Source organism: Nocardioides malaquae, assembly GCF_015070385.1.
Taxonomy (GTDB): Bacteria; Actinomycetota; Actinomycetes; order Propionibacteriales; family Nocardioidaceae; genus Nocardioides; species Nocardioides malaquae.
Window position 1 is genome coordinate 1 of sequence record NZ_JADCSA010000014.1, and the last position, 56513, is coordinate 56513.

The 56513-nt window shown below is 70.7% G+C and carries 51 protein-coding genes and 7 tRNA genes (1 of these 58 running past the window's edge); 22 read left to right on the forward strand and 36 right to left on the reverse strand.

All coding sequences use genetic code 11. From position 1 onward, the window contains the following. The 7 genes from IEQ44_RS13175 to IEQ44_RS13205 all read right to left on the reverse strand — a co-directional run. Positions 1-500, reverse strand: a 500-nt coding sequence (locus IEQ44_RS13175) for an NAD(P)/FAD-dependent oxidoreductase (protein WP_193638937.1), incomplete at its 3' end; no start/stop codon positions are given. A gap of 71 nt (positions 501-571) precedes the next feature. After that, the gene (locus tag IEQ44_RS18495) at positions 572-1258 is read right to left on the reverse strand and encodes an arsenate reductase ArsC (protein WP_193638938.1); all 687 of its coding nucleotides are present in this window, start codon (positions 1256-1258) and stop codon (positions 572-574) included. Further along, the gene (arsB, locus tag IEQ44_RS13185; RefSeq protein WP_193638939.1) at positions 1255-2346 is read right to left on the reverse strand and encodes an ACR3 family arsenite efflux transporter; all 1092 of its coding nucleotides are present in this window, start codon (positions 2344-2346) and stop codon (positions 1255-1257) included. The genes IEQ44_RS18495 and arsB overlap by 4 nt, the downstream gene beginning before the upstream one ends. Next, entirely contained in the window at positions 2343-2699 is a 357-nt protein-coding gene (locus IEQ44_RS13190; RefSeq protein ID WP_193638940.1) for an ArsR/SmtB family transcription factor, read from the reverse strand. The genes arsB and IEQ44_RS13190 overlap by 4 nt, the downstream gene beginning before the upstream one ends. Positions 2700-2723: 24 nt before the next feature. Beyond that, positions 2724-3425 carry an MFS transporter gene (locus IEQ44_RS13195; protein ID WP_193638941.1) on the reverse strand — a complete coding sequence of 234 codons (702 nt, stop codon included), beginning with the start codon at positions 3423-3425 and terminating at the stop codon, positions 2724-2726. Next, positions 3400-3714 carry an MFS transporter gene (locus IEQ44_RS13200; protein ID WP_193638942.1) on the reverse strand — a complete coding sequence of 105 codons (315 nt, stop codon included), beginning with the start codon at positions 3712-3714 and terminating at the stop codon, positions 3400-3402. Before IEQ44_RS13200 ends, IEQ44_RS13195 begins: the two co-directional genes overlap by 26 nt. A gap of 67 nt (positions 3715-3781) precedes the next feature. Continuing rightward, complete coding sequence (locus IEQ44_RS13205; protein ID WP_193638943.1) at positions 3782-5104, reverse strand: NAD(P)-binding domain-containing protein; 1323 nt, start codon at positions 5102-5104, stop codon at positions 3782-3784. A gap of 142 nt (positions 5105-5246) precedes the next feature. Between IEQ44_RS13205 and IEQ44_RS13210 the strand changes: the two genes are divergently transcribed. Beyond that, on the forward strand, positions 5247-5546 hold the full coding sequence (locus IEQ44_RS13210) for an ArsR/SmtB family transcription factor (RefSeq protein ID WP_438861854.1): 300 nt from the start codon (positions 5247-5249) through the stop codon (positions 5544-5546). Here the strand turns inward: IEQ44_RS13210 and IEQ44_RS13215 are convergent. Further along, on the reverse strand, positions 5543-6673 hold the full coding sequence (locus IEQ44_RS13215) for an ArsO family NAD(P)H-dependent flavin-containing monooxygenase (protein WP_193639012.1): 1131 nt from the start codon (positions 6671-6673) through the stop codon (positions 5543-5545). The two genes, IEQ44_RS13210 and IEQ44_RS13215, sit on opposite strands and share 4 nt — an antisense overlap. Positions 6674-6916: 243 nt before the next feature. Between IEQ44_RS13215 and IEQ44_RS18065 the strand changes: the two genes are divergently transcribed. Next, a complete protein-coding gene (locus IEQ44_RS18065) occupies positions 6917-7126 on the forward strand; it encodes a helix-turn-helix domain-containing protein (RefSeq protein ID WP_193638945.1) in 210 nt (69 codons plus the stop codon). 152 nt (positions 7127-7278) lie between these two features. On the opposite strand, the gene IEQ44_RS13225 is transcribed toward IEQ44_RS18065, so the two are convergent. Continuing rightward, positions 7279-7350, reverse strand: a tRNA-Val gene (locus IEQ44_RS13225). Positions 7351-7409: 59 nt separating this feature from the next. After that, positions 7410-7904: a PGPGW domain-containing protein gene (locus tag IEQ44_RS13230; protein WP_319804673.1), complete on the reverse strand. Its 495-nt coding sequence runs from the start codon at positions 7902-7904 to the stop codon at positions 7410-7412. A 121-nt stretch (positions 7905-8025) separates the two neighbouring features. Between IEQ44_RS13230 and IEQ44_RS13235 the strand changes: the two genes are divergently transcribed. Then, entirely contained in the window at positions 8026-8463 is a 438-nt protein-coding gene (locus tag IEQ44_RS13235; protein WP_193638946.1) for an SsgA family sporulation/cell division regulator, read from the forward strand. Between the two features lie 44 nt (positions 8464-8507). Here the strand turns inward: IEQ44_RS13235 and IEQ44_RS13240 are convergent, their stop codons facing one another. Continuing rightward, positions 8508-9257, reverse strand: coding sequence for an aminotransferase class IV (locus tag IEQ44_RS13240; RefSeq protein WP_193638947.1), 750 nt, complete (start codon positions 9255-9257; stop codon positions 8508-8510). A gap of 120 nt (positions 9258-9377) precedes the next feature. On the opposite strand from IEQ44_RS13240, the gene IEQ44_RS13245 reads away from it, so the two are divergent. The 7 genes from IEQ44_RS13245 (at position 9378) to IEQ44_RS13275 (ending at position 11529) form a co-directional block, all read left to right on the forward strand. Further along, positions 9378-9450: transfer RNA gene (locus IEQ44_RS13245), tRNA-Gly, on the forward strand. Between the two features lie 44 nt (positions 9451-9494). Next, positions 9495-9565: transfer RNA gene (locus IEQ44_RS13250), tRNA-Cys, on the forward strand. Between the two features lie 29 nt (positions 9566-9594). Continuing rightward, positions 9595-9669 (forward strand) — tRNA-Val (locus IEQ44_RS13255). A gap of 171 nt (positions 9670-9840) precedes the next feature. Then, positions 9841-9916 (forward strand) — tRNA-Gly (locus IEQ44_RS13260). Positions 9917-9951: 35 nt separating this feature from the next. After that, positions 9952-10022: transfer RNA gene (locus IEQ44_RS13265), tRNA-Cys, on the forward strand. A gap of 49 nt (positions 10023-10071) precedes the next feature. Beyond that, positions 10072-10143 (forward strand) — tRNA-Val (locus IEQ44_RS13270). A 51-nt stretch (positions 10144-10194) separates the two neighbouring features. Continuing rightward, the gene (locus IEQ44_RS13275) at positions 10195-11529 is read left to right on the forward strand and encodes an MFS transporter (protein ID WP_193638948.1); all 1335 of its coding nucleotides are present in this window, start codon (positions 10195-10197) and stop codon (positions 11527-11529) included. A 15-nt stretch (positions 11530-11544) separates the two neighbouring features. Here the strand turns inward: IEQ44_RS13275 and IEQ44_RS13280 are convergent, their stop codons facing one another. Then, complete coding sequence (locus IEQ44_RS13280) at positions 11545-12618, reverse strand: spore photoproduct lyase family protein (protein ID WP_227487464.1); 1074 nt, start codon at positions 12616-12618, stop codon at positions 11545-11547. A gap of 79 nt (positions 12619-12697) precedes the next feature. Between IEQ44_RS13280 and cobT the strand changes: the two genes are divergently transcribed. Further along, positions 12698-13729, forward strand: coding sequence for a nicotinate-nucleotide--dimethylbenzimidazole phosphoribosyltransferase (cobT, locus tag IEQ44_RS13285; RefSeq protein WP_193639015.1), 1032 nt, complete (start codon positions 12698-12700; stop codon positions 13727-13729). Beyond that, positions 13726-14508: an adenosylcobinamide-GDP ribazoletransferase gene (locus tag IEQ44_RS13290; protein WP_193638949.1), complete on the forward strand. Its 783-nt coding sequence runs from the start codon at positions 13726-13728 to the stop codon at positions 14506-14508. The genes cobT and IEQ44_RS13290 overlap by 4 nt, the downstream gene beginning before the upstream one ends. Before the next feature lie 63 nt (positions 14509-14571). On the opposite strand, the gene IEQ44_RS13295 is transcribed toward IEQ44_RS13290, so the two are convergent. Genes IEQ44_RS13295 through IEQ44_RS13305 form a run of 3 tightly spaced genes read right to left on the reverse strand, consistent with a single transcriptional unit; the run spans position 14572 to position 17209 of the window. After that, positions 14572-15120 (reverse strand): bifunctional adenosylcobinamide kinase/adenosylcobinamide-phosphate guanylyltransferase, encoded by a 549-nt coding sequence (locus tag IEQ44_RS13295; RefSeq protein WP_193638950.1) that lies wholly within the window; start codon positions 15118-15120, stop codon positions 14572-14574. Then, positions 15120-16223, reverse strand: coding sequence for a potassium channel family protein (locus IEQ44_RS13300; RefSeq protein ID WP_193638951.1), 1104 nt, complete (start codon positions 16221-16223; stop codon positions 15120-15122). Before IEQ44_RS13300 ends, IEQ44_RS13295 begins: the two co-directional genes overlap by 1 nt. Then, positions 16220-17209, reverse strand: a complete 990-nt coding sequence (locus IEQ44_RS13305) for a YihY/virulence factor BrkB family protein (protein WP_193638952.1) — start codon at positions 17207-17209, stop codon at positions 16220-16222. Before IEQ44_RS13305 ends, IEQ44_RS13300 begins: the two co-directional genes overlap by 4 nt. 17 nt (positions 17210-17226) lie before the next feature. On the opposite strand from IEQ44_RS13305, the gene IEQ44_RS13310 reads away from it, so the two are divergent. Then, positions 17227-18870, forward strand: coding sequence for an acyl-CoA dehydrogenase family protein (locus IEQ44_RS13310; protein WP_193638953.1), 1644 nt, complete (start codon positions 17227-17229; stop codon positions 18868-18870). A gap of 16 nt (positions 18871-18886) precedes the next feature. Here the strand turns inward: IEQ44_RS13310 and IEQ44_RS13315 are convergent, their stop codons facing one another. Further along, on the reverse strand, positions 18887-20332 hold the full coding sequence (locus tag IEQ44_RS13315) for a glycine hydroxymethyltransferase (RefSeq protein ID WP_193638954.1): 1446 nt from the start codon (positions 20330-20332) through the stop codon (positions 18887-18889). A gap of 339 nt (positions 20333-20671) precedes the next feature. Here IEQ44_RS13315 and IEQ44_RS13320 point away from each other — a divergent pair, with 339 nt between their 5' ends. The 4 genes from IEQ44_RS13320 to IEQ44_RS13335 all read left to right on the forward strand — a co-directional run bounded on the left by IEQ44_RS13320 (position 20672) and on the right by IEQ44_RS13335 (position 24116). Continuing rightward, positions 20672-22369: a nitrite/sulfite reductase gene (locus IEQ44_RS13320; protein WP_193638955.1), complete on the forward strand. Its 1698-nt coding sequence runs from the start codon at positions 20672-20674 to the stop codon at positions 22367-22369. A 1-nt stretch (position 22370) separates the two neighbouring features. After that, entirely contained in the window at positions 22371-22535 is a 165-nt protein-coding gene (locus IEQ44_RS13325) for a hypothetical protein (protein WP_193638956.1), read from the forward strand. Further along, positions 22532-23278, forward strand: a complete 747-nt coding sequence (locus tag IEQ44_RS13330) for a phosphoadenylyl-sulfate reductase (protein WP_193638957.1) — start codon at positions 22532-22534, stop codon at positions 23276-23278. Before IEQ44_RS13325 ends, IEQ44_RS13330 begins: the two co-directional genes overlap by 4 nt. Before the next feature lie 94 nt (positions 23279-23372). After that, a complete protein-coding gene (locus IEQ44_RS13335; protein WP_193638958.1) occupies positions 23373-24116 on the forward strand; it encodes a sirohydrochlorin chelatase in 744 nt (247 codons plus the stop codon). An 11-nt stretch (positions 24117-24127) separates the two neighbouring features. On the opposite strand, the gene IEQ44_RS13340 is transcribed toward IEQ44_RS13335, so the two are convergent. From IEQ44_RS13340 to IEQ44_RS13375, 8 genes are all read right to left on the reverse strand, one after another. Next, positions 24128-24508 carry a DUF3037 domain-containing protein gene (locus IEQ44_RS13340; protein WP_193638959.1) on the reverse strand — a complete coding sequence of 127 codons (381 nt, stop codon included), beginning with the start codon at positions 24506-24508 and terminating at the stop codon, positions 24128-24130. Next, the gene (locus tag IEQ44_RS13345; protein ID WP_193638960.1) at positions 24501-25265 is read right to left on the reverse strand and encodes a HipA family kinase; all 765 of its coding nucleotides are present in this window, start codon (positions 25263-25265) and stop codon (positions 24501-24503) included. The genes IEQ44_RS13340 and IEQ44_RS13345 overlap by 8 nt, the downstream gene beginning before the upstream one ends. Continuing rightward, complete coding sequence (locus tag IEQ44_RS13350; protein WP_193638961.1) at positions 25262-26119, reverse strand: PPK2 family polyphosphate kinase; 858 nt, start codon at positions 26117-26119, stop codon at positions 25262-25264. Before IEQ44_RS13350 ends, IEQ44_RS13345 begins: the two co-directional genes overlap by 4 nt. Positions 26120-26126: 7 nt before the next feature. Then, positions 26127-26759, reverse strand: a complete 633-nt coding sequence (locus tag IEQ44_RS13355) for a regulatory protein RecX (RefSeq protein WP_193638962.1) — start codon at positions 26757-26759, stop codon at positions 26127-26129. A gap of 17 nt (positions 26760-26776) precedes the next feature. Then, positions 26777-27832, reverse strand: a complete 1056-nt coding sequence (gene recA / locus IEQ44_RS13360; protein ID WP_319804674.1) for a recombinase RecA — start codon at positions 27830-27832, stop codon at positions 26777-26779. A 178-nt stretch (positions 27833-28010) separates the two neighbouring features. Continuing rightward, a complete protein-coding gene (locus tag IEQ44_RS13365) occupies positions 28011-29306 on the reverse strand; it encodes an MFS transporter (protein WP_319804675.1) in 1296 nt (431 codons plus the stop codon). Continuing rightward, complete coding sequence (locus IEQ44_RS13370) at positions 29303-29497, reverse strand: DUF3046 domain-containing protein (protein WP_193638964.1); 195 nt, start codon at positions 29495-29497, stop codon at positions 29303-29305. Before IEQ44_RS13370 ends, IEQ44_RS13365 begins: the two co-directional genes overlap by 4 nt. A gap of 67 nt (positions 29498-29564) precedes the next feature. Beyond that, positions 29565-30218, reverse strand: a complete 654-nt coding sequence (locus IEQ44_RS13375; protein ID WP_227487465.1) for a DinB family protein — start codon at positions 30216-30218, stop codon at positions 29565-29567. Positions 30219-30228: 10 nt separating this feature from the next. Here IEQ44_RS13375 and IEQ44_RS13380 point away from each other — a divergent pair, with 10 nt between their 5' ends. Both IEQ44_RS13380 and IEQ44_RS13385 read left to right on the forward strand, forming a co-directional pair. Beyond that, positions 30229-34761 carry an ATP-dependent helicase gene (locus IEQ44_RS13380; protein WP_193638965.1) on the forward strand — a complete coding sequence of 1511 codons (4533 nt, stop codon included), beginning with the start codon at positions 30229-30231 and terminating at the stop codon, positions 34759-34761. Further along, positions 34754-35542, forward strand: a complete 789-nt coding sequence (locus IEQ44_RS13385) for a DNA-formamidopyrimidine glycosylase family protein (protein ID WP_193638966.1) — start codon at positions 34754-34756, stop codon at positions 35540-35542. Before IEQ44_RS13380 ends, IEQ44_RS13385 begins: the two co-directional genes overlap by 8 nt. Positions 35543-35544: 2 nt before the next feature. On the opposite strand, the gene IEQ44_RS13390 is transcribed toward IEQ44_RS13385, so the two are convergent. The 9 genes from IEQ44_RS13390 to IEQ44_RS13430 all read right to left on the reverse strand — a co-directional run bounded on the left by IEQ44_RS13390 (position 35545) and on the right by IEQ44_RS13430 (position 46978). After that, complete coding sequence (locus IEQ44_RS13390) at positions 35545-35847, reverse strand: helix-turn-helix domain-containing protein (protein ID WP_193638967.1); 303 nt, start codon at positions 35845-35847, stop codon at positions 35545-35547. 40 nt (positions 35848-35887) lie between these two features. Next, the gene (locus tag IEQ44_RS13395; RefSeq protein ID WP_319804676.1) at positions 35888-36385 is read right to left on the reverse strand and encodes a CinA family protein; all 498 of its coding nucleotides are present in this window, start codon (positions 36383-36385) and stop codon (positions 35888-35890) included. Positions 36386-36410: 25 nt separating this feature from the next. Further along, a complete protein-coding gene (locus tag IEQ44_RS13400; protein ID WP_193638968.1) occupies positions 36411-38840 on the reverse strand; it encodes a S8 family peptidase in 2430 nt (809 codons plus the stop codon). Between the two features lie 96 nt (positions 38841-38936). Then, positions 38937-39560, reverse strand: a complete 624-nt coding sequence (gene pgsA, locus IEQ44_RS13405) for a CDP-diacylglycerol--glycerol-3-phosphate 3-phosphatidyltransferase (protein WP_193638969.1) — start codon at positions 39558-39560, stop codon at positions 38937-38939. Further along, positions 39557-41005: a 30S ribosomal protein S12 methylthiotransferase RimO gene (rimO, locus tag IEQ44_RS13410; RefSeq protein ID WP_319804678.1), complete on the reverse strand. Its 1449-nt coding sequence runs from the start codon at positions 41003-41005 to the stop codon at positions 39557-39559. Before rimO ends, pgsA begins: the two co-directional genes overlap by 4 nt. Before the next feature lie 144 nt (positions 41006-41149). Beyond that, positions 41150-43027 carry a helix-turn-helix domain-containing protein gene (locus IEQ44_RS13415; RefSeq protein ID WP_193638971.1) on the reverse strand — a complete coding sequence of 626 codons (1878 nt, stop codon included), beginning with the start codon at positions 43025-43027 and terminating at the stop codon, positions 41150-41152. Beyond that, positions 43024-45618: an FtsK/SpoIIIE family DNA translocase gene (locus IEQ44_RS13420; protein WP_193638972.1), complete on the reverse strand. Its 2595-nt coding sequence runs from the start codon at positions 45616-45618 to the stop codon at positions 43024-43026. The genes IEQ44_RS13415 and IEQ44_RS13420 overlap by 4 nt, the downstream gene beginning before the upstream one ends. A gap of 69 nt (positions 45619-45687) precedes the next feature. Then, positions 45688-46557: a M56 family metallopeptidase gene (locus IEQ44_RS13425; RefSeq protein ID WP_193638973.1), complete on the reverse strand. Its 870-nt coding sequence runs from the start codon at positions 46555-46557 to the stop codon at positions 45688-45690. Positions 46558-46564: 7 nt separating this feature from the next. After that, a complete protein-coding gene (locus IEQ44_RS13430; RefSeq protein WP_319804677.1) occupies positions 46565-46978 on the reverse strand; it encodes a BlaI/MecI/CopY family transcriptional regulator in 414 nt (137 codons plus the stop codon). Positions 46979-47111: 133 nt separating this feature from the next. On the opposite strand from IEQ44_RS13430, the gene IEQ44_RS13435 reads away from it, so the two are divergent. From IEQ44_RS13435 to cydD, 3 genes are read left to right on the forward strand one after another with little or no spacing between them, the layout of a single operon-like run. After that, a complete protein-coding gene (locus tag IEQ44_RS13435) occupies positions 47112-48563 on the forward strand; it encodes a cytochrome ubiquinol oxidase subunit I (protein WP_193638974.1) in 1452 nt (483 codons plus the stop codon). An 18-nt stretch (positions 48564-48581) separates the two neighbouring features. Continuing rightward, a complete protein-coding gene (cydB, locus tag IEQ44_RS13440; RefSeq protein WP_193638975.1) occupies positions 48582-49625 on the forward strand; it encodes a cytochrome d ubiquinol oxidase subunit II in 1044 nt (347 codons plus the stop codon). Positions 49626-49629: 4 nt separating this feature from the next. After that, the gene (cydD, locus tag IEQ44_RS13445) at positions 49630-53067 is read left to right on the forward strand and encodes a thiol reductant ABC exporter subunit CydD (RefSeq protein ID WP_193638976.1); all 3438 of its coding nucleotides are present in this window, start codon (positions 49630-49632) and stop codon (positions 53065-53067) included. 3 nt (positions 53068-53070) lie between these two features. Here the strand turns inward: cydD and IEQ44_RS13450 are convergent, their stop codons facing one another. The 3 genes from IEQ44_RS13450 to IEQ44_RS13460 form a co-directional block, all read right to left on the reverse strand. After that, a complete protein-coding gene (locus tag IEQ44_RS13450) occupies positions 53071-54765 on the reverse strand; it encodes a ribonuclease J (RefSeq protein WP_193638977.1) in 1695 nt (564 codons plus the stop codon). 8 nt (positions 54766-54773) lie between these two features. Further along, the gene (gene dapA, locus IEQ44_RS13455) at positions 54774-55670 is read right to left on the reverse strand and encodes a 4-hydroxy-tetrahydrodipicolinate synthase (RefSeq protein WP_193638978.1); all 897 of its coding nucleotides are present in this window, start codon (positions 55668-55670) and stop codon (positions 54774-54776) included. Between the two features lie 82 nt (positions 55671-55752). Continuing rightward, a protein-coding gene (locus IEQ44_RS13460; protein ID WP_193638979.1) for an LLM class F420-dependent oxidoreductase crosses the window boundary here: on the reverse strand, positions 55753-56513 show its 3' portion. The gene runs 166 nt beyond the window's last position; only the last 761 of its 927 coding nucleotides appear in the window; the start codon falls outside the window, past its right edge — the gene reads right to left on this strand; it ends in the stop codon at positions 55753-55755.

Here is a 56513-nt window from a genome sequence, read left to right on the forward strand (position 1 = left end):
CGGGTGAGGAAGGTGGCCTCCTCGACGGCGGAGTCACCACCGCCGACGACCGCGATCACCTTGTCGCGGAAGAAGAACCCGTCGCAGGTGGCGCACCAGGAGACGCCGCGGCCCGAGAGCTCGTCCTCACGGGGCAGCCCGAGCTTGCGGTAGGCCGAGCCGGTCGCCAGGATCACCGAGCGCGCCGTGTAGGTCTGGTCGTAGGTCTTGACGACCTTGACGTCGCCGGTGAGGTCGACCTCGACCACGTCGTCGGTCACGAGCTCGGCGCCGAAGCGCTCGGCCTGGGCCCGCATCTCGTCCATCAGGGCCGGGCCCATGATGCCGTCACGGAAGCCGGGGAAGTTCTCGACCTCGGTGGTGTTCATCAGCGCGCCGCCGGCGGTGACGGAGCCCTCGAAGACCAGCGGCGCCAGGTTGGCGCGGGCCGCGTAGACGGCGGCCGTGTAGCCGGAGGGGCCGGAGCCGATGATGATCACGTTGCGCGGCTGGTCGGACATGTTCCTCATTCCTTGACGGACATTCGGGGCCCAGCCCCGCGGCAGACGTGGTCCACCGCGGGGCGTGGAGCTCAGACGGGTGCGATCTCCGCCAGTAGCGTCTTGACGCGGGCTTCGATCTCGTCGCGGATCGGACGTACGGCGTCGATGCCCTTGCCCGCCGGATCAACGAGGGCCCAGTCCTCGTAGCGCTTTCCGGGGAAGATGGGGCAGGCATCGCCACACCCCATGGTGATCACGACGTCGGAGGCGGCCACGTCCTCGGTCAGCAACTTGGTGGGGACTTCGGCGGTGATGTCGATGCCGACCTCTGCCATCGCTTCGACCGCGGCGGGGTTGATCGTCTCCGCGGGCGCGGAACCAGCCGAGCGCACGACGACACGATCTGCGCCGTGGTGGCGCAGGAAACCGGCGGCCATTTGGGAGCGGCCAGCGTTGTGGACGCAGACGAAGAGAACTTCGGGCACGGTGGTCATGAGGATGTCTTTCTCCTGATTGGCGGCCTGCACGAGAGCCGCGTGGGCGATTTTTGCAGTGAGAACGGGGAGGTAATTGTTGATACGTGCCTCGTCCGCGATCCGCTCGTAGGCGTCGGTGACGTAGGCGTGGACGGTTTCAGGGCCGAATAGTCCGGAGAACTGCGGGTTCAGGTCCTCGGCGATCCGGCGGAGCAGTTGCGCAGGTTCGAGCAGATGCCATCCCCTTCGATCCGTGCCGCTGGACCGCGGTATCCCGGACGCTTGGCGCTCGGATGTCATCGGCTCTCCTTCGCCGGGGCCGAAGGAAAGTAGCGGCGGCGGGCCCACAGCGACACGTAAACAAGTCCGACGAGCACCGGGACCTCGATCAGCGGACCGACGACACCGGCCAGGGCCTGTCCGGACGTGACGCCGAAGACCCCGATCGCCACGGCGATGGCCAGCTCGAAGTTGTTTCCCGCAGCGGTGAAGGCGAGCGAGGTGGTGCGCTCGTAACCCAAGCCCACTGCCCTGCCCAGGGCGAACCCTCCGATCCACATCACGGTGAAGTACGCCAGAAGCGGCAGCGCGATCCGGGCCACGTCGAGGGGTTGATTGGTGATCGCGTCGCCCTGAAGGGCGAAGAGGACAACGATGGTGAACAGAAGCCCGTAGAGCGCTACCGGTCCCACCCGCGGCAGAAACTTGTCCTCGTACCACTCCCGCCCCTTGTCCCGCTCACCGAAGAAGCGGGTGAGGAAGCCGGCGACCAGCGGGATGCCGAGGAAGATCAGCACGGACTTGGTGATGTCCCACGCCGAGACGTCCAGCGTCTCTCCGTCACCCAGGCCCAGCCAGGTGGGCAACAGGTCGAGGTAGAACCAGCCTAGTGCGCCGAACGCGATGATCTGGAAGACGGAGTTGATCGCGACCAGCACGGTGGCCGCTTCGCGGTCACCGCAGGCCATGTCGTTCCAGATCATCACCATGGCGATGCAGCGGGCGAGTCCGACGATGATCAGGCCGGTGCGGTACTCCGGGAGATCGGGCAGCAGCAGCCAGGCCAGGGCGAACATCAGCGCCGGTCCGAGGACCCAGTTGAGCAGGATCGAGCTCCACAGCAGCCGCTTGTCAGCGGTGACGTGGCCCAGCTCGTCGTAGCGGACCTTGGCCAGCACCGGATACATCATCACCAGCAGGCCCAGGGCGATGACGATCGACACGTTGCCGATCTCTACGGCCGCCAAGGCCTCGTCCAGGCCGGGCACGAGACGCCCCAGAACCAGACCGAGGACCATCGCGATCCCGATCCAGACCGGGAGCAGACGGTTGAGGGTGGAGAGCCGCTCGAGGCCCGCAGTTTCAGCCGGAGGCGCCTGGACACTCATGCCGGCACCGCCGTCTGGAAGAGGCTTCCCAGAGCAGGCATTGCCTCGGCCCGTACGGAGTAATACACCCACGTGCCGCGACGTTCGCGGCTCACCAGACCCACATCGTGGAGCACCTTGAGATGATGACTGATCGTGGGCTGGGACAGGTCGAACGAGGGCAGGAGGTCGCACACGCAGGCCTCTCCCCCTTCATGGGAGAGGATCAGGGACATCAACCGCAGACGGGCCGGGTCGCCGAGAGCTTTGAGGAGCGGAGCGACCTGCTCGGCCTGCCCGGCATCCATCGGCTCGACAGCCAGGGACGTGCAGCACTCGAGCGCATCGCTGGGAGCACACACCGATTTCGACATGCGTCTATATTGACGAGTCTGGAATCATTTGTCACGCGGCTCCGATGAACGGCCGGTGAACAGTCGCCGCCCCTCACCTCCGGTCGCTCTCCCCAGGAGTTCGGTCCTCGAGTCTGGGAGACTGACGGTTTTAGGCTCTCTGGCGGCGACAATCGCCAATATGGTCGCGAGGCCGGCGGTTGCCGTGAGGACCGCGTACAGCCCCGCGTAGCTTCCGGTCGCTTCCACGATCAAGGCACCCAGCAGAGGCGCCAGGGCGCTGGCCGCGAGCACCGGCGCGTTGTACACGCCACTGACGGCTGCGTATCTTTGGGGACCCCAGTGGTCACTGACCAGGGTGGCGCCGACGAGGGTGAACAGACCTCGTGAGGCGCCCGCAAGGACGGCGAGCGTGACGAGGACGAGGACGAGGCCGGGTCCGGGGATGGTGACGAATCCGAGCAGGGCGGCCCCCATGGCCGCGATCACCACGACTGCCCGCGCCTGTGGGGTGAGTCGGGAGGTCAGCCAGGGATAGAACACGCGGCCAAGCACCTGTCCGGCGCCGCCCAGGCCCAGGGCCCAGGCGGCACTCGAGGGGGCCATGCCGCGATCAATCAGGAGGGGAACCAGGTAGACCATCGAGGCGTACGAGACGAACGCCATGAGCGTGCCGGCGGCAGTTGCGAGGACGAAAGTACGGCTCCTGAGGATGTGGCGGTCACTGACGCGGGTGGGTGCACGCACTTGCTGCCCCCGCGAGCACCCATGCGGCGAAGAAGAGCGCGTAGTTGGGGGTCCAGGCGAGCATCACGATCGCTACGGTCCCGGCTACGCTGCCGGTCGACATGACCGTCCAGGGTCCGCGGTTCTGCAGGATCCGACCGGTGAAGATGCCAACCACTCCCCCGGTCACGCTGCCCATCGAGAAGGCGGCCGTGATGGCGGTGCGACTCCATCCCGTATCGGTCGCGATCTGGGGAAGCAGGATCGTGAAGGCGTAGAAGATGACTCCGTAGCTGACGATCTCCGTCACGCACAGGCCCGCCAGGACCACGCGCAGGGAGCTGCGGCTCAGGGCCGGTCTCCCCGCAACGCGATCCTCAGGAGACGACAGGCCCTGCACCCAGCTGCACCAGCTCAGGGGCCGAACCACAGCAGCCGCCCTCGGAAGCGGCGTCGGGCTCGTCGTAGAGACCCGAACCGCCGCAGACACCTGTGTCGGGCAGCACGAGCTCCACGCGCGCAGCTGATTCGACGTCGCCGGCCAGCATCGCCACGACGCTGCGCACCTGCTCATAGCCCGTCATGGCCAGGAACGTCGGGGCTCGGCCGTAGGACTTCATCCCGACCATGTAGAAGTTCGGCTCGTCGGAATGTGCGAGGTCGGCGGCACCGGTCGCCTGGACGGAGCCGCAGGAGTGGATGTTCGGGTCCACCTCCGCCGCCACCCGCCGAGGTGCTTCCAGGGTTGGGTCGAGGTCGAGGCGCAGTTCGGAGAGGAACGTCAGGTCCGGACGGAAGCCGGTCAGGGCCACCACCGTGTCGGCAGCGGGCAGCGCCCGGCCGTCCTCGGCGACCACAGCGACCTGGTCGCCGACGCGGCGGATCTCGCTGGTCCGGAAGCCGGTGACGATGTCGACCCGTCCGGCCTCCACGGCTTCGCGGGCACGGACGCCGAGCGCTCCGCGGCGCTCCAGCTGGTCGTCGGCTCCACCGCCGAAGGTGTTTTCGGTGGTGGCGCGGCGCAGCGCCCACGTGATCGTGGTCCCAGCGTGATCCTGGGCGATGCGGTCAAGTTCGAGGATCGCGTTGAGCGCGGAGTCTCCCGCCCCGAGCACCACGGTGTGCTTACCTGCGAACGCCTCGGGGTCGTGCCGGTCCGGGACGCCGTAGCGAAGCTTGTCGGCGCATGCGATTTCCCCCAGAGCGGGGAGGCCGTCAGCACCGGCAGGGCTCGGGGTGCGCCACGTTCCAGAGGCATCGATGACCGCTCGGGCCTCGATCAGAGCCTCGTGACCCGCCCCGTTCACGACATGGACGGTGAACGTCTGATCGCCGCGTTCGGCATCCACGAGCCGGTCGCGTCCCTTCCGAGACACGCCTGTCACGCGGGTGTCGTAGCGGATCCACTGCGCCAGCGCCGCCCCCAGAGGCGCCAGGTAGGACTCCACCCACTCAGCTCCGGTCGGGTACCCCTCGGTGGGTGCCACCCACCCCGAGGGCTGCAGGATGTCCACCGCTGCACGGTCCATCAGTTCGGGCCACGGGGAGAAGAGTCGGACGTGCCCCCACTCGGCCACGGCAGCCCCGGGTCCATCGCCCAACTCCAGCACCAAGGGCACCAAGCCCCGCTCGCGCAGGTGGGCGGCAGCAGCCAGCCCCTGCGGTCCCGCACCGATCACAACAACAGGCAAGTCACTCATCAAACCATCCTCGCATTCACGTTCGTCGATATGTTCACCCTAGCCACGCATCGACAGATGTCAATATATGGGCGATGATGGCGACATGAACACCCATGCACCTCTGGATGAGATCGAGTCCTTGGCGGGCTGCTGTTCCCCGGTGACTGCTGGCGTCGTCACCGACGAAGTCGCTGTGACGCTCGCCAAAATGTTCAAGGCCCTCGGTGACCCGGCGCGGGTCAAGCTCATCTCGCTCATCGCAGCGTCGCCTGACGGTGAGGCATGTGTGTGTGACCTCACTGGACCGGTGGGTCTTGCTCAGCCGACCATCTCGCACCACATGAAGCAGCTGGTCGAGGCCGGGCTCGTGAGCCGCGAGCAGCGCGGACGCTGGGCCTACTACCGCATCCAGGAAACCGGATTGACCACGCTGGCATCCGCGCTGGCGCACACCAGCTAGGAGAGGTCGCCAACGACTGCGACAGCCGTGGCGCGAGCAGACGGCCCAACTCCAGCGAGGGTCGCGGAGGCAGGCCCGGTCCAGTCGCCGTATCCGACCAGATGAAGCCGCGGCTCCTCCAGCGCCTGGGTGCCCGACGCTCCGCCGACTGGCACGTAGCCACGCTCCGTCCGCAGCCTGAGTGGGCGCAGGTGTCGTAGAGCCGGGCGGAACCCGGTGCACCAGATGATCGCGTCGGCGTCCCTCGTGGTGCCGTCCGCCCATCCGATCCCATTCGGGACGAGGCGGGAGAACATCGGAAGGGAGTGGAGCACTCCACGCTCGCGGGCGTCCTTCACACTGTCCACCATCACGATGTCTCCGAGTCCCGCGACGCCACTGTGCTCTCGCCCCTCTTCCAGCGCCGTGATCCGGGCTCTGGCAGTGGTGAACAGGACCCGTCCATCCACGTCGTCGGGCAGGAACCGCGGGGGCCGGGTAGTGACCCACGTGGTGTCAGCCACCACGGAGACCTCGGCAAGGATCTGCGCAGCCGAGTTCCCGCCACCGACGACCACGACCCGTTGTCCCGCGAAGTCGTCGGGGCCTTGGTAGTCAACGGTGTGAACCTGCCGTCCGGCGAACTCCCTCATGCCCGGATAGGTCGGCCAGAAGGGACGATCCCATGTGCCGGTCGCGGAGACCACCCGCTGAGCAGCCCAGGCATGCCCTCCGGACGTCACGATCAGTCGACCGTTCGGAGACTCGTCGTCCCGCGCCACCCCCTCGACCCGGCGAGGGCGTTGCACACGCAGGTCATACCTCTCCTCGTACCGGGTGAGGTAGTCCACGACATGGTCTCGCGGAGGGAATCCGCGCGCGGCGTCATCCCATGGCGGCATCATCCAGCCCGGCAGCGACGAGAAGCCGGCGGGCGAGAACAGTCGAAGACTTGGCCAGGTCCGTGGCCATGCTCCGCCAGGGCCTTCGGCAGCGTCGAGGATGACGAAGTCGCTACCCGGAACCAACCCTGCACGCTGCAGGTAGAACCCGGTGGCCAATCCTGCCTGGCCAGCGCCGATGACGACGACGCCCGCCTCTACCTCAGCAACCCGCTCCAGGGAGGCGCTGTCATCATTGTCGACCATCAATGATGCTCCTTGGTTCCGGAAGTCGCAGGAACGATGGACCGGACCCACGCGCATGTACCTCTGGCTCCATCGACTCATGAGACACGGTAGACGAGCGGGCGACCGCATCGCAGAGGGCCTCACCGCCCGTCCAGCGCTCGCTTGGCGCACTCTGGGAACTCAGGGAGCAGAAGTGAACCCTGCGCACCTACAGAGACACGCGTGGTCAGCCTGACCACCCAGCCTCGCACTGGAGCAACCATGTCCACCACCTCACGACGCCTCGTGTCCCTGAGCGAAGCAGCAGAGATCCTCGCCGTGTGCCCCAAGACAGTTCGCCGCTACGTCTCCGAGGGACACCTCGAAGCGGTTCGCCTAGGCAGCAAGACCCTGCGGATCAGGGTCGAATCCACCGAGCGGTTCATCGACGCCTGCCCAGTCGGGGGCGGCTCGAAGCGGCTCTCGCGATGATGCCAACTGTGGCGATTCGAATCCAAAGACTGATATGTGAGCGACCTCACGAGAGGGTCAAACGGGGACATCTACGCCTGATCCTTGTTCCCCGTATGTTCCCCGAAACGGAAAGAGCCCCTCAAAAGGGGCTCTGACCTGCGGTCTTACGGTGGGCGATACTGGGTTCGAACCAGTGACCTCTTCGGTGTGAACGAAGCGCGCTACCACTGCGCCAATCGCCCGCGTGGTGCGTTGCGAAACACTAGCGCATGATTCCGGCCCGTTCACATCAGGGGGTGGCTCACTCCCCAGGGAGGTCCGGGAGCACGGTGACAATGCCCTGCATCCAATCCCACCCGTCGAGGGCGAGCTCGGGCCAGCCGAGCAGGTCAACCAGCAAACCGACGACCAGAGCAGTGAGCACGACGGCCAGGACGCCGAGGGCGATCTGCCTGCGGCGTACGGCGGGGTCGATCTGCCGGGCCTTCTCCGCTGCCCGGTGGGCGGCGGCGCGGGCCGCGTCGAGCCAGCGGTCGGCCCAACGCCACTCGGTGGAGAGGATCGCCAGACCGAACAGCAGGCCCAGGATGCCGGGGCCCGGGGCCACCATCATCACCAGCCCCGCGATGATCACCAGGACGCCGATGAGGGTCACGACCATCTTCGTGATCAGTCCGGTCACCGGGTTGCGGTGCAGACGGGCGTGGAGTCGCGCCAGAAACCTCGGCCCGAAGTACTCCTCCTCGGCCTTCTCCAGCTCACGCTGGGTGTCACTGGTCACCTCGTCCGCCACCACGCGCCAAGGGTAGTCAGAACGCCCAACGAAACTTTCCCCAAAATGGTTGATGAGTTTCCGCGTCATGGCACATTGACACCTGCGTCTCACTACCAACAGAGACACCAGTTGGAGGGTCCCCATGGCCAGTCGTCACGACCGTCGCGTCGCAGAGAACACCGTCACGCACGACATCACGATCCAGTGCATCGACAACTCGGGGCGCACGCACGACCTCGACACGGTCTTCTCGTACACGAAGGACGATCCCTTCGCCGTGACGATCACGTTCCTCACCCCCGAGGGCGACCTGCCGTGGACCTTCAGCCGTGACCTGCTCCTGCGCGGCATGACCGCCCCGATCGGCGACGGCGACGTGCACGTCTGTCCGAGCATCAACGACCGCGGCCGCGCCGTCGTGATCATCGAACTCAGCTCTCCCGACGGCCACCTCGTGACCGAGGCCCGCACCGACGCCCTCTTCACCTTCGTGCAGCGCTCGCTCGCCCTGGTGCCCGAGGGTGAGGAGTCGATGCACGTGAGCATGGACTCGATGATCGAGCAGCTGCTCGCGGTCTGATCCACCCACGCCCGTCACCTCCCTCCCTCCGTCAGGGACGGGGGTCAAGGGTCGGGGGTTTCTCGACTCCGTCGTGCCCACACCTCCAGCACGCCTCCGGCCACCGGCCCCGGCGCCGCGTAGGTCCAGCCGTCGCACGACGCAACCGGCTGCACCTCGCGGGTGCTCGACGTCAAGAAGACCTCGCTGGCGCGACCCAGCACGTCGAGGGGCTCCTCCACCTCCCGACCACCGCACCACTCCAACACGAGGCCTCGCGTCACGCCGGGCAGGCAGCCGGTGCTGAGCGCGGGCGTACGCAGTTCACCATCGACCACGTAGAAGATGTTGGTGCCGCTACCCTCGCAGAGCATCCCTGAGGTGTCCGCGAAGATCGCCTCTCCGGCCCCTTGGTCGACCGCTTCGGCCAGCGCGACCAGGTTGTCGACGTAGTCGGTCGACTTGTGCCCCCGCACCGCACCCTCGCGGTTGCGCCGCCATGACGTCGTACGCACGTGCGCCGCCCCCTGGGCAACCGGAAGGCCGCTGGTGGTCACGTCGAGCGCACCGTTGCCGTCGACGCGGGAGCTCCACAGCAGTCGCAGGCGCGCCACGTCGGGCAGCACCCCCGCTTCCGACAGGTCGGCGAGCCGGTCGAGCACCGTCGCACGCAGGTGGGCGACATCGACCTCGGGGAGAGCCAGCTCTGCGGCGGAGGCAGCCATCCGCGTCAGGTGACGGGTCAGCGCGAACGGCACGCCGTCGACCACCTTCAGCGTCTCGAAGAGTCCGTCACCCGCGTGCACGGCGCCCACCCTATGCGCCCGGCATGAGGCCCGGGACACCCCGAAGGACCCCCGGCTTTTTGCATCGCCAGACCCATCGGCTAATGTTCTTTCCGCACCGCAGGACGGGAAACCGGCCGGCGACTGCATGCGGACGTAGCTCAGTTGGTAGAGCACCACCTTGCCAAGGTGGATGTCGCGAGTTCGAGTCTCGTCGTCCGCTCGGAGAGGTCTTTCCACCAGGTCCTTCCTTGGGAGGTCCTCCGCGGTGGGTTGGCCGAGAGGCGAGGCAACGGACTGCAAATCCGTGTACACGGGTTCAAATCCCGTACCCACCTCGAACAGCACAACTGAAAAGCACCACCACGGGCGATTGGCGCAGCGGTAGCGCGCTTCCTTGACACGGAAGAGGTCACTGGTTCAAACCCAGTATCGCCCACCAGCCCAGAGGCCCCAACGGATCCCGTTGGGGCCTCTGGCGTCTCCGACCACCCCGACGCAGCGCCTCAGGGGACGGTCAGCAAGCACGACCCCGACCCGGGTGCATCGTCGCTCCGGGTGTGGGTTACGGTTTGTCCCGCACCGCACGCCGAACTCCGGCGCGAGGGTGCCTGCGGACGTAGCTCAGTTGGTAGAGCACCACCTTGCCAAGGTGGATGTCGCGAGTTCGAGTCTCGTCGTCCGCTCCAGGATTTCCGTCCGGGAGGCTCCGGCGGGGCCACAGGGTGGGTTGGCCGAGAGGCGAGGCAACGGACTGCAAATCCGTGTACACGGGTTCAAATCCCGTACCCACCTCGATCAGCAACACCAGCAGGACAACCACACAGCACAGACGCACCACCCAGGGCGATTGGCGCAGCGGTAGCGCGCTTCCTTGACACGGAAGAGGTCACTGGTTCAAACCCAGTATCGCCCACCCCGCAGTTCGACGGCGTTCCTCGCGCCCGCTCGCACTAGCATCGCCGCCATGGCCGAGCCGATCGCCGAACGTCTCCACAGCGCGCTGGTCCACGGCGACCCCGACGCGGCGCAGGAGCTGGCACCGGAGGCCCGCGAGCACGTCGCCACCAACGGCGTACGCCTCGTCACCGCCCAGGCCCTCCAGTCCTCCGGCGACCAGGTCGTCAACGCCTCCACCGTGCTGCCCTGGCTCTTCTCGGTGCTCGGCGTGCCCGCGGCCCTCACGGGTCTGCTGGTGCCGATCCGGGAGTCGGGCTCGATGTTGCCCCAAGCATTCCTCACGCCCCTCGTGGTGCGCGTGCGGCGTCGGAAGTGGGTTTTCGTCGCCGGCGCCCTTGGCCAGGCCGCAGCGGTGGCGGTGATGGCTCTCACTGCCGCGCTCGCCCGAGGAGTGACGGCGGGCGTCCTGGTGATCGCCGCCCTCACCGTCTTCTCGCTGGGTCGCTGCCTGTGCTCCATCGCCGTCAAGGACGTGCAGGGTCGGACGATCCCACCCGGCCAACGCGGCCAGGTCACCGGTCTTGCGACCACCGCCGCCGGCGTCGTCGCCATCACCCTGGGGCTGGGCCTGAGGTTCCTCGGCGGCGACGACCTCACCGCGACGGTGCTCGCATGGCTGCTGGCCGGCGGTGCGGCGCTGTGGGTCGGCGTGGCCCTCGTCTCCGCCGGCATCCGCGAGCCGCTCGACGAGCCCTCCGGCAGCGGTCCGAGGAGTGAGCCACAGGAGGCGGGCTGGTTCGCACGGACGGTTGACCTCCTCCGCACCGACCGCGCCTTCCGCAGCTTCGTCGGGGTCCGCAGCCTGCTACTGGTCTCCTCGCTCAGCCCGCCCTTCGTCGTCACCCTCTCGCTGCAGTCCGACGTCGACGCTCTCGCGGGCCTCGGCGGCTTCGTCATCGCCTCCGGCCTGGCCGCCCTGCTCGGTGGACGACTCTTCGGCCGGATGGCCGACCGGTCCAGCCGCCGACTGATGAGCCTCGGCGCAGGCGTCGCCTCCGCGGTCGTCCTGGCCCTGGTCGCGACCACGACCCTGCTCGACGTGGAGCGGCTCGGCCCGGTCGGCGACCTGACCTTCGTCGTCGCCTACTTCCTGCTCACCCTCATGCACACCGGGGTGCGGGTGGGCCGCAAGACCTACGTGGTCGACATGGCCGAGGGCGATCGACGTACGACCTACGTGGCGGTCTCCAACTCCGCGATGGGCATCGTCCTGCTTCTCGTCGGTGGCATCAGCTCGTTGCTCGCGCTCGGCGACGTGCTGTGGGCGCTGCTCTTCCTCGCCGCCCTGGGGCTCGTCGGCGTGGTCGCCGGCGCCCGACTGCCGGAGGTCTCGCGTGGTTGATCCACCCGCTGATTTTCAGAAGGCGTAGCGGATGCGGCACTCGGGCAGCTCCTGCTCGACCAGCCGCCTCAGGTCCTCGACCCACCGCCGCTTCCAGGGCGTGCGGTAGCGCACGTTGCGTTGGCCGCTCTGGCTGACCTTCGGCTCCTGCAGGTCAGGACGCCACAGCCACTCCTCGGCCCTGGGGTGCCACCCCAGGTTCACCTCGTGGAGCGCCTCGTTGTGGGTCAGGAAGATGACCTCGCAGGCCAGCTGTGCTCGCGCCGGTGCGGAGACGCCGTCAGCCACCTGCCGCAACAGCTCACGCCACTCCTCCTGCCACCCCTCGTGCACCACCACTGGACTGAAGTTGAGGTGCACCTCGTAGCCGGCCTCCACGAAGTCGTCGACGGCCGCGATCCGCTCGGGGACCGGTGTCGTGCGCAGGTCGAGCAGCTTGGCCATCCGTTCGGGCATGAGGGAGAAGCGCACCCGGGTGCCGCCACGGGGGTCCCAGCCGAGCAGCTCGCGGTTGACGAACTTGGTGGCGAAGCTCGCCTTCGCCCCGTCGATGCCGGCGAAGAGGTCGACGAGGTCGCGGACGTTGTCACTGACGAGCGCGTCGACGCTGCAGTCGCCGTTCTCCCCGATGTCGTAGACCCAGTCGACCGGGTCGCACTGGTTGGGCGCGGGCTTGGACCCCTGGCGTTCGACGTGCCGCGCCAGGTATCCCGTGATGCGGTCGATGTTCGTGAAGACCGTGATCGGGTTGGCGTAGCCCTTGCGACGCGGCACGTAGCAGTAGGCGCACGCCATGGCGCAGCCGTTGGAGGTGGAGGGCGCGATGAAGTCCGACGAACGCCCGTTGGGGCGGGCGGAGAGGCTCTTCTTCTCCCCCAGCACCAGGACCTGCCGCTTGTTGCGCACCCAGTCCTCGACACCGCCTGGGTTGCCGTAGAGCCCCGGGATCTCCTGGTGCGCCCGCACCTCCACCCGCTCGGCGTCGGGGAAACGCTCCAGCACCGCGCGGCCCCGCGGGTGGTCGAGCACCGCGGCCTCGTGGAAGATCGTCCGGACGTCCAGCATCCGCTCCGCCGCCGTGCGTGCCATGACCTCGACGCTACAGAACCGCCGGTCCCCCAGCGGCTGCTCCTGTCCTGACCCGTCCCGCGCCTAGAATGCCCGGGTGATGATCACTCCTCCTGACGTCCTCGTCCACAGCGAAGCCGAAGCCCGACTGGCCGGGCTCGCCACTCCCCCGGGAGCGCTGGGTCGCCTCGGCGAGGTGGCCTGCTGGTTCGCCGCCACCCAGGGTCAGGTGCCGCCGCCGGCGCTCACGGACGTACGCCTGGTCATCTTCGCCGGCGACCACGGCGTCGCGGCCCACGGTGTCTCCGCCTTCCCCTCCGAGATCACCGGCGCGATGGTGCGCCTCTTCCTGGCCGGCAAGGCCGGGGTGAGCGCCCTCGCCGCCACCCACGACGTGAGCGTGCGCGTGCTGGACCTCGGTGTCGACGCCGACCTCGCCGACGACCCGGCCGTCTCGCCCGACGTGACTGCTCGCAAGGTACGCCGCTCCAGCGGCGCCATCCACCTCACCGACGCGCTCAGCCAGGAGGAGTACGACCGCGCTTGGCAGGCCGGGTGTGACGTCGCCCGAGACGAGATCGCCGCCGGCGCCCAGCTGCTCATCAGCGGCGACATGGGCATCGGCAACACCACCCCGGCCGCCGCGATGGTCGCGGCCGCGCTCGGCCTGCCCGCCGCGGAGGTCACCGGACGCGGCACCGGCATCGACGACGCCTCCTGGCAGCACAAGGTGGGTGTCGTGCAGCAGGCACTCGACCGGGTGGGCGCTCGCGCCCAGGACCCGCACGAGACATTGCGAGCGCTCTCCAGCGCCGACCTGACCGCCACCACTGCCTACCTCGTCACCGCTGCCGAGGCGGGGGTGCCGGTGCTGCTCGACGGCATGATGTCGGTCGCCTGCGCCCTCACCGCGGAGCGGATCGCGCCCGGTGCCGCCGCCTGGTTCGCCGCCGGTCACCGCTCGACGGAGCCCGGCCAGTCGTTGGCGCTGGAGAAGCTCGGCCTCGAGCCGCTGCTCGACCTGGGGCTGCGCCTCGGCGAGGGCAGCGGAGCCGTGGCGGCCGTGCCGGTGCTGCGGGGCGCCGTGGCGCTGCTGCGTGACGTGGCCCTGCTCTCCGAAGTCATGGGGTGAGCGGTCCGGCCTCGCTCCGCGACGGCTGGCGTCTCGCGCTGGGCACGCTGACCGCGCTGCCCACTCCTCCCCCGAGTGTGGTCACGCCCGCCGTGGCCCGCGCCGCGGTGCTCTGGGGCCCGGTGGCGGTGCTGCCGCTGGGCGCGGGGGTGCTGGCGCTCGCATGGCTCGGGACGGCTGTCGGTTGGTCGCCGCTCGTCGTCGCCGTGCTCGTCGTGGGCTGGCTGGCACTCGCCACCCGCGTCCTGCACTGGGACGGCCTCTCCGACACCGTCGACGGCCTCACCGCCTCCTACGACCGCGAGCGCTCGCTGGCGGTGATGAAGTCGGGCACCTCCGGCCCCGCTGGCGTGGTCGCCACGGTCGTCGTGGCGGGACTCCAGGTCGCCGCGTTCGCGACCCTGGTCTCCAGCCAGGCCGGCGCGGTGGCCGCCGGCATCGCCGTCTGCCTCTCCCGCCTCGCGCTCCCCCTGGCGTGCGTGCGCGGCGTCCCGCCGGCACGCAAGGACGGGCTGGGGCATCCACTGGCAGGCGTGGTCGCCCCCTGGCAGGCACTGCTGGTGTGGCTCGTCTGCGCCGGGGTGGCCGCCCTCGCGCTGGTCCCGCTCGGATTCGGGGTGGCGGGTCTCGTCGCGGGCCCGGCCCTTGCGGCCGTCGCCGTGGCCCTGCTGGTGACCCACTGCGTACGCCGTCTCGGCGGCGTCACCGGCGACGTCTTCGGCGCTGCCGTCGAGATCGCGTTGGCCGCCGCGCTGCTGGGGTTGAGCCTCCGCATCTGACCCGACCCCCCTTTCGCCGAAATGATCGAACGTTCGATCATTTCCGAGAACGCCCCCCGTCGGTCAGAGCACGAGCACCCGTCCGGCCACGACCAGGTGGACCTCGTCGCAGACCTCGGCCACCGCCTGGTTGGTCACTCCGAGAAGGTCGCGGAAGAGACGTCCGGAGCGGTGCACGGGCACGACTCCCCACCCGACCTCGTTGGTGACGACCACCGTCGGGCCCTGTCCGGAGTCAGCGCGCTCGCGCAACGAGGCCGTGACGCCGTCGAGCTCGCGCCGCACGAGGTCGTACGCCTCTTCCGAGCTCGCCTCCCACGCCTGGGCCGCGTCGATGACACCGGTCAGCCAGGTGCCGAGGCAGTCGACGAGCACCGGTCCACGTGCCGACCTCACGGCCGCGGCCAGGTCGACGCCCTCCACGGTCGACCAGTGGGCCGGGCGACGCTCGCGGTGCAGGGCGACCCGGGCTGACCAGTCAGGGTCCTGCTCGACGTCCGGTCGCGGGCCGGGGGCCACGTAGGTCACCGAGTCGGCCTGCGACACCAGGGACTCCGCGTGCCGCGACTTGCCGGAGCGCACGCCCCCGGTGACCAGGACCGGGCCGGCCATCAGACCTCCTCGGTGTCCCGGGCGTAGTCCTCACCCTCGTGGGTGCCCGGACGCGGCGCCCAGGGCAGCTCCTGCGAGGGCCGGACGACGATCAACCGGTCGCCGCGCGCGAGCTGCGTGACCACCGGGTCGTAGTAGTGGTAGATCTTCTCGTCGCGCACCACGGCGATCACCTGGTCACCGACGCGCTGGGGCTGCATGCCCACCTCGGTCAGCAGCAGGTCACGCTCGGCGACCTCCAGGCCCGCTCCCGAGGTCAACAGGTCCTCCATGACGTCACCCAGGTCGGGCGAGAGGGTCGAGAGGCCCAGGAGCCGCCCCACCGTCTCGGCGGTGGTGATGACGGAGTCGGCACCGGACTGCTTCATCAGCGGCACGTTGTCCTCCTCGCGCACCGCGGCGATGATCTGCACCTCGGGATTGAGCTGCCGCACGGTCAACGTCGCGAGGATGTTGGTCGCGTCCTGGTTGGTCGTGATGATCACCTGCTGGGCCTCGTGCACGTCGGCCGTCAGCAGGATGTGGCGCCGCGTCGCGTCGCCCGTGACCACGGCGAACCCGTCGGCGTGTGCCTCGGCCAGGGCGGTGGGGTGCGGGTCGACGACGACGATGCTGCTGCGGTCGAGCCCGTTCTTCACCAAGGTCAACGCGGCGCTGCGCCCCTTCGTGCCGTAGCCGATGACGACGACGTGCTCTCCCATGTTCTTCCTCCACCGGGCGACCCGGAACATTTCTCGGCCCTGGGTGGCCAGCACCTCGAGGGTGGTCCCGATCAGCAGCACCAGGAAGGCGATGCGTGCGGGGGTGATGACGAAGGCGTTGAGGAGACGGGCCGTGTCGGAGACCGGCACGATGTCGCCGTAGCCGGTGGTGCTCAGCGTGACGGTCGTGTAGTAGATCGCGTCAAGCAGGTCGACCTCGCCCGTGCGATCGTTGGCGTCCTTGTAGCCGGCGCGGTCGAGCCAGACCAGCAGCACGGTGCCGACCAGGATGACGGCCGCGGCCAAGATGCGGCGCCCCAGGGCCGCCCACGGCGACTGCTGGGGATCCGGCAGCTTCACCGAGCCACTGGGGCTCGGCGGCAGCACGGGGTTCTCGCTCACGCGCCCGAGTCTGTCACGCGGGAGCTCTGTCTGAGGCGCTGCACGAGCTCGCGGCGCGCTCGCGCCGTGGAAGTCTGCGGGAAGACGGTGTCGAACGCCGCGTTCACCGCCGCTCCGATGAGCACGGCGATCGAGAGCAGGTAGAGCCACAGCAGGACCGCGATCGGCGCCGCCAAGGGGCCGAAGACCGACGAGGACTCCGACGCCGTCTCCGTCAGCACCCAGCGCAGCAGGCTCGACCCCGCGACCCACGCTCCCAACGAGAAGACCGCACCCGGCAGGTTGAAGCTCCAGTTGGTGCGCACCGGCACCGACAGGTGGTAGAGCGTGGCCAGGAAGATCACGCACAGCACGATCACCACCGGCCAGTAGAAGCGCAGGACCGGGTCGAAGCGGTCGGGCAGCCACGTGTTCAGCAGGGTCGGCCCCGTCACCACCAGCGGCAGGGCCAGTGCGCCCATCACCATCGCCAGCAGGTAGAGCGAGAAGGAGAGCGCGCGGGTGCGTACGATCCCGCGCTGCCCGCCGAGCCCGTGCATGATCGTGATGGTGTCGACGAAGACGTTGAGCGCCCGCGAGCCCGACCACAGGGCCAGGAAGAAGCCCAGCGACATCACGTCGAACCGACCCTCGCGCAGCACCTCGTCGATGGTCGGCGAGATGACCCGGTTCACCGCGTCCTCGGTCAGCGCCTGGGAGGCGAGGTCGAGGATGGAGGCCTGCAGGTCGGCGACCTGCGCCGGCGGATAACGTTCGGAGACGAAACCGATCGCCCCGACCAGCGCGAAGACCAGCGGGGGCACCGAGAGGATCGCGAAGAAGGCGGCCTCCGCGGCCAGACCGGTGACCCGGTGGGTCATGCACGCACCCACCGTGGTGACGACCAACCGCCACACCAGGTGACGCAGCGTCCGCAGTCGGGCGAGCAGCGAGCCGTCGCCGGGAGGGACGACCTTCGGCCGATCCTCCCGGTCTGAAGAGCTCATGCGCCTACCGTATCCACATGCGAACCGAACTCCGCGCACCGCTGAACCAGGCCCCTGCCCTCGTCGGGCACGACGTCGTCGGAGGTGACGCCGCGCTGGCCGAGGCCGTGCGACGCCACGGGGACGAGTCGGTGCTCGCCGAGCTCACCGGGTTGGGCCGCGAGGCCGGCTCCGAGGAGGCCCGGCACCACGGACTCGCCGCCAACGAGAACCCACCCACGCTCCACCCCCACGACCGCCACGGCCACCGCGTCGACGAGGTGCGCTTCCACCCCTCGTGGCACTGGCTGATGGAGCGTGCCGTCGGCCACGGTCTGCAGGCGGCCCCGTGGGAGTCCGACGACCCGCACTCCCACCTGCGCCGCGCGGTGGGCTTCTTCGCCTGGTCGCAGACCGAGCCGGGTCACGGCTGTCCGATCTCGATGACCTACGCCGCCGTGCCCGCCCTGCGCGTCGACCCCGAGGCCGCCGCGACGTGGGTGCCGGGGCTCACCGCGAGAGCGTACGACCCCTCGACCCGCGCACCGGCCGCCAAGACGGGTCTGCTGGCCGGCATGGGGATGACGGAGAAGCAGGGCGGCTCGGACGTCCGCACCAACGTCACCCGTGCGGTGCCCACCGGCGAGGACGGCCTCTACACGCTGCACGGGCACAAGTGGTTCACCTCCGCCCCCCAGAACGACGTCTTCCTCGTGCTCGCCCAGGCTCCGGGCGGACTCACCTGCTTCGTGATGCCGCGGATGCTGCCCGACGGCACTCGCAACGTCTTCGACGTCGTACGCCTCAAGGACAAGCTCGGCAACCGCTCCAACGCCTCCTCCGAGCTCGAGTTCGACGGCACGCTGGTGCGCCGACTCGGTGACGAGGGCCGCGGGGTGCGCACCATCATCGAGATGGTCGCCGCCACCCGTCTGGACTGCGTGCTCGGCTCGGCCGCGCTGATCCGACACTCGCTCGCTGAGGCGAGCTGGCACGCCGCGCACCGCAGCGCCTTCGGTGGACTGCTCGCCGACAAGTCGTTGATGCGCAACGTGCTGGCCGACCTCGCCCTGGAGTCGGAGGCGGCCACGGCACTGGCCATGCGACTGGCCACCGCCGTCGACAGGCGCGACGACCCCCACGAGGCAGCGCTGCGGCGCATCGGCCTGCCGTTGGCGAAGTTCTGGGTGTGCAAGCGGACGCCCGCCGCCGTGGCCGAGGCGCTGGAGTGTCTTGGCGGCAACGGCTACGTCGAGGAGTCCGGGCTTCCGCTGATGTATCGGGAGGCCCCGCTCAACTCCGTGTGGGAGGGCTCGGGCAACGTCAACGCCCTCGACGTGCTGCGGGCGCTGTCGCGCGAGCCCGAGACCCTCGCCGCCTGGGTGACCGAGGTGGGTGCGGCCCGTGGCGCCAACGCCCACCTCGACCGCGCGGTCGACGAGACGCTGGCGCTGCTCGGCGAGTCGGCGACCGACGAGGGCGCGGCCCGACTCCTGGCCACACGGATGGCGACCTGCCTGCAGGGCTCACTCCTGGTGCGCCACTCCCCTGCCGAGGTCTCCGACCTCTTCTGCGCCTCCCGCCTGGGCCCCGGCAGCGGCATCTCGGCCGGCGCCTTCGGCATGCTGGTGGGCGGTGACCAGGAGTTCCTCGTGGAGCGGGCGACGCCGGTGGTGGACTGACCACCACCGGCTCCGCTCAGGAGAGCTCGAGACCCGGGTAGAGCGGGTTGGCGTCCAGCAGCTCGGCGCTGCGGGCCCGCACCCGGTCGGCCACCCCGTCGGCCGTGGTGAAGGTGGCCTTGGAGGGTGCGCCGGCCTTGGTGGTGCCCGGCTCGGTGTGCTTCAGGACGTCGACGATCATCTCGGCGACCGTGTCGAACTCGTCGTGGCCGAAGCCGCGGGTGGTGAGCGCGGGCGTCCCCAGGCGGATGCCGGAGGTGTACCAGGCGCCGTTGGGGTCGGCGGGCACCGAGTTGCGGTTGGTGACGACACCGGCCTCGAGCAGGGCCGACTCGGCCTGGCGACCGGTGAGGCCGAAGGAGGAGACGTCGACGAGCACCAGGTGGTTGTCGGTGCCGCCGGTGACCAGCTGGGCACCTCGCTTGAGGAAGCCGTCGGCCAGCGACTGGGCGTTGTCGGCCACCTGCTGGGCGTAGGTCTGGAAGCCCTCGGTGCGCGCCTCGGCGAACGCGACGGCCTTGGCGGCCATGACGTGGCTGAGGGGACCACCGAGCACCATCGGGCACCCGCGGTCGACGCTCGGGGCGTACTCCTCGGTCGCGAGGATGAAGCCACCACGCGGACCACGCAACGACTTGTGCGAGGTCGAGGTGACGACGTGGGCGTAGGGCACCGGGTTCTCCTCGCCGGTGAAGACCTTGCCCGCGACGAGACCGGCGAAGTGCGCCATGTCAACCATCAGGGTGGCGCCGACCTCGTCGGCGATCTCGCGCATCTTGGCGAAGTTGACGCGCCGCGGGTAGGCCGAGTAGCCGGCCACCAGGATGAGCGGCTTGAACTCCTTCGCCTTCGCGCGCAGGGCGTCGTAGTCGATCAGACCCGTCTGGGGGTCGGTGCCGTACTGGTTCTGGTGGAACATCTTGCCGGAGATGTTCGGGCGGAAGCCGTGGGTGAGGTGACCGCCGGCGTCCAGGCTCATGCCGAGCAGGCGCTGGTTGCCGAGCTCGTGGCGCAGCTTCTCCCAGTCGGCCTCGGTGAGCTCGTTCATGTTCTTCACCCCGGCGTCGCTCAACCACGGCCCCTCGACCCGGTGGGCCAGGATCGCCCAGTAGGCCGTGAGGTTGGCGTCAATGCCCGAGTGGGGCTGCACGTAGGCGTACTCGGCGCCGAAGAGCTCGCGGGCGTGCTCGGCGGCGAGCGCCTCGACGGTGTCGACGTTCTGACAGCCCGCGTAGAAGCGGTGACCGACGGTGCCCTCGGCGTACTTGTCGCTGAACCAGGTGCCCATGGTGAGGAGGACGGCCGGGGAGGCGTAGTTCTCCGAGGCGATCAGCTTCAGAGAGCCGCGCTGGTCGGCGAGCTCCTGCCGGGTCGCCTCGGCGATCCGGGGTTCGACGGAGGCGATCACCTTCAGGGCGGCGTCGTACGCAGAGCTCGCGGTCGCGGCAAGAGAGTCGGTCATGGGTCCAAGAGTAATGAGGTCGTCGGACCTCCTCCATTCCCGGTCGACACCGCCGTGTGACGTGCGCCTCACGGGTGGTCGCTGGGCCGCGGGGCGTACCCAATTTGGTGTCCACATATTGGACCTCTAGATCACATGATGAGATTTGAAGTTGTGGCAACCGTGTCCGCACGATGAGACTCGCCGCGTGATCAGCCGAGCAACGCACAAGCACCTCGTGGCACGACGCCACGTGGACCTCATGCGTATCGGCAGCATGACCTGTTGGACCCGCTGACTTCGAGCCCACCCGCCTTCGTCGCTCCCGCCGGAGCACCTCAGCGCCTCTAGGACCACCGCATGACTGCCACTCCTGCTCCCGCCCGCCCCCGCCGCAAGCGCGGCGAAGGCCAGTGGGCCCTGGGCTACAGCGAGCCCCTGAACAAGAACGAGCAGAGCAAGAAGGACGACAACCCGCTCAACGTCCGCAGCCGCATCCTCGGCATCTACTCCCAGCGCGGTTTCGACTCCATCGATCCGTCCGACCTGCGTGGTCGCTTCCGGTGGATGGGTCTCTACACCCAGCGCGCCCCCGGCTTCGACGGCGGCAAGACCGCCCAGCTGGAGGAGGAGGAGCTCGACGACCGCTACTTCATGATGCGCGTACGCTCCGACGGCGCGATCCTGGACGCGGCGGCCTTGCGTGCCCTGGGCAGCGTCTCGGTCGACTTCGCCCGCGGCACGGCCGACATCACCGACCGGTGCAACATCCAGTACCACTGGATCGAGATCGAGTCGGTGCCGCAGATCTGGGAGCGGCTGGAGGCAGCCGGCCTGAGCACCATCGAGGCCTGCGGCGACTCTCCGCGTCCCTTCCTGGGCTCGCCGGTCGCCGGGATCGCCAAGGACGAGATCATCGATGGCACCCCGGCCCTGGAGGAGATCAAGCGACGGGTGATCAACAACCCCGAGTTCTCCAACCTGCCCCGCAAGTTCAAGACCTCGGTCAGCGGCCACCCGAGCCACGACTCGGCGCCGGAGATCAACGACGTCTCCTTCGTCGGCACCGTGCACCCCGAGCACGGCCCCGGCTTCGACCTCTGGGTGGGTGGCGGCCTGTCGACCAACCCGATGCTGGCGCAGAAGCTGGGCGTCTGGATCCCGCTCGACGAGGTTGCCGACGCCTGGGAGGGCGTCTGCGGGATCTTCCGCGACTACGGCTACCGCCGGCTGCGCTCCCGCGCCCGGCTGAAGTTCCTCGTCGCTGACTGGGGCGTCGAGAAGTTCCGCGAGGTCCTCGAGGGCGAGTACCTCGGCCGAACCCTGGTCTCGAACCCGTCGCCGGCATCGCCGACCCAGCAGTCCGACCACGTGGGGGTGCACGAGCAGAAGGACGGCAAGTACTACATCGGCGCTGCCCCCGTGGTCGGGCGGATCAGCGGAGAGGTCCTGCTGGGCCTGGCCGGGGTCGTGGAGAAGTACGGCCTGCGCGGCGTACGGCTGACCGCACACCAGAAGCTGGTCGTCCTCGGCGTGGAGCCCAGTGACACCGAGGCGGTCGTGTCCGACCTGCGTGCCGTCGGTCTGGAGGCCCGCCCCTCCAACTGGCGGCGCAGCACCATGGCCTGCACCGGCATCGAGTTCTGCAAGCTCGCCATCGTCGAGACCAAGGCCCGGGCAGCTGCCTTGATCACGGAGCTCGAGCAACGCTTCCCCGAGCTCGACACCCCGATCACCGTCAACGTCAATGGATGCCCCAACGCCTGCGCCCGCACGCAGTCGGCCGACATCGGCCTCAAGGGCCAGCTCGTGATGGACGACGCCGGCAACCAGGTCGAGGGCTTCCAGGTGCACCTGGGCGGCGCGCTGGGCCTGCAGGCCAACTTCGGTCGCAAGCTGCGGGCGCACAAGGTGACCTCGGCCGGCCTCGACGACTACGTCACCGTCCTCGTGCGCAACTACCTCGCCGAGCGCGGCGAGGGCGAGTCGTTCGCCAGCTGGGCCGCCCGCACCGATGAGGCCAACCTCCGCGGTGACCACGTCCTGGAGCCGGTCTGAGATGACGAGCCGCTCCCAGCCCAACCACTGCCCCTACTGCGGCGACGAGAACCTGTGGCCCCGTGAGGCCGAACAGGGGCTGGCCGCGTGGGAGTGCAGGGCCTGCCTGCGCTCGTTCGTCCTGAAGATGCTGGGCACGATCCCCCGACCTGGAGCGACGTCGTGACGACCGAGACCACCACCGCCGCGCGGGCCTTCCGCGGCACGCACACCGAAGGCCGCTCGCCCGAGGAGCTGCGCGAGCTCGTCTCCCACATGGGCGCCGAGCTGGAGCTGGCTCCGGCCGAGGACATCATCGAGTGGGCCTTCGCCACCTTCGGCGAACGCTTCTGCATCACCTCCTCGATGGGTGACTCGGTGCTGGCGCACCTGGCCTCCAGCGTCGCGCCCGGCATCAACGTCGTCTTCCTCGACACCGGCTACCACTTCGCGGAGACGATCGGGACCCGCGACGCCGTCGAGGCCGTGCTGGACGTCAACCTGATCACGATCACCCCGCCCCTCACCGTCGAGGAGCAGGACGCCCAGTACGGCAAGGACCTCTACCGCACCGACCCCGACCTGTGCTGCAAGCTGCGCAAGGTGCAGCCGCTGCAGGAGACGCTCGACGGCTTCGACGCCTGGGCCTCGGGTCTGCGGCGCGCCGAGACCCGCAACCGGGTGAACGCCCCCGTCATCGGCTGGGACGCGCGACGCGGCAAGGTCAAGGTCTCGCCCATCGCCCGCTGGAGCGACGAGCAGGTGGAGCAGTACATCGCCGACAACGGCGTGCTCGTCAACCCGCTCGTCTACGACGGCTACCCCTCGATCGGCTGCTGGCCCTGCACACGACGCGTCGCTCCGGGTGATGACCCGCGCAGCGGTCGATGGGCCGGCACCAACAAGACGGAGTGTGGAATCCACTCCTGACGCTCCACCTGCACGCTTGCTCCACCCGCAACACCCACTGGATCGACAACGGCGTCGATGCACAGCACACCACTGGAGAATGGGAGGCTCTGTGATGGCTGCTCCTGCGCTGGTTGCACTGGCACACGGAAGTCGCGACCCTCGGTCCGCGGCGACCGTCAAGGCCTTGGTCGAGGAGGTCCGACGGATGCGTCCGGACCTGCGGATCGAGACCGCGTTCCTCGGGCTCTCGAAGCCGTCGTTCACCACGACGGTCGACAAGCTCGTACGAGCCGGCTACGACGAGATCGTCGTCGTGCCGCTCCTGTTGACCGAGGCCTACCACGCCAAGGTCGACGTGCCCGAGGCCGTGGCCGAGGCCATGAGCCGCCACGCCGGTCTCCAGATCCGCGCCACCTCGGTGCTCGGGTTGGAGGCCAGCTTCCTCGACGTGCTGGACATCCGGATGCGAGAAGCCCTCAAGGAGCACCGGGTACGCGAGCTGGACGCTCTCGTGCTGGCCTCCGCGGGTTCCTCGGACCCGCTGGCCAACCAGTCGGTGGCGCGTCTCGCCCGGATGTGGGGGGCTCGGCACAAGCTGCCCGTCACGGCTGCCTTCGCCTCGGCGGCGCCGCCGGCGTCCGGCGAGGCCGTGCGCGCGTTCCGGGCACAGGGACGTCGCCACATCGCCGTCGCCTCGCTCTTCCTGGCCCACGGCCAGCTGACCGACCGCGCCACCGAGCTGGCGCTGGAGGCCGGCGCGGTCGCGGTCTCGGAGCCGCTGGGGGCTCACCCCGAGGTGGCGCGCACGATCCTCGCGCGCTACGCGGTGGGCGCCGTCGAGCTCGTGCCGGTCTGACAGCCCCGGCGTCAGCCCACCAGACGCTCACGCAGGTGAGCGAGGGCTGACGCCGGGTCGGCCGTCACACCCCCGTGCACGGGTCCGGGCTGCACCACGGTCGACTTGGGCGCCTTGAGGAACCCGAAGCGCTGACCCAGCGGCCGAATGGCCGCCTCTCCGCCGCGGGCGTCACCGGCGCAGACGCCGGCCACGAACTCGAGGGCTGCCACGACCCGGTCAAGGTCGAGCCCGGGAGCGAACGTCGCCAACCGGTCACGGTCAACCTGCCACGCGACGTCGAGGTAGTCGCTCTCCTGGCAGTAGAGCACCACCCCGACGTTCACGAACTCCTCGCGCTCCGGGCGCGGCACGCAGCGCAGCACCACGTACTGGTAGCAGAACTCACTCATCGTCGCTCCCCAGAAGCCAGGAGCTGCCCTCGAGACGAGCGCTGAGGAAGTCGACGTAGGCCTGACGCAGCTCGTCGGGCGTGGCACCCGGCGTGGAGGTCAGCCACTCGTCGGGCACCTCGGCCACGATCTCGGCGAAGACCTCACGCGAGAGCAGCGCACGCGCCCGGGCGTCGGCGTCCGCCACCCGGTCGAGGTGGCGTCGCAGGACGTGGTCGCTCGGGTCCCAGGGCTGGGCGGCGAACCTGGCCGGGTCGGTGATGCCCCGGCTCCAGGCGTGGTGGAAGTAGAGCGAGGCACCGTGGTCGATGACCCAGACCTCACCGTGCCACACCAACAGGTTGGGGTTGCGCCAGCTGCGGTCGACGTTGGCGGTGAAGGCGTCGAGCCAGAGGATCATGCCGTGGTCGGTCGCCTCGGCCTCGACGTCTCCGTCGAAGCCGAAGGCGCCCGGCAGGTAGTCGACGCCCAGGTTGAGGCCGATGCTGGCCATGAGCAGGTCCTGCACCTCCTCGTCGGCCTCGTAGCGAGCGATCTGGCGGTCCAGCTCCAGCGTCACCAGCCTTGGGGTGCGCAGTCCGAGACGGGCAGCCAGCTGACTGACCAGCACCTCGGCCACCAGGACCCTGACCCCCTGTCCGGCACCGGAGAACTTGCAGACGTAGGTCCCCAGGTCGGCCGCCTCGACGATGCCCGGCAGGCTTCCCCCTTCGCGCAAGGGGGTGACGTAGCGGGTGACCGCGACGCGCGGAATCACTGGATCTCCACCTCAGCGAGACGTTGGCGTTCGGCCTCCACGTCGAAGTCGGCCCGTGGCCACTCCAGACCCATGAGCGCCAGGGTGTCGCGCAACAGGGCCGCCACCGCCAGGTTGCGCAGCCACTTGCGGTCGGCCGGAACGAGGTGCCAGGGAGCAGCGTGGTGGTTGGTTCTCTCGAGTGCGACCTCGTAGGCCTCCTGGTACGAGCTCCACAACGCCCGGTCGTCGACGTCGCTGGGCGCGTACTTCCAGTGCTTGTCGGGGTTGTCCAGGCGTTTGAGGAGGCGCTCCCCCTGCTCCACGGCGCTCATGTGCAGGAAGCACTTGACCACCGTGACGCCCTGGTGCACCAGCTCGCGCTCGAACTCGACGATGGCGTCGTAGCGCCGCTCCAGCTCTTCGGGGTCGACGAGGCCGCGCACCCGCGCGGCCAGGACGTCCTCGTAGTGGCTCCGGTCGAAGACCCCGATGTGGCCGGGGACGGGGAGGGCCTTGCGGATCCGCCACAGGAAGTCGTGCTGCAGCTCCTCCTCGGTCGGCGCCTTGAAGGCCGTGATCTGGAGGCCCTGCGGGTCGACGAGGCCCAGGGCCTTGCGGATCACCCCTCCCTTGCCGCTGGTGTCCATGCCCTGCAGGACAAGGAGGACGCGACGCTCGTCGCCGACGGTGCGGCGCGCCCACAACCGCTCCTGCAGGTCGGCGAGCTCGACCCCGATCGCCGCCAGCGACGCCTCGGCGTCGGCCTTCTCGCCCGAGTAGCCGACGGTGGCCGCCGTGTCGTGCTCCGAGAGCCGGACCGGCCCCTCGGGGAGACGTAGGACAGAGGTGTCGAACGGTTCGGGCGGTGTCATGGCGCCATCATGGCGCACCCTCGGCGAAGTCGTCGTCGGGGTCGGCACCGCTCGCGTCGAGGGCTTCACGCACGACGGCGTAGGCCATCGACGCCGAGTAACCCTTCCGAGCCAGCATGCCGACGAGGCGACGGGTCGCCACCTGGCGGTCCAGGCCACCCATGGACCGCATCTTCTTCGCCACCAGACGGCGGGCGGCCGCGGCCTCGTCCTCCGGGTCGATCGTGGCGACGGCGTCCTTGATGATGGCGTCGTCGACCCCCTTGCGGCGCAGCTCCTGCGCGAGGGCGCGCCCGGCCAGCCCCTTCCCGGACTGGCGGTGATCGACCCACATCTGCGCGAACGCCTCATCGTCGACGAGGCCGACCTCCTCGAAGCGGTCGAGCAGCCGGTTCGCGATCTCCTCGGGCACGTTGCGCTGGGCCAGCTTGTCGGCCAGCTGCTTGCGGCTGCGGGCCTGTCCCGTCAGCTGGTCGAGCAGGATCTTGCGCGCCACCTCCTCCGGGTCGGCGGCAGGCCCCGCCCGGACGGGGTCCTCGGGAGGCTCTCCCGTCCAGGCAGCCACACCTGCGGCGACGTCACCGCGCCACGCCCCGTCACCGGGACCGGGGCGATCGCCACTCCCGCGGGTCGGGCTCATCGACTCACGCCCCCGACTCAGAAGTCGTCGACCCCGATGGGCTCGTCGGAGAGGTCGTCGACCGGCTTGTCGACCTGCGGGCCGACGCCGAGCTTCTCGAGGATCCGCTTCTCGATCTCGTTGGCCAGGTCAGGGTTGTCCTTCAGGAACCCGCGGGCGTTCTCCTTGCCCTGCCCCAGCTGGTCGCCCTCGTAGGTGTACCAGGCGCCCGCCTTGCGGACGATGCCCGCCTCGACACCCACGTCGATCAGGCCGCCCTCCCGGCTGATGCCCTTGCCGTACATGATGTCGAACTCGGCCTGCTTGAACGGCGGGGCCACCTTGTTCTTGACGACCTTGACCCGGGTCCGGTTGCCGACCATCTCCTGGCCGTCCTTCAGGGTCTCGATCCGTCGCACGTCGAGGCGCACCGACGAGTAGAACTTCAGCGCGCGACCACCGGTGGTGGTCTCCGGCGACCCGAACATCACGCCGATCTTCTCGCGCAGCTGGTTGATGAAGATCGCGGTGGTACCGGAGTTGTTGAGGGCACCGGTCATCTTGCGCAGCGCCTGGCTCATGAGTCGAGCCTGCAGGCCGACGTGGCTGTCGCCCATCTCGCCCTCGATCTCGGCACGCGGCACGAGCGCGGCGACGGAGTCGATGACGATGAGGTCGAGCGCGCCCGACCGGATCAGCATGTCGGCGATCTCGAGCGCCTGCTCACCGGAGTCGGGCTGGGAGACGAGGAGGGCGTCGGTGTCGACGCCGAGGTTCTTCGCGTACTCCGGGTCGAGCGCGTGCTCGGCGTCGATGAAGGCGACGATGCCGCCGGCGGCCTGGGCGTTGGCGACCGCGTGCAGGGCCACCGTCGTCTTTCCGGAGGACTCCGGGCCGTAGATCTCCACCACGCGACCGCGCGGGAGACCCCCGAGGCCCAGGGCCACGTCGAGCGCGATCGCGCCCGTGGGGATGACCTCCAGCGGGGCACGGGTCTCGTCGCCGAGACGCATCACCGATCCCTTGCCGAAGTTCTTCTCGATGTTCGCGAGCGCCGCGTCCAGAGCAGAGCTCCGGTCGCCTCCGCTGGTCACGGGTGCCTTCTTCGCTGCAGCCATTGCAGTTCCCATCTCGTCGTCGTGGTTCAGGTACGTCTTCGACGCTAGAGCGAGCCACCGACAAGAAGCCTGATCAGCCTGTCGAGCTGTGGACGACCTCGCCCTGCGTCGTACCTGTGGACACGAGGCTACCCGAACACCTGTTCGACGTCTCTCAGGCGCGTCCCGCGTGTCGCGCCACGAACGCGGCGGCCGTGACCACCCCGAGGGCGAGCACCGCGGCATACGCGTTGAGCACCGGGTAGCCGAAGGTGCCCACGACGACGCCCGCCAACGCACTCGCCGCCGCGGCGCCCAGCATCATCGTCATGTCCGCCGTGCCCTGGACGCCCGCCCGGACCTCGAGCGGTGCGTGCTCGGCCAGCAGGGTCGAGGCGGAGATGGTGGCGACTGACCACCCCAGCCCCAGCAGGAAGAGTCCGGCGAAGATCTGCCACGAGCTGCCCTCCGGCGAGGAGCCGCTCAGCGCGAGCGAGACGAGCAGGACCGCTCCCCCCACCCCGAGGGTGCGACCTCGTCCCCACCGGTCGGCCACCCATCCCGCCACCGGGGAGAAGGCGAACATCCCGAGCACGTGCACGGAGATCACGACGCCGATCAGCCGGAGCTCCGCACCTCCGTGCTCCATGTGCAGCGGCGTCATCACCATCACGGCCACCATCGTGGCGTGGGCTCCGGTGAGCCCCGCGGTCGCGGCGACGAGCACTGGGTGCTGCCGAAAGGCCGCCCGCACGTCTCCCCCCGCGGCCCCGCGCCCGGCCACCACGGCGGGGCGCGGGCCTCCCTCGTGCCCGCCCGACGCGACGGCGCGCGCCGTCACCAGCGGGTCAGGGCGCAGGAGCAGGAACGCCAGGAGTGCAGCAGCCGTGGTGCCGGCGGCGCCGAGCACGAACGGACCGGTCAGGTCAGGCACCCCGAGCAGCGCGGCCAGGTCGACGGACGGGCCCGTGAGGTTGGGCCCCAGCACCGCGCCGATCGTGGTCGCCCACACCACCAGCGACAGGGCGCGGGCCCGGTGGTGCACGGGCGCCAGGTCGGTGGCGGCGTAGCGCGCCGCGCTGTTGGCTGCGGTGGCGAAACCGAGGAGCACCATGCCCGCCAACAGCAGGAGGGTGGAGCCGGCCACGCCCGAGACCACGGCAACGAGGGCTCCGGCACTGGCGGTCAGGTAGCCCGCCACCAGACCGGCACGGCGCCCGCGACGCGTCATCACCCGGGCCAGCAGGAAGGCGGCCACCGCAGCCCCGAGCACCTGGAAGGTCTGCGCCAGCCCGGCGACCTCCTCGGAGCCGGAGAGGTCGCGGGCGAGGAGCGAGGAGGTGGCGATGCCGATCGTGATGCCGAGGGCGCCGGTCGCCTGGACGCCGACGAGGCTGCCCACGGTGCGCCGCTGCAGTGCCGCGACGTCGACCGACGGGATGGTCGCGTCGCTCGGCAGGGGCGTCGTCACCGGAGCCGGTCCGGCAGCTCGAGGACCTGCCAGACCGCCGCCCAGACCTGCTTGGGGGGCACGCCGGCCGCGAGGGCCTCGGTGACGGTGCGCGACCCCAGCTCACCGATGACGAAGAGCTCGGCCCAGCTGCGTGACGACGCCTCCCCCAGCGCCTCGTCCATGCGTGCCCAGAACTCGGTGTGCCTCATGGGCACAGGCAACCACACCACTGCGCGCGGCACCGACGACGACCGGCCACCGGCGACCGGCGTAGGTTCAGTGCACGCCCGGCACCGGCCGGCCGACGTCGTGCACGTGGTGCAGCACGTCGTGGAGGTGGTATTGCCCGAGCGTGCGCACCGTGAACGCCGAGCCGTTGCTGCGGCGCCCGCGCCGGTCGTACGCCTCCGGCTGGACCGCGGACCACAGTCCGGCGACGTGTCCCCCGGCCTCGACGAGCTCGACGTCGACCGTCGCGGGGTCCTGGGCGTGGTAGCGCTCCTGCACGGCGGTGGCGTCCTGGTCCCAGTTCGGAAAGGTGGGGTCGTCCTGCTCCAGCATCGCGGTGAGCCGCTCGCCCATGGTGCGGTGCACGTCGCGCACGTGGCAGGCGTACTCGAGCACCGACCAGGTCCCCGGCTCAGGGCGTACGCCCGCCCCGCCGTCGCGCAGCGCCTCGCTGAGCGCGAGGGTCGCGTCGTGGAGCAGGCCGGGCAGGTCGGGCACCTCGAGGCGCGAGGCCTCCACCCCGCACTCGGGGCACGGGCGCTCCAGCACCCACGTCCAGTCCTTGGTGTCGGGCGCGGGGGCGACGGGATCCGGCGTGCTGGCGAGGGGTCTGTCATGCCCCCATGCAACCAGCCACAGCGACCGCGATCCAGCACCGTGGCGGCCCGGCTCGCGAGGGTTGAGTGTGGGTGCCCGGTGCAAGGATGTCTGCGTGCCAGCGCTCGACGCCTTCAGTGCCCCGACCCGCGAGTGGTTCTCCGCTGCCTTCGCCGCACCCACCGCCGCCCAGGAAGGCGCTTGGGACGCGGTCGCGCGTGGCAGGCACGCCCTCGTCGTGGCGCCCACCGGGTCGGGCAAGACGCTGAGCGCCTTCCTCTCCGGCCTCGACCGCGTCCTGACCACGCCCCCTCCGGAGGACGGGCCGGCCTGCCGGGTGCTCTACGTCTCGCCCCTCAAGGCGCTCGCGGTCGACGTGGAGCGCAACCTGCGCGCCCCCCTGGCCGGCATCCGGCACACCGCCGCACGGCTGGGCGTCGAGGTCCGCGACGTGCGGGTCGGTCTGCGCTCCGGCGACACCGACGCCGGCGAGCGACGACGCCAGGCGACCAAGCCGCCTGACATCCTCATCACCACTCCCGAGTCGCTCTTCCTGATGCTGACCAGCAAGGCACGCGAGGCGCTGCGCAACGTCGACACGGTCATCCTCGACGAGGTGCACGCCGTGGCCGGCACGAAACGCGGCGCCCACCTCGCGGTGACCCTCGAGCGCCTCGACGCCCAGCTGGCCCGCCCCGCCCAGCGCATCGGCTTGAGCGCCACCGTGCGCCCGGTGGAGGAGGTCGCCCGCTTCCTCGGCGGTGGCGCGCCGGTCGAGGTGGTCGCTCCGCCCAGCAGCAAGGAGTGGGACCTGCGGGTCGTCGTGCCGGTCGAGGACATGACCTCTCCCGGCCACCTGTCCAGCGACGCGGCCGGCCCACTGGGGGACGACGCGGGTCATGACGGAGAGGAGCAGGCCGCCTCACCGTCGCTGTGGCCCCACGTGGAGGAGCACGTCGTCGACCTCGTCGAGCAGCACCACTCGACGATCGTCTTCGCCAACTCCCGACGACTGGCCGAACGCCTCACCGCGCGGCTCAACGAGATCGCGACCCAGCGCGCCGGCGGTGAGACCTCCCGCGACGCAGCGCCGGCCGAGGCGATGGGTGCCGCCGGTGCCGCAGCGGCCTCCGAGGTGGTGATCGCCAAGGCGCACCACGGCTCGGTCTCGAAGGAGCAGCGGGCGCTGATCGAGGACGACCTCAAGCACGGACGCCTGCCGTGCGTCGTCGCCACCAGCAGCCTCGAGCTGGGCATCGACATGGGGGCGGTCGACCTGGTCATCCAGATCGAGTCGCCGCCCAGCGTGGCGAGCGCCCTGCAGCGTGTGGGCCGCGCCGGCCACCAGGTGGGTGAGGTCAGCCGCGGCGTGCTCATGCCCAAGCACCGCGGCGACCTGGCCCCGACAGCCGTCGCCGTCACCCGCATGCGCTCCGGTGGCATCGAGGCGTTGCGCATCCCCAAGAACCCGCTCGACGTGCTGGCCCAGCAGGTCGTGGCGATGGTGGCGATGGACGAGTGGGACGTGGAGGAGCTCCACGACCTCGTCCGGCGAGCCGCTCCCTACGCCGACCTTCCCCGCAGCGCCTACGAGGCCACGCTCGACCTGTTGAGCGGTCGCTACCCCAGCGAGGAGTTCGCCGAGCTGAGGCCGCGCCTGGTCTGGGACCGGGTCGCCGACACCCTCACCGCTCGTCCCGGAGCGCAGCGTCTCGCCGTCACCAGCGGCGGCACGATCCCCGACCGGGGTCTGTTCGGCGTGCACCTCGTCGGGGAGGGCACGGGACGACGCGTCGGCGAGCTCGACGAGGAGATGGTCTACGAGTCGCGGGTCGGTGACGTCTTCGCGCTGGGGGCCAGCAGCTGGCGCATCGAGGACATCACCCACGACCGCGTGATGGTGACCCCGGCTCCGGGCGTGCCGGGGCGACTGCCGTTCTGGAAGGGCGACACGCTCGGGCGCCCCGCCGAGATGGGTGGCGCCATCGGCGAGATGGTGCGCGCCCTGACCTCGGTGGGTCCCGACGCAGCCCGCCAACTGGCGCGCGACGAGGGCCTCGACGACTACGCGGCAGACAACCTCGTCCGCTACCTCGAGGAGCAGCGCGAGGCCACCGGCGTCGTGCCGCACGACTCCCACGTCCTGGTCGAACGCTGCCGCGACGAGCTGGGCGACTGGCGCCTCGTCGTGCACTCGCCGTGGGGCACGCCCGTGCACGCGCCCTGGGCGCTGGCGATCAACGCCCGGCTGCGGGAGCGCTACGGCGTCGAGACCCAGGCCATGGCCAGCGACGACGGCATCGTGATCCGCGTGCCCGACACCGACGCCGAGCCGCCCGACGCCTCCCTGGTCGTCTTCGACCCCGGGGAGATCGAGGAGATCGTCACCACCGAGGTCGGCGGCTCCGCCCTCTTCGCCAGCCGGTTCCGGGAGTGCGCCGCCCGCGCCCTGCTGCTCCCCCGGCGCGACCCCGGCCGGCGTTCTCCGCTGTGGCAGCAGCGCCAGCGCAGCGCCCAGCTGCTCGAGGTCGCCGCCAAGTACCCGTCCTTCCCGATCGTGCTCGAGGCCGTGCGTGAGGTCCTCCAGGACGTCTACGACCTGCCGGCCCTGGTCCAGCTGCTCCGACGCGTCGACCAGCGCGACATCACGATCACCGATGTCGAGACCGCCCACCCCTCCCCCTTCGCCGGCACGCTGCTCTTCGGCTACGTCGCCCAGTTCCTCTACGAGGGTGACTCGCCGCTGGCCGAGCGCCGCGCGGCGGCCCTCTCGCTCGACCCCGGTCTGCTCGCCCAGCTGCTCGGGCGCAGTGAGCTGCGCGAGCTGCTCGACCCTGCCGTGATCGCGGAGGTCGAGCAGGAGGTGCAGTGGCTCGCGAAGGACCGGCGCGCCCGCGACGCCGAGGGGGTGGCCGACATGCTGCGTGTGCTCGGGCCCCTCACCACGGCAGAGGTCGCGGCGCGCAGCACGGATCCCGAGTCCGCGCCGTCGTGGCTCGACTCCCTCGCCGCCACCCGCCGAGTCGTGGAGGTGCGGATGGCCGGCGTCGAGGTCTGGTGCACCGTCGAGGAGGTGGCCCGCCTGCGCGACGGCCTCGGGGTGCCGGTGCCGCCGGGCGTGCCGGTGGCCTTCACCGAGGTCACCGAGGACCCGATCGGTGACCTGCTCGCGCGCTACGCCCGCACGCACGGCCCCTTCGTGCCCGCGGACCCCGCCGCCCGCTTCGGCCTGGGTGAGGCGGTCGTACGTCAGACGTTGGCCCGCCTCACGGCCCGGGGTCGCGTGGTGGAGGGCGAGTTCCGGCCCGACGGCACGGGACAGGAGTGGTGCGACGCCGAGGTGCTGCGGCGCATCCGGAGGCGCTCCCTCGCTCGCCTGCGCCAGGAGGTGGAGCCGGTGCCCCCCGAGGCGCTGGCCCGTTTCCTGCCGGTGTGGCAGAAGGTCGCCGGCAGCGCTCCCCGCGTCGGCCTGCGGGGTGTCGACGGCGTGCTGAGCGTCGTCGACCAGCTCGCCGGGTGCCCGGTGCCCGCCAGCGCCCTGGAGTCGCTCGTGCTGCCCTCCCGGGTGCGCGACTACTCCCCGGCCTTCCTCGACGAGCTCACCGCCGCCGGGGAGGTCCTCTGGTCCGGGCACGGCGCGCTGCCGGGTTCCGACGGCTGGATCAGCCTCCATCCCGTCGACCGGGCCCACCTGACCCTCCCGCCGCTAGTCGAGGACGACCTCGAACCACTGGCCCGCTCCGTGCTGGAGGCGTTGGAGGGCGGCGGCGCCTACTTCTTCCGTCAGCTCTCCGACCTGGTGGGCAGCACCGACGACCGCGCCCTGAGCTCCGCGCTGTGGAGCCTGGTGTGGAGCGGTCACGTCACCAACGACACGGTCGTCGGGCTGCGCGGCCTGCTCCGTGGCGGGAGCACGACGCACCGCAACCGGCGTACGCCCCCGCGTGCCGCCCGGATGCCGTCGCGCAGCGGCCCTCCGGAGACCGCAGGCCGGTGGTCGTTGCTTCCGGCGCGCGAGAGCGACCCGACACGGGTGGCGTACGCCCGCGCCGAGCTGCTGCTGGAGCGTCACGGCGTCGTCACCCGTGGCGCCGTCGGTTCGGAACGCGTGCCGGGTGGCTTCGCGGGTGTCTACCGCGTCCTCGGCGCCCTGGAGGAGAACGGGCGGTGCCGACGCGGCTACTTCGTGGAGGGTCTCGGTGCGGCCCAGTTCGGCACACCGGGGTCCGTCGACCGGCTCCGCACCTTCGGTGACGACCCGCACGAACGCCCGGCCGCACCGGTCGCCCTCACCCTCGCGGCGACCGACCCGGCCAATCCCTACGGCGCGGCCCTGCCGTGGCCCGAGACCACCGGCCACCGTCCAGGACGCAAGGCCGGTGCCCTGGTCGTGCTGGTCGACGGCAGCCTGGTCCTCTACGTGGAGCGTGGGGGTCGCTCGCTGCTCACCTGGTCGGAGGACGACACGGCTCTGGCGGCCGCAGCAACCGGGCTCGCCGACGCCGTGCGACGCGGGGCCCTGGGACAGCTCACCCTGGAGAAGGCCGACGGCGAACCACTGCTCGGCCACGGAGGTTCGGTGCTGCGCGATGCCCTGGACGCGGCAGGGTTCGTGGCGACGCCCCGGGGGTTGCGCATCCGTGCCTGAGGGAGACACCGTCTGGCGGGCGGCACGCATGCTCGATCGCAGCATCGTGGGCCGCACGTTGGTGCGCAGCGACTTCCGGGTGCCACGCCTGGCCACCGTCGACCTCGCGGGTGCCGTGGTGGCCAGCAGCGCCTCACGCGGCAAGCACCTGCTGCTGCGCCTCGACCACGACACTCCTTGGACCCTGCACACGCACCTCAAGATGGAGGGCGCGTGGCGCACCTTCTCCCCCGGGCAACCGTGGCGACGCCCGGCGCACACCGCCCGCGTGGTCCTCACCACCGACGGGCCCACCGCCGTCGGCTTCTCGCTCGGCGTGGTGGAGCTCTGGCCACGCGCCGAGGAGCAGGACCGACTCTCCCACCTGGGGCCAGACCTGCTCGGCCCGGACTGGGACCCCGAGGAGGCCCTGCGCCGCCTGCTCGCGGAGCCCTCCACGCCTCTGGTCCAGGCCCTGCAGGACCAGACCCGGATGGCCGGGGTCGGCAACATGTACGCCAACGAGCTCTGCTTCCTGGCCGGCCTGGACCCTCACGTGCCTGTGGGAGCCGTGGAGCGACCGGAGCGGCTGGTGCAGCGCGCCCAGCAGGTGTTGACGGTGAACAAGGAACGCGCCCAACAGTCCACCACCGGCGACCTCGCGCCCGGACGGCGGACCTGGGTCTACCGGCAGAAGGCCTGCCGCCGGTGCCACGGCCGGATCAGCACCACGATGCTCGGCGTCGAGGGACAGGAACGCGCCACCTACTGGTGCCCGAGCTGCCAGCGTACGGTCGCCTGAGATCAGGCGGCGGAGGCCACCACGTCGCCCGCAGGCCGGGCCGACTCGAGCGAGGTCGTACGCCCCAGGGCTTCCTCGCGGGCGACGACGACGCTGGCCTGGCGCAGGACCGCCGACAGCGGGACGTCGAGGGCCGAGCAGAGCGACGCGAGCAGCTCGGAGGACGCCTCCTTCTGACCGCGCTCGATCTCGGAGATGTAGCCGAGGCTCACACGTGCCTGCGCCGAGACCTCACGGAGGGTGAGACCGCGCTCCATCCGAGTGGCACGCAGCACCTCGCCCAGGGTCCGGCGAAACAGCACCATGCGTCCTCCTCGGTCATGTCGACTGCACGTGGCTCCAACGCTACCGGACACGTGGTTCTTCCCCCGGCAGGATCTCGTGAAGAAGTGCGAGCGCCTCGGCGACGGTCGCGGCCTGCACCGCTGCCCGGTCACCGCGCAGGGCGAGCCGACGCGCGGTGACACCCTGTCCGCTCGCCACGGCGACGAAGACGGTGCCGGGCGGATGTCCCTCCTGGGTGGACGGACCGGCCACCCCCGTCGTGGCCACCGCGACGTCGGCCGACACCAGCCGGCGCGCTCCCTGCGCCATCGCCGCGGCGCACTCCTGCGAGACGACGCCGTGCTGCTCGACCACGGCGACAGGCACACCAAGGACGTCCGCCTTGACCTCCGTGGCGTAGGCGACCACGCCACCCCGGTAGACCGACGAGGCCCCCGCGACCCCGGTGATCGTGGCGGCGAGGGCACCCCCGGTGAGCGACTCCGCGGTGGCGAGGGTCAGGCCCTCCTCGCGCATGCGCGCGAGGAGGACCGACACCTCGTCTGAGGACGGCGTCACCACAGGCACGACCGGTGGCCCTGGCTCACCGGGTCGTCCCGGTGCTCCTGACGCCGAGCGAGGAGGGCAGAGATCCCCGGAAGGTGACGCGCGCGGTGATCGTGAACACGACCCCGGCGTAGCTCTTGTCGCCGCGCACGATCATCCGGTAATACCAGGTGCCACGCCGCTTGGGAAGCTTGGTGCGGTACTTGCCAGCCTTCGTGGTCCGGATCGTCCGGAACTTCTTGAACCCGGCCTTCTGGCGCTTGGAGACCTTGATGACGATCTTCTTCTTGCCGTACTTCGGCGTGACCTTGCCATTGATCACGAAGGTGCGGTCGTTGCCCTTGAAGGTCACCTTGCGGGCGACGCGGACCGACAACGTGCCGGACTGGCTCGTCGCGTAGGTCGCAGCGGAGTCAGAACCGCCCTCGTAGACCGCCCGGTACTGGGTGTTCTTCTGCGGCATGACGTCGTAGAAGCTGACGTACCCGCTGGCCGCAGCGGTGCGCACGGTCCTCCAGCCCCCACCGACCGGCTTGGCCTGGAGCGCCACCTGCCCGGCGTAGACGCTGTCGCCCGACGTGGTCGTCACCGAGGCCTCGAGGTAGGGCTTGTAGCTGCCCCTGTACTGCACCAGGGTCCGCAGGGCCTCGACCGTCGTCACCGTCTGGAGGCTCCCCGGAGTCGGTGTGGGCGTGGGGGTCGGGGTGGGGGTCGGCGTCGGCACCGGTGTGCCCGACACCCGGACGGGGGCGGAGTCCGCTCCGACCGGCGCGAAGACACCGCTCGCCACACTCTCGCGCGCGACCACCTGCATGCCCGCGTCGGCACTGGTCACGACGTAGGTCGCCCCGGTGCCCACGGAGCGACCGTTGGCGAACCACGTGAACGACTTGCCCGACGACGGACCGGTCCAGCTGGTGCCGGTGACCCTCAGCGTCTGACCGGGCGCGGGGGTGCCTGAGATCGTCGGGATCCCCGTGGGAGCCGGGACCTTGGTCGCGTCGACGACGCCCGTGCCACACGTGGAAGTGGTGCAGGCGAGGAAGCCGGAGGCACTCGCACTCGGGAACGGAGCGACGGCGGCACGCAGCGCAGCCTCGAGCTGGTCGGGGGTGAACCGCCCGACCGACGCCAGCAGCGCCGCGACACCTGACACTGCCGGCGTGGCCATGCTGGTGCCCTGCATCCAGCCGTACCCGGGGCCCTCCGGGGAGGTCGAGCCGATGTCGACCGTCGAGAGCACGCCGTTGCTTCCCTCCCACGCCATGTCGCCGCCGGGGGCGGCGACGTCGGCCTGGCTGCCGTAGTTGGAGTACATGGCGCGGTCGCCGTAGTCGCTCGTGGACGCCACACCGATCACGCCGTTGCAGTTGGCCGGCACGCTGTCGACGGCGTTGACCCCTTCGTTGCCCAGCGCCACGACGACTGCCGCTCCCCTGCCCTTAGCGGACTGGATCGCTTCGTTCCACGCAGCCGTGCAGGTGCCCGAGCCGCCGAGCGAGAGGTTGATGACCTTGGCAGGCGTGGGGTTCGCGGGGGTGCCGGGCACCGTCACGCCGGCGGCCCACTTGACCGCCGCGGTGATGTCGGCGTCCGTGCCACCGCACCGCCCGAGCACGCGCACGGGCTGGATCTTGGCGCCGGGCGCCATGCCGACGACACCCTGGGTGTTGGAGGCCGCGGCCACGGTGCCGGCGACGTGGGTGCCGTGCCAGGAGCTGTCCTGCGCCGGCCCGCCCCAGGGGCAGAACTCCGCCGGGGTCCAGTCGCCCGGGTCGTCGGGGTTGGCATCGGTCCCGTCGCCGTCGTTGGAGTAGCCGGCGTCGGAGACGAAGTCGTAACCGGAGACCAGGTTGGGCGCCAGGTCAGGGTGGTTGAGACGTACGCCGGTGTCGAGCACGGCGACGACGACGCCCTGACCCTTGGTGGCGCGCCACAGGGCCGGGGCCTTGGTGCCGTACCCCCCGGCCGGCCACGGGTTCACGCCGATGGCCCGGACCCGGGCGTCGTCGGCGCCGCGGGTGTCCCACACGTTGCGCAGCTGGGCCGCCATGGGGTCCGGCACCGGCGTGGGCCACGCGTCGGTGGCCCAACGGACGTGGTTGGGTGCGGCCCACACCACGTCGGCCCGCTCGGCCACGCGGGCCGCCGCCTCGGCTGCCTCGGCCACCGGGACGGGATCGCTGCGGTAGGCGCGCACCCGGTCGCCCAGGGCGCGTACGGAGACGTCATCACCCAGGGCGCTGCCCGCAGCCGCACGCAGCGCGCTGGCAGAGGCACCTCCGCGGTACTTGACGATGAGGCCAGCGGCCAGCGCCGGACGCTCGGGTGCCGTGCGAGCCGACGGCTCCGACGGCTTCGACAGGTCGGGCTGCCGCTCGGCCGAGGCGGCCGGCAGGCCGGCGAGGAGGCTGGCAACCACCGCCCCGGAGGCCGACAGCGCGATGGCGTGCAGTGACTTCTTCAATTCTTCCCCCGGGTGACCAGTGCTGACGGGCGTACACCGCCCACCCCCACGATAGGCCTCAGGGCGCCCCGTCGACGGCCGGGACGAGAAAAATGGTCAGGCGCGCAGGGCGGCCCGCTGCCGCCAGACCTCGCGGTAGAACTCGAAGCCGGACCACACCGTCATCACCACGGCGCCGGCGAGCGCCACCTGCCCAATGTAGAAGACGACCTCACCCCCGATGCCGAGAGCGTCGAACGCCCCGCCGTGCGCATCGCCGTGCGGCAACGGCATGACGAGCAGCCCCAGGGCCAAGGCCTGCAGGGCGGTCTTGACCTTGCCCGACTGGGCGGCCGGCATCACGACGCGCTTCAGCACCGAGAGGCGCAGGAGAGTCACGCTCCACTCGCGCAGCAGGACGACGACGGTGACCCACCACCACACGTCTCCCACGATCGAGAGCCCGATGAACGCCATGCCCGTGATGGCCTTGTCGGCGATCGGGTCGGCGATCTTGCCGAAGTCGGTGACGAGGTTGTGCTTGCGCGCCAGGTCGCCGTCGATCTTGTCGGTGATCATGGCCCCGGCGAAGATCCCGAAGGCGACCCAGCGCCAGAGCGTGGAGTCGCCACCGTCCTGCAGCAGGACCCACCCGAAGACCGGGACCAGCAGGATCCGCAGGGTGGTGAGGGCGTTCGGGACGTTCCAGTTGCTCGGCGTCCGGGTGCTCTGCGTGCTCATACGACTCCGCTCTCGACACGGGCGACCAGGTCGACGCCCTGGCTCTCCACGACCTCGGCCCAGACCAGGTCGCCCACGGCCAGGACCTCGCCGCCGAGGAGCTCCGTGGTGCCGTCGACCTCGGGCCCCTGGTGCTGCGCGCGGCCCTCGACCACGCCGTCCTCGACGTGCTCGACCAGCACCTGGACGCATTCGCCGACGCGCTCCTCCGCACGCTGGCTCGTCAGCTCCTCCACGAGCGCGTTGACGTGGGCGACGCGGGCGTCGACCTCGTCCTGGTCGAGCTTGCCGTCGTAGCCGGCGGCCTCGGTGCCGTCCTCGTCGGAGTAGCCGAAGACCCCGGTGACGTCGAGGCGAGCGGCCTCGAGGAAGTCGCACAACGTCTCGAGGTCCTCCTCGGTCTCGCCGGGGAACCCGACGATGACGTTGGAGCGCACGCCGGCGGTCGGGGCCTCGGCACGCACCTGCTCCAGCAGGGCCAGGAAGCTCTCGGGGTCACCGAAGCGGCGCATCCGACGCAGGACGGGGGCGCTGGCGTGCTGGAAGGAGAGGTCGAAGTAGGGCACGACGCCCGGCGTGTGGGCGATCGCCCGGACGAGGCCGGCGCGCGTCTCGGCGGGCTGCATGTAGGAGACCCGCACCCAGTCGATGCCGTCGATGCCGGACAGCTCGGGCAGCAGGGTCTCGAGGAGCCGCAGGTCACCGAGGTCCTTGCCGTAGGAGGTCGAGTTCTCGCTGACCAGGAAGAGCTCCTTCACGCCCTGGGTGGCGAGCCACTGTGCCTCGGCCAGCACGTCGCTGGGACGGCGCGAGACGAACGAGCCCCGGAAGCTGGGGATCGCGCAGAACGCACACCGACGGTCGCAGCCGCTGGCGAGCTTGAGCGGAGCCATCGGACCGGAGCCGAGGCGTCGGCGTACGGCACGGGGGCCGCTCGCCGGGGCGGCGTCGGCGGCCAGGTCAGGCTCCTGCACGTCGAGGACGCTTGCCTGGGCGTGGCCGGGCACGCTGATGCCGCTGGCGTCGCGAGCGACCGGGGAGATCGGCAGCAGGGCACGCCGGTCGGCGGGCACGTGCGGCTCGTGCTTCTCCCCACCGAGGATGGACCGCAGCCGGGCCGCGATGTCGGGGTAGTCGTCGAAGCCGAGCACTGCGTCGGCCTCGGGCAGCGAGTCGGCCAGCTCCTTGCCGTAGCGCTCGGCCATGCACCCGACGGCGACGACCGCCTGCGTACGCCCCTGCTCCTTGAGGTCGCTGGCCTCCAGCAGGGTGTCGACGGAGTCCTTCTTGGCCGACTCCACGAAGCCGCAGGTGTTGACGACGACCGTGTCAGCCTCCTCCGGCTCGGAGACGAGGCGGAAGCCGTCAGCCTCGAGGCGGCCGGCCAGCTCCTCGGAGTCGACCTCGTTGCGAGCGCAGCCGAGGGTCACCACGGCGACGCTGATCAGCCCGTCGGAGGCAGGAGTAGTCGTAGTCATCGCGACACGAGTATGCCCGCCGCTCCGCGGAAGGTCCGCATCCCCGACTGGGGTGTGGGACACGTCCGGGGAGGGCGGGCGGCGCTCGTTCGGGTCATCCGACCCGGTGGCTCACTCGGCGTAGGTGCCCTGGCCGGGCTCGCCGGCCTCGCCAATCGGGCCACGCTTCTTGCCGGCCACCACGACGGTCACCGAGCCGTCGCTGCTCTGCACCCGCACCGGCGGGCTGGCCTCCACGTCGGCGCGCTCGCCGATGGCCAGCCGACCCCGGAAGACGACCTCGCCGTTGGCGTCACGCACCACCACGGCGGCGCCGCCGGTCGGGGCCTCGACCCGGACCTTGACGGGGTCGGCCACGGCACTGCCCAGGCCTCCGGGACCGCCGGAGCCGTTGAGCACCGGGGTGTCGGCGACGCCGTCGCGGGGCGCGTCCATCACCAACCTGGCCACGGACCAGGTCAGCACCAACGCCATCACCACGGCGACCAGGACCGACCAGTTGGGTCCGCCCTTGGTGCCGCGGATCGAGCCGTGGCTCCCGGTGGCCAGCTCGGCCTCGAAGACCCGACGCGGGTCCACCGGCGCGTGGGCGTACCGCTCGTCGTAGGCCACCAGCAGCGGGGCGACGTCGATGCCCAGCACGCGGGCGAGCGTACGCAGGTGACCGCGGGCATAGAAGTCGCCGCCGCAGGGCACGAAGTCGTCGACCTCGATCGCCTCGATGACGTGCGGCCGGATCCGGGTCCGCTCGGCGAGCTGTTCGGTGCTCAGGCCCAGTCGCGTGCGGGCAGCCCGCAGCTCGGGCCCGACGACCGGGTCGGCCGCGGGCTCGACCACGAAGTCGTCGATCACCACCGGAGCCACGGCGTGGCCCTCCTGCGCGATGGGACGCACCCGGTCACCCCAAGGGGTGTCCTCCTCGAAGAAGTCCTCGGCCTCGGGCCCGGTGCCGGGAGCGTCCGCGCCGACCTGCGACTCGGAGTCGTCGACGAGGCTGCTCACGACCTCGGCACGCGAGGCGGGGGTGATGGCGCGGATCGGAGCCGGCGTCTCGCTCGGCTCGACGGCGGACTCGGGGGTCTCGGCCGGCTCGTCCTCGACGAGCGACGTCGCCAGGGCATCGGACTCCTCGGCCGCCAACTGGTCGGACGCCTCGCCGTTGGGGTCCTCCACCCTGGCCCGACGTCGCGACACCAGGGCCGTGACGCGGGCACCCAGGCGGGAGCCGGCGACACTCAGCAGCGGGACCGCGCGGTCTGTGGCCGGAGCGACGGCCACGTCGGGGTCCAGCACCGCGGGGGCCTCGGCCTCGGCCACCGGGTCGAGGACCAGCGCCTCGGGCGCACCCGAACCGGACTCGGTCTCGGCGCCGTCCTCGACGACGAGCACCGAAGCGCCGCGGCTGGCGAGCTGGTCGAGGGCGGCCGTCAGGTCGGAGCCGGCGCCGACCACACGGGTGCTGAGGCCCAGGGGCAGGGCCAGCGGGCCGCCGTACATCCGACGCGCCCAGGCCGCCTGTCGGGCCGCTGGGCGACCGAGCTGGGCGAGCATCCGCTCCGGCGTGTGCGCCACCACGGAGAGCACCCCGTCGCGCAGCAGTCCCTGGCGGGGACGGTGCTCGACCCGGGCGACCGCCGACCACGGCAGACCCACCCAGGCGCGCCCCAGGCGCAGGCGTACCCCTTGGTCGTCTGCTACCAGCAACGGAGTGCGCGCGTCGACGAGGGTCGCCAGCCAGGCAGCGGAGACGGCGGACAGCACCACCACGAGGATCCAGTCCAGCACGGCGCCGGAGCTGATCGCCCGGCCGAACCAGGCGATGGCCACCGCGGAGGCGAGGATGCCCACCACGGCGGCGACCGCGCCGTTGCGGCGGACCTCGACGATCTCCCCGGCCAGGCTCAGGGCGGGGAGGTCTGCACCCGCGCGCTCGTCGTCGTGCCACTCCTGCGCAGCGTTGCCGAAACCGTCCACAGCTCCCCCGTTCATCGCTCCCCCTCCAGCGTCGCGATGACGCCGTCCACCTCGTCGGGCTTGACCAGTACGTCGCGTGCCTTCGACCCCTCGCTGGGGCCGACGACGCCTCGGCTCTCCAGGATGTCCATCAGCCGCCCGGCCTTCGCGAAGCCGACGCGCAGCTTGCGCTGCAGCATCGACGTCGAGCCGAACTGGGTGGAGACGACCAGCTCCACGGCCTGGATCACCAGGTCGAGGTCGTCACCGATGTCGTCGTCGAGCTCGCGCTTGGAGGCCGCCGGGGCGGTGACCTCCTCGACGTAGGTCGGCTCGAGCTGGTTCTTGCAGGCCGCGACGACCTCGTGGATCTCTGCCTCGGTGACCCAGGCGCCCTGCACACGGATGGGCTTGGAGGCGCCCATGGGCAGGAAGAGCCCGTCACCCTGACCGACCAGCTTCTCGGCGCCGGGCTGGTCCAGGATCACCCGGCTGTCGCCGAGGCTGGAGGTCGCGAACGCCAACCGGGAGGGCACGTTGGCCTTGATCAGGCCGGTGACGACATCGACCGACGGCCGCTGCGTCGCGAGCACCAGGTGGATGCCGGCGGCGCGGGCGAGCTGGGTGATGCGGACGATGGCGTCCTCGACGTCGCGCGGGGCGACCATCATCAGGTCGGCGAGCTCGTCGACGATGACCAGCAGGTAGGGGTAGGGCGTGAGCACGCGCTCGCTGCCGGCGGGCACCTCGACCTTGCCGGCACGGACGGCCTTGTTGAAGTCGTCGACGTGGCGGTAACCGAAGTTGGCCAGGTCGTCGTAGCGCATGTCCATCTCGCGCACGACCCACTGGAGGGCCTCGGCGGCCTTCTTGGGGTTGGTGATGATCGGCGTGATGAGGTGCGGGATGCCCTCGTAGGCGTTGAGCTCGACCCGCTTGGGGTCGACCATGATCATCCGCACCTCGTCGGGGGTCGACCGCATCATGATCGAGGTGATCATCGAGTTGATGAAGGACGACTTTCCCGAGCCGGTGGCGCCCGCGACGAGCAGGTGGGGCATCTTCGCCAGGTTGGCGACCACGAAGCCGCCCTCGACGTCCTTGCCGAGGCCCGCGACCATCGGGTGGTGGTTGCTGCGGGCTGCCTCCGAGCGGAGCACGTCGCCGAGGGAGACGATCTCCTTGTCGAGGTTGGGGATCTCGACGCCGACCGCGGACTTGCCGGGGATCGGGCTGAGGATGCGCACGTCGGCCGATGCGACGGCGTAGGCGATGTTGCGCTGGATGTTGGTGATCTTCTCGACCTTGACGCCGGGGCCGAGCTCGACCTCGTAGCGCGTCACGGTCGGACCACGCGTGTAGCCGGTGACGTGGGCGTCGATGCCGAACTCGTCCAGCACCTGGGTCAGCCGGCCGACGACCTCGTCGGAGGCCTTCGAGCGGGCCTTGTGGGGCGAGCCCGGCTTGAGCACGTCGCTGCCCGGGAGGGTGTAGGTGATGTCTCCGGAGAGCGCCAGCTGCTCCACGCGCGGCGGCAACGGGGTGTGGGGCGGCGGCTCGACGGCGGGGACGACCTCGGTCGCGGCGTCCTGGGCGGGCGCGGTGTCGCCGAGGATGTCCAGGCCGGCGTCGCCGTCCTGCTCCAGCGCCACGTCGATGGGGTCGCGCTTGCGGCGGCGCTTCGTGATCTCCCGGTCCTCCAGGAGCGGGGTGTCGTAGGCCGGGTCGCCCATCTCCGGGTCGATCTCGACCTCGCCCCGGCGCGGACGGTGGATCGGCTCCCCGTCCTCGTCGTAGGTGCGGCCCGTGAGGCGGTCGCGCAGTTCGGCGAGGCGGTGCGGCACCTGGTAGATCGGCGTCGCGGTGATCACCAGCACGCCGAAGACGGTGAGCAGGACCAGCAGCGGCACGACCACGTAGACGGTGCGCAGCAGGTCCATGAGGAGGCTCGAGACGACGAAGCCGATGGCGCCGCCCGCCCCCTGCAGGGCGGACGCGTCGCCCAGGCTGGGCTGCGGGTTGCCGTTGGCGATGTGCACGAGGCCCAGGACGCCCAGCAGCACGGCGGTCCACCCGATCACCTGCCGGCCGACCGGGCCGTTGTGCTCCGGGTCGCGCAGCGTGCGCCAGCCCAGGAACGCGAGGGCCAGGGGCACTGCCCAGGCGACCTTGCCGACGGTGCCGGCGGTCACCGAGCGGACGAAGTCCATCGCACCGCCGGGCGGTTGCCACCACACGGCGCCGGCCACGACCATGGCCAGGCCGAGCAGGAAGAGACCCACCCCGTCGCGACGCAGCTCCGGGTCCAGGTCACGCGCCCCGTGGCCTACGCTGCGAGCCACGGCACCGACACCGTGCGCCACGGCCATCCACAGCGCGAGCAGGCCGCGGCCCAGCGCCACGAACGTACGCTGCACGGGCCCTGGGCCGTTGCGCACCGCGCGGGGCGCGGGGCGCCGTGCCGTCTGCGGGGCGCGCGCAGAGCCACGTCCTGCCGACGAGGCAGGACGTGCGGTGCTCTTGCCAGCTCCACTCGAGCCAGTACTCCGGGATCGGGTGCTCGTGCCCTTCTTCGCAGAAGAGCCCGAACTCCGCGAACCCGGCGGGGAAGACGTACGGGTCGCCATGCTGCGACCCTAGTTGATTCGCCACACCAGCCACTCCAAGCACAGGTGCGTGTCGCTGATCCCTGAGGCTCAGAGCCCGTTCAGCCAGGGCGCCACCACGAGCGCGGTCGGAGCCACCAGCAGGGCCCACGCCACCGCCAGGAGGGCGAGCGTCTGCAGCGGCCGCGGACGCACGAGCGAGAGCACGCGGACCCGTTCGACGAGGTCGACCGCACTGGCCCCCATCGCCCCGACAGGAGGACGGGCACCGGCCATCGCCAGCAGGGCGCGACCCAGGTCGCCCGCCGACCCGACCTTGAGGGCCGCCCGGTCCGCCAGGATCTCGACCAGGAGACGCACCTCCCGCAACGCCGCGTCGGAGGAGACCCAGCGGGGGAAGGCGCGGTGGAGCACCGTGAAGGCCTCGAGCACCAGGTCGTGCCGGGCCGCCAGGTGCGCGCGCTCGTGCGCCAGCACCACCGTGACCTGCTGCTCGTCGAGCGCGGCCAGGGCCGCCCCGGAGAGCACCACCCGGGGCTGGGCGACGTCCGGGACGCAGTAGGCCACGGGCACGTCATGGTCCAGCACGCGCACCCGACCCAGGCTGCCACGATGCTCCGCGAGCAGGTCCAGGTGCTCGCGGTGGAGGCGACGCTCGGTGCGCAGCGACGTGCCCACGCGGTGACCGGAGAACAGCAGACGCGCCACCACCACGACCGTGAGCAGGCCGGCGAGGACCGCCACCACCACGCCGACCGTCCCGGTGCCGTGCTCCCACGCCGAGGCAGTCATCAGCGAGAGACCCGCGCCGACGGCCGCCAGCACGGCTGCCAACGCGATCGCCTGCCAGAGCACGAGCGAGGCGATGGGCGTCAGGTGGAGCCGCTTCCAACGCGCCAGGGCAGCAGGAACCGGACCGGCGAGGGCCACCGCGGTCGCCCCCAGGGCCAGAGGTGTCATCAAGATGTCAGTCCAACGCCGCCAGGGCCTTGCGCAGGGCGGCGATCTCCTCGGCCGAGGCGTCCTCCACGAAGGCGACAAGGGCTGGCTCCCGCTCCCCCGACCCCAGGTCGGCGAGCGTCCCGCGCATCAGGTCGGCCGTCATCTCCGCCCGGGACGAGCGCGCCCGGTAACGGTAGGCCCGACCCTCCTTGTGCTGCTCGACCATTCCCTTGCGCGAGAGCCGGTCCATCACCGTCATCACGGTCGTGTAGGCCACGTCTCGCGAGGCGGAGATCTCCTGGTGCACCTCGCGGACCGTGACGTCCGCCTCGGGCGCGAGGTCCCACAGCACGTCCATGACCGTACGTTCGAGCTCACCCAGGGCCGCCTTCGAAGCCGGGCGGCGAGGCAGGGTGCGGGTGGGCTTCTTCACAGTCACGTGCCCGAGTATACCTACGACACGACGACGTACTACTCTTCTGCGTACTACGATTCGTAGTAGTCAGGTGGAGGGCGCCCGAACGTCCACCGCCCCACGACCGGAGACCGGTCACCGTCCCCCTGGAGGCACTGTGGAAGTCCTGGACATCGCCAGATGGCAGTTCGGCATCATCACCGTCTACCACTTCTTGTTCGTGCCGCTCACGATCGGCCTGACGATGCTCCTCGCCGTCATGGAGACGATCTGGGTGCGCACCCGCAAGGAGGAGTACCTGCGGCTGGTGAAGTTCTTCGGGAAGCTCTTCCTGATCAACTTCGCGCTCGGAGTCGTGACCGGAATCGTGCAGGAGTTCCAGTTCGGCATGAACTGGTCGGACTACTCACGCTTCGTCGGTGACGTCTTCGGGGCCCCACTGGCCATCGAGGGCCTGCTCGCCTTCTTCCTGGAGTCCACCTTCCTCGGGCTGTGGATCTTCGGCTGGGACAAGCTCCCCCGCGCCCTGCACGCCGCCTGCATGTGGCTGGTGCACATCGGCACGCTCGCCTCGGCCTGGTTCATCCTGGCCGCCAACAGCTGGATGCAGCACCCGGTCGGCCACACCTACAACGCCGAGACCGGGCGGGCCGAGCTCGTCGACTTCGCGGCCGTCATGTTCAACAAGGTGCAGCTGGTCACCTTCCCGCACGTCGTGCTGGCGGCGTACATGACCGCCGGAGCCTTCATGGCCGGGGTCGGTGCCTACCTCTACGTGAGCCGTCGCAAGCAGCACGCCGCGGACCGGAACCTCTACCGCCTGGCGATCCGGATCGGTGCCGTCGCAGCGTTGGTCGGCGGTCTGGGCGTGACCCTCAGCGGTGACGTCCAGGGCAAGATCATGACCGAGGTCCAGCCCATGAAGATGGCCGCAGCCGAGGGGCACTACGAGACCGAGGACGGTGCCTCGTTCTCGGTGCTGACGATCGGCAAGCTCGACGGCACCGAGGCCACCCCGATCATCGAGGTGCACGGGCTGCTCTCCTACCTGGGCACCGGTTCGTTCGACGGCACCGTCGAAGGCATCAACCCGTTGCGCGAGAAGTACGCCGAGACCTACGGCCAGGACCCGGGCGCGGCCTACTACCACCCGGGCGACTACGTGCCCGTGATCCCGGTGACCTACTGGTCGTTCCGCTTCATGATGGGTCTGGGATTCGTCGTGGCCGCCGGCGCCGCCCTGCTGCTGTGGGTGACCCGCGCCAAGCGGCCGATCATGCCGGGCCGCTGGCTCGCCTGGTTCGGCATCAGCCTCCCGGTCTTCGCCGTCGCGGCCAACTCGTTCGGCTGGATCTTCACCGAGATGGGCCGCCAGCCGTGGGCCGTCTACGGGCTGATGACCACGCAGAACGCCGTCTCCCCCGGCGTGACCGTCACCGAGGCCGCGATCTCGCTGCTCACCTTGACCCTGCTCTACGCCGTGCTGGCGGTGATCGAGGTCGGGCTGCTCGTCAAGTACGTCCGACGCGGCGCCGAGCCCTTCGTCGAGCCGCCGGACGTGCCCGTGGGAGGGCACGACGACGACCGCCCCATGGCCTTCGCCTACTGAGAGAGGAGCAGGATTCCGATGGAACTCACCACCGTCTGGTTCGCGCTCATCGCGATCCTCTGGATCGGATACTTCGCCCTCGAGGGCTTCGACTTCGGCGTCGGCATGCTCATGCCGCACCTGGCGAAGAACGAGAAGGAACGCCGCGTCATGTACAACACCGTCGGCCCCGTGTGGGACGGCAACGAGGTGTGGGTGCTGGTGGCCGGTGGCGCCACCTTCGCGGCGTTCCCCGAGTGGTACGCCACCCTCTTCAGTGGCTTCTACCTCCCGCTGCTGCTGATCCTGGTGGCGCTGATCGTGCGCAACCTGGCCTTCGAGTACCGGGGCAAGAAGGACTCCGACTCGTGGCGCAAGAAGTGGGACGTCGCCCTGGTCGTCGGCTCCTGGCTGCCGGCCGTCCTGTGGGGCGTGGCCTTCGCCAACATCGTTGCCGGGGTGCCGATCGACGCCGACAAGGAGTTCACCGGCAACCTCTTCACGCTGCTCAACCCGCTGGGCCTGCTCGGTGGGCTGGTGACGGCGAGCCTCTTCGCCACCCACGGGGCCATCTTCGTGGCCCTCAAGACCGACGGCGAGATCCGGCACCGTGCCCGGGCCATGGCCGCGAAGCTGGGGCTCGTCACCGCCGTGCTCGCGATCGCCTTCATGGGGTGGATCCAGGTGAAGACCGGTGACACGGCCTCCGCCGTCGCCTTCGTCGCCGCTGCAGCTGCCCTGGTGGGGGCGATGGCGGCCAACCTGCGCGGGCGAGAGGGCTGGGCCTTCATCGGCACCTTCGCCACGATCGCGCTGGCCGTCGCGGGGCTCTTCCTGGCGCTCTTCCCCGACGTCATGCCCTCGACCACCGACGCGGCCTACTCGTTGACCACGACCAACGCCGCGGCGACGGCCTACACCCTCAAGATCATGACCTGGGTGGCGGTCATCTTCACCCCGATCGTGCTCATGTACCAGGCCTGGACCTACTGGGTCTTCCGCAAGCGCATCACCACCGACAGCATCCCCGACCCGGTGCCCGACGACGCGTACGCCGGCCACCCCGGCGCCGAGGTGGAGTGACCGCGTGAAGCCCTTGGACCCTGCGCTCGTCCCCCACCTCCTCCCGGCTCGAGGCCCCCTGCTCACGGGGGTCGTCGCGGGGACGGCGCAGGGTCTGCTGGCCGTGGCCCAGGCCTGGGCGGTGGGTGCTCTCATCGTCCGACTGGTGACCGACCCTTCGGGCGACGGCTGGCACTCCCCCGCCCTGTGGCTGGCCGTCGTGCTCGTCGCCCGGGCTGCGGCCGGCTACGTCGTCGACGTGAGTGCGGCCCGCGCGTCGGCCCGCGTCTCCACGGTCCTGCGGCGTCGACTGCTGGAGTCGGCCGCCCGGCTCGACGTGCTGCAGCTCTCGCGGCACCGCACCGGCGAGATGACCGCGCTGGCCACCCGTGGCATGGCCGCGGTCGAGCCCTACCTGACCCGCTACCTGCCCTCGCTCGTGCTGGCTGCGGTGCTGCCCGCGGCCACGATCGCGACGATCTTCTACCTCGACTGGGTCTCCGGCCTCGTCGTCGTGCTCACCCTCCCCCTGGTGCCGGTCTTCGCGATCCTGATCGGGCTCAACACGAAGGACCGCGCCGAGCGTCAGTGGCGCGAGATGGCGACCCTGTCGGGCCACTTCCTCGACGTCGTGCGTGGCCTGCCGACCCTGGTGGCCCACCGTCGGGCCAACGCCCAGTCGCGCACGATCCGTCAGGTCACCGACCGCTACCGCCGCGCCACGCTCGACACCTTGAAGATCGCCTTCGTCTCCTCGGCCGCCCTCGAGTTCATCGCCACCCTCTCGGTCGCCCTCGTCGCCGTGGTGGTCGGCCTGCGGCTGGCAAACGACGGCATCGACTTCGAGACCGCCCTGATCGTCTTGCTGCTCGCGCCGGAGGCCTACTGGCCGTGGCGTCGGGTCGGGGCGGAGTTCCACGCCGCGGCTGAGGGCACGGCCACCTTCGCCACCGCCACCGCCCTGCTCACCGCGGACACTGACGACGTCGTGGGTGCCCGCGGCGAAGGCGCCGACGCCCCGTCGTCAGACGGGGCGCCCCTGAAGCGCGGGGTCCGTCTGGAGTCGGTCGGCTTCACCTACCCGGGCCGACGAGACCCGGCACTCGCCCCGCTGAACGCCTCCCTGCCGGCGCGGGGTCTGGTCGCCGTGGTCGGTCCCTCGGGGGCCGGCAAGTCGACGCTGCTGCACCTGTTGACCGGGGAGCTCACCCCCACCACCGGCGCCGTCGAGGTCGACGGGGTGCCGCTCTCCGACGTCGCTCCGACCCGCTGGCACGCCGGGGTGGCGACCGCTCCGCAACGGCCCTGGCTGACCGCCGGCACGATCGCCGAGAACCTGCTGGTCGGGCGCCCCGACGCCGACACCCAGGATCTCTGGAACGCTCTCGACTCCGTCGACCTGCGCGGCGTCGTGAGCGCCCTGCCCGCGGGCCTCGACACGCCTCTGGGCGAGGACGGCGCCGGCCTCTCCGCCGGACAACGCGCCCGCCTGGGGCTGGCCCGCGTCGTGCTCGCCGCGCGGCCGGTGGTGCTGCTCGACGAGCCCAGCGCCCACCTCGACACCGAGTCGGAGGCCGTGCTGCTGCGTACGCTCCGGCGCCTCGCCGACGACGCCCTCGTCGTCGTGGTGGCCCACCGCAGTGCCGTGGTCGACGCCGCCGACCAGGTGCTCGAGGTGGCCCCCTCCCCCGTCGCTGCCACGACCCCGGTGCTTGACGCGTCCACCGCGCTCGACGTGACCGCGGTGGCCGACACCGGTCCCGGCAGCCAGGGAGCGAGCCGGGGTGCCCGCGTCACGACCACCGACGACGGTGATCTCGAGCCGGCGCGCTGGGGCGTGCGTACCGGGACCGTGCTCGGCGCGCTCTCCGTCGCCTCCGGCGTGGCGTTGACCGCCACCGCTGCCTGGCTCATCACTCGGGCCTCGGAGCACCCACCCGTGATGTACCTCATCGTCGCGATCGTCGGCGTGCGGACCTTCGGTCTGGGCCGCCCGGTGCTGCGGTACGCGGAGCGCCTGGTCTCCCACGACGCCGCGTTCCGGCTGCTGGCCGAGCGGCGGGCCCAGGTCTACGACGCCCTCGTGCCGCTGGTGCCCGGACGTCTGGGAGTGCGCCGCGGTGACCTGTTGACCAGCGTCGTCGACGACGTGGACGCCCTCGTCGACGACCAGCTCCGGGTCCGGCAGCCGCGGGCCACCGCTGCCCTCGTGGTGGCGTTGGCGTTGGTCTTCGCCTTCTTCGTGCACCCGTGGGGTGCGGTCGCCGTGGCAGTCGTGAGCGCGGCCGGTCTCGCCGCACACCTGCTCACGCTGGCCCGGGTGCGCGCGGCCGAGGGCGACTTCGTCGCGGCGCGCGCGGAGGTCTCCACCCAGGTCGAGGCCTACCTGCACAGCCTGCGGCAGTGGGTGCTGTGGCAGGCCGAGTCGACCGCCCTGGCCCGCGTCGACGCCGCCTCCGAGCGTCTCGGCGTCGCCAGCCGACGCTCCGCCCGGGCCTCCGCGCTGGGCCACGCCCTGGTCCTGCTCTCCTGCGGGTTCGGACTGGCCGGCACCGCGGCGTTGATGGCCCCACCCCTCCAGCTCGGACAGCTCTCGCCGGCGATGACGGCCCTCCTGGTCATGTTGCCGCTGGCGATGGTCGATGTCTTCGGCCCCCTGGTCGACGCCGCTCCCGTGGCGGTGCGGACCCAGGCGGCAGCCGCCCGACTCGAGGCGCTCACCCGGCGGGAACCGGCTGTGGCCGTCGCGCCGGGCCTGGCCCCGGAGCCGCTCTCGGCGCACCCCGACGGCGCCGTCGTCAGGGCCGACCTCGGGTGGGGCGACGAACCCGCCGTCCGCGGCCTCGACCTCGACCTGCCGGCCGGGGCCCGGGTCGGGCTGGTCGGCCCGAGCGGCTGCGGCAAGTCGACCGTCGCCGCAGGGTTGATGCGCTTCCTCGACCCGACGGCCGGGCAGGTGACCTGGGACGACACCGACGCCCGAGGGCTCCACCCCGACACGATCCGGGAGCGGGTCGGCCTCGTCGACGACGACCCCTACGTCTTCACCTCGACCGTGCTGGAGAACGTACGCCTCGCGCGGCCCGACGCCGACGACCACGACGTGCTCGCGGCCCTCGAGCGCGCACGTCTGGGCGCGTGGGTCGCGGCCCTCCCCCACGGCGCGGAGACGATGGTGGGTGAAGGTCACGCGCACGTCTCCGGTGGGGAACGAGCTCGCCTGGCGTTGGCCAGGGCGCTGCTGGCCGACCAGCCGGTGCTGGTGCTCGACGAGCCGACCGCGCACCTGGACACCGAGACCGCCCGAGCGGTGAGTGCCGAGCTGCTGGAGCAGCACGGACGCAGCATCCTGTGGATCACCCACGGCCGCGTGGGCCTGGACGCCATGGACCACGTGGTGGTCCTCGACGCCGCGGGGCAGGCGCCTCGGCTGCTGCCCCGCGACGGCGTCAGCGTGGGGTGAGGCTCAGGCCTCGATCACGACCGGCACGATCATGGGCCGGCGACGGTGGGCCTTGTTGACCCAACGACCCACGACGCGCCGCACGGCCTGCTGCAGCTGGTAGGTGTCGGTCACGCCCTCGGCCATCGCGGTCTCGAGGGCTCGCACGATGCCGGGCTTGACGCTCTCGAAGACGGAGTCGTCCTCCGCGAACCCGCGCGAGTGCACCTCCGGTCCGCTGGAGACCTTGCCCGTGACCGAGTCGACCACCGTGATCACCGAGATGAAGCCCTCCTCGGCCAGGATCCGCCGGTCCTTGAGCGAGGCCTCGGTGATGTCACCACCGACGGTCGTGCCGTCGACGAAGACATAGCCGCAGTCGACCTTGCCGACCACGCGGGCCCGGCCGTCGACCAGGTCGACCACGACGCCGTCCTCAGCCATCACGATGTGGTCGTCGTCGATGCCGGTCGCCCGGGCCAGGTCGGCGTTGGCCTGCATGTGGCGGACCTCGCCGTGCACCGGCATCACGTTGCGGGGCTTGACGATGTTGTAGCAGTAGAGGAGCTCACCTGCACTGGCGTGGCCCGACACGTGCACCAGGGCGTTGCCCTTGTGCACCACGTTGGCGCCCAGCTTGGCCAGGCCGTTGATCACGCGGTAGATCGAGGTCTCGTTGCCCGGGATGAGCGACGAGGCGAGGACGACGGTGTCGCCCTCCTCCAGGTGCACGAAGGAGTGGCTGCGCTGGGCGATGCGGCTCAGCGCCGAGAGCGGCTCGCCCTGCGACCCGGTCGAGATGAGCACCTGACGCTCGGGCGGCAGCTTCGCCAGCTCCTTGGCGTCCACGATCACGCCTGCCGGCACGTCGAGGTAGCCGAGCTCCTTGGCGATCTGCATGTTGCGCACCATCGAGCGGCCCACGTAGGCCACCTTGCGCCCGTGGGCGACCGCGGCGTCGAGCGCCTGCTGCACGCGGTGCACGTGGGAGGCGAAGCAGGCGACGATGATCCGCTGCTGCGACTTGTGGAAGACCCGGTCGAGCACCGGGCCGATGTCCTTCTCGTGGGTGGTGAAGCCCGGCACCTCGGCGTTGGTGGAGTCGGTCAGGAAGAGGTCGACCCCCTCCTCACCCAGCCGGGCGAAGTGACGCAGGTCGGTGACGCGACCGTCGAGCGGCAGCTGGTCCATCTTGAAGTCGCCGGTGTGCAGCACCATGCCGGCGCCGGTGCGGATCGCGACCGCGAGGGCGTCGGGGATCGAGTGGTTGACCGCGACGAACTCCAGCTCGAAGGGGCCGAACGTGATCCGCTCGCCCTCCTTGACCACGTGGCGCACGGTCTCCTTGAGACGGTGCTCCTTCAGCTTGGAGCCCAGCAGCGCCAGCGTGAGCTCCGAGCCCACGAGGGGGATGGTGCCCCGCTCGCGCAGGAGGTAGGGCGTGGCGCCGATGTGGTCCTCGTGACCGTGGGTCAGCACCAGGGCCTCGACGTCGTCGAGACGGTCCCTGATGGAGGCGAAGTCGGGCAGGATCAGGTCGACGCCGGGGTGGTGCTCCTCGGGGAAGAGCACCCCGCAGTCGACGATCAGCAGACGACCGTCGTACTCGAAGACGGTCATGTTGCGACCGACCTCTCCCAGACCACCCAGGGCGACGACGCGCAGGGCGCCCTTCGCGAGCGGCGGGGCGGCGTCCAGTTCAGGGTGGGGATGCGACATGCAGTTCCTCAGATCAGGCCTGCGGCGGTGAGTCCGGCGCGCAGGGCTTCGTGTTCGGCCTCGTCCAGCGGCACCAGGGGCCCGCGGACGTTGCGGTTGTCGAGGATGCCCTGCAGCTGCAGGGCTCCCTTGGCGGTGGTGGCGCCGTAGTTGGTGACGCCCATGACGGCGTCGAACGCCGGGACCAACCGGCGGAAGATCTCGAGGGCGCCCGGGTGGTCACCGGCCAGGAAGGTGTCGATCATCGTCGCCAGCGGGCGCGCCGCGGCGTGGGCGACGACCGAGACCAGGCCGCACCCGCCGTGGGCGAGGAAGCTGAGGGTGGCGACGTCATCGCCCGAGTAGACGGCGTAACCCATGTCGACGAGCCGGGTGACGCGCACCATGTCACCGTGGGCGTCCTTGACGGCGACGACCTTGTCGGACTCGATCGCCCGGGCGTAGGTCTCCATGTCGATGGTGAGGCCGGTGCGTCCCGGCACGTCGTAGAGCATCACCGGCAGGTCGGTGGCATCGATGACGGAGCGGAAGTGGTGCTGCACCCCGGCCGGCGACGGCTTGTTGTAGTAGGGCGTGACCAGCAGGACTCCGTCGACCCCGACCTTGGCGGCGTTGCGGGCCAGCTCCACCGAGTGGTGGGTGGCGTTGGTGCCGACGCCGGCGATGATGGTGGCGCGGTCACCCACCGCGTCCTTCACGGCCGCGAGGATCTGCGCGTCCTCCTCCACGGTGGTCGTGGGCGACTCACCGGTCGTGCCGGAGACGACCACGCCGTCAGAGCCGTTCTCCACCAGGTGGGCGGCGATGCGGGCGGTGCCGTCCAGGTCGACCGAGCCGTCGTCCTTGAACGCGGTGGCCATGGCCGGCAGCAGACGTCCGAAGGGCGCGACGGGTGCGGAGTTCATGAGGGCAAGGTTATCGTCCCGGCGCCCCGGCCCTCCGTCGGGACGACCGGCGTGGTCACCCTGCGTGTCGGAGCCTCCGTCATCACCTCACGGCAGGCGCAACCTGGTCCGCCACCAGACGCAGGTGGTCGAGGTCGGCGAGGTCGAGCACCTGCAGGTAGACCCGCTCGGTGCCGAGCTCGGCGAACCGACCGATCTTGTCGACGACCTCCTCGGGCGTACCGGCCAGCCCGTTGGCGCGCAGCTCGTCGACCTCGCGACCGATGGTGGCCGCGCGGCGCGCGATCTCGGTCTCGTCCTCACCGACGCAGAGCACCAAGGCGTTGGACCACGTCATCGTGGAGGGGTCCCGGTCGATCTTCTCGCAGGCCCGCGACACCCGGTCGAACTGTTCGCGCGTCTCGGTCTCGTCGACGAAGGGCAGGTTGAACTCGTCGGCGAACCGGGCCGCGAGCGCGGGCGTACGACGCTTGCCCCGCCCACCGATCAGGACCGGCGGCTTCTCCTGCGTGGGCTTCGGCAGGGCCGGGGAGTCGGCGAGCTGGTAGTGGGCGCCGTCGAAGGAGTATGTCTCCCCCATCGGCGTGGCCCACAGGCCGGTGACCAGCTCGAGCTGCTCGGCGTAGCGGTCGAACCGCTCCTTGGTGTCGGGGAAGGGGATGCCGTAGGCGGTGTGCTCCTCGGTGAACCAGCCGGCCCCCAGGCCGAGCTCCACGCGCCCGCCGCTCATCTGGTCGACCTGCGCCACCTGGATGGCCAGCACGCCGGGGTGGCGGAAGGTCGCCGAGGTCATGAGGGTGCCGAGTCGGATGGTGCTCGTGTCCCGGGCGAGGCCGGCGAGGG

Excerpts from the sequence above, each read along its gene's own strand:
- IEQ44_RS18495 (WP_193638938.1), bottom strand. The coding sequence starts at position 1,258 with ATGACATCCGAGCGCCAAGCGTCCGGGATACCGCGGTCCAGCGGCACG.
- arsB (WP_193638939.1), bottom strand. The coding sequence starts at position 2,346 with ATGAGTGTCCAGGCGCCTCCGGCTGAAACTGCGGGCCTCGAGCGGCTC.
- IEQ44_RS13190 (WP_193638940.1), bottom strand. The coding sequence starts at position 2,699 with ATGTCGAAATCGGTGTGTGCTCCCAGCGATGCGCTCGAGTGCTGCACG.
- IEQ44_RS13205 (WP_193638943.1), bottom strand. The coding sequence starts at position 5,104 with ATGAGTGACTTGCCTGTTGTTGTGATCGGTGCGGGACCGCAGGGGCTG.
- IEQ44_RS13215 (WP_193639012.1), bottom strand. The coding sequence starts at position 6,673 with ATGGTCGACAATGATGACAGCGCCTCCCTGGAGCGGGTTGCTGAGGTA.
- IEQ44_RS18065 (WP_193638945.1), top strand. The coding sequence starts at position 6,917 with ATGTCCACCACCTCACGACGCCTCGTGTCCCTGAGCGAAGCAGCAGAG.
- IEQ44_RS13235 (WP_193638946.1), top strand. The coding sequence starts at position 8,026 with ATGGCCAGTCGTCACGACCGTCGCGTCGCAGAGAACACCGTCACGCAC.
- IEQ44_RS13275 (WP_193638948.1), top strand. The coding sequence starts at position 10,195 with ATGGCCGAGCCGATCGCCGAACGTCTCCACAGCGCGCTGGTCCACGGC.
- IEQ44_RS13280 (WP_227487464.1), bottom strand. The coding sequence starts at position 12,618 with ATGGCACGCACGGCGGCGGAGCGGATGCTGGACGTCCGGACGATCTTC.
- cobT (WP_193639015.1), top strand. The coding sequence starts at position 12,698 with ATGATCACTCCTCCTGACGTCCTCGTCCACAGCGAAGCCGAAGCCCGA.
- IEQ44_RS13295 (WP_193638950.1), bottom strand. The coding sequence starts at position 15,120 with ATGGCCGGCCCGGTCCTGGTCACCGGGGGCGTGCGCTCCGGCAAGTCG.
- IEQ44_RS13305 (WP_193638952.1), bottom strand. The coding sequence starts at position 17,209 with ATGAGCTCTTCAGACCGGGAGGATCGGCCGAAGGTCGTCCCTCCCGGC.
- IEQ44_RS13310 (WP_193638953.1), top strand. The coding sequence starts at position 17,227 with ATGCGAACCGAACTCCGCGCACCGCTGAACCAGGCCCCTGCCCTCGTC.
- IEQ44_RS13315 (WP_193638954.1), bottom strand. The coding sequence starts at position 20,332 with ATGACCGACTCTCTTGCCGCGACCGCGAGCTCTGCGTACGACGCCGCC.
- IEQ44_RS13320 (WP_193638955.1), top strand. The coding sequence starts at position 20,672 with ATGACTGCCACTCCTGCTCCCGCCCGCCCCCGCCGCAAGCGCGGCGAA.
- IEQ44_RS13325 (WP_193638956.1), top strand. The coding sequence starts at position 22,371 with ATGACGAGCCGCTCCCAGCCCAACCACTGCCCCTACTGCGGCGACGAG.
- IEQ44_RS13335 (WP_193638958.1), top strand. The coding sequence starts at position 23,373 with ATGGCTGCTCCTGCGCTGGTTGCACTGGCACACGGAAGTCGCGACCCT.
- IEQ44_RS13340 (WP_193638959.1), bottom strand. The coding sequence starts at position 24,508 with ATGAGTGAGTTCTGCTACCAGTACGTGGTGCTGCGCTGCGTGCCGCGC.
- IEQ44_RS13350 (WP_193638961.1), bottom strand. The coding sequence starts at position 26,119 with ATGACACCGCCCGAACCGTTCGACACCTCTGTCCTACGTCTCCCCGAG.
- IEQ44_RS13355 (WP_193638962.1), bottom strand. The coding sequence starts at position 26,759 with ATGAGCCCGACCCGCGGGAGTGGCGATCGCCCCGGTCCCGGTGACGGG.
- IEQ44_RS13370 (WP_193638964.1), bottom strand. The coding sequence starts at position 29,497 with ATGAGGCACACCGAGTTCTGGGCACGCATGGACGAGGCGCTGGGGGAG.
- IEQ44_RS13390 (WP_193638967.1), bottom strand. The coding sequence starts at position 35,847 with ATGGTGCTGTTTCGCCGGACCCTGGGCGAGGTGCTGCGTGCCACTCGG.
- pgsA (WP_193638969.1), bottom strand. The coding sequence starts at position 39,560 with ATGAGCACGCAGAGCACCCGGACGCCGAGCAACTGGAACGTCCCGAAC.
- IEQ44_RS13415 (WP_193638971.1), bottom strand. The coding sequence starts at position 43,027 with ATGAACGGGGGAGCTGTGGACGGTTTCGGCAACGCTGCGCAGGAGTGG.
- IEQ44_RS13420 (WP_193638972.1), bottom strand. The coding sequence starts at position 45,618 with ATGGCGACCCGTACGTCTTCCCCGCCGGGTTCGCGGAGTTCGGGCTCT.
- IEQ44_RS13425 (WP_193638973.1), bottom strand. The coding sequence starts at position 46,557 with ATGACACCTCTGGCCCTGGGGGCGACCGCGGTGGCCCTCGCCGGTCCG.
- cydB (WP_193638975.1), top strand. The coding sequence starts at position 48,582 with ATGGAACTCACCACCGTCTGGTTCGCGCTCATCGCGATCCTCTGGATC.
- IEQ44_RS13450 (WP_193638977.1), bottom strand. The coding sequence starts at position 54,765 with ATGTCGCATCCCCACCCTGAACTGGACGCCGCCCCGCCGCTCGCGAAG.
- dapA (WP_193638978.1), bottom strand. The coding sequence starts at position 55,670 with ATGAACTCCGCACCCGTCGCGCCCTTCGGACGTCTGCTGCCGGCCATG.